Source organism: Bradyrhizobium sp. CIR18, from assembly GCF_014198295.1.
Taxonomy (GTDB): Bacteria; Pseudomonadota; Alphaproteobacteria; order Rhizobiales; family Xanthobacteraceae; genus Bradyrhizobium.
Genome location: NZ_JACIHF010000026.1, coordinates 1 through 55,360, shown reverse-complemented (window position 1 = coordinate 55,360; position 55,360 = coordinate 1). Strand labels below are relative to the sequence as shown.

General features: G+C 62.5%; 55 protein-coding genes and 3 pseudogenes (1 of these 58 cut by a window edge). 32 read left to right on the top strand and 26 right to left on the bottom strand.

Annotated features, from left to right (window positions below):
• The 5 genes from fliL to GGD65_RS38575 all read left to right on the top strand — a co-directional run.
• On the top strand, nt 1-271 hold the 3' portion of the coding sequence (gene fliL / locus GGD65_RS38595) for a flagellar basal body-associated protein FliL (RefSeq protein ID WP_018321851.1). 230 nt of this gene lie to the left of the window's left edge; only the last 271 of its 501 coding nucleotides appear in the window; its start codon lies beyond the left edge, outside the window; it ends in the stop codon at nt 269-271.
• A 30-nt stretch (nt 272-301) separates the two neighbouring features.
• Complete coding sequence (gene fliM / locus GGD65_RS38590; RefSeq protein ID WP_018321852.1) at nt 302-1,504, top strand: flagellar motor switch protein FliM; 1,203 nt, start codon at nt 302-304, stop codon at nt 1,502-1,504.
• The gene (locus GGD65_RS38585; RefSeq protein ID WP_018321853.1) at nt 1,501-1,938 is read left to right on the top strand and encodes a DUF6468 domain-containing protein; all 438 of its coding nucleotides are present in this window, start codon (nt 1,501-1,503) and stop codon (nt 1,936-1,938) included. Before fliM ends, GGD65_RS38585 begins: the two co-directional genes overlap by 4 nt.
• Before the next feature lie 10 nt (nt 1,939-1,948).
• On the top strand, nt 1,949-2,713 hold the full coding sequence (locus GGD65_RS38580) for a MotE family protein (RefSeq protein ID WP_018321854.1): 765 nt from the start codon (nt 1,949-1,951) through the stop codon (nt 2,711-2,713).
• Nucleotides 2,714-3,308: 595 nt separating this feature from the next.
• Complete coding sequence (locus GGD65_RS38575) at nt 3,309-3,506, top strand: hypothetical protein (protein ID WP_179737832.1); 198 nt, start codon at nt 3,309-3,311, stop codon at nt 3,504-3,506.
• A 22-nt stretch (nt 3,507-3,528) separates the two neighbouring features.
• Here GGD65_RS38575 and GGD65_RS38570 read toward each other — a convergent pair whose 3' ends face one another.
• Entirely contained in the window at nt 3,529-7,671 is a 4,143-nt protein-coding gene (locus GGD65_RS38570; RefSeq protein ID WP_246783577.1) for a VCBS domain-containing protein, read from the bottom strand.
• Nucleotides 7,672-8,069: 398 nt separating this feature from the next.
• Between GGD65_RS38570 and GGD65_RS38565 the strand changes: the two genes are divergently transcribed.
• The 3 genes from GGD65_RS38565 (at nt 8,070) to GGD65_RS38555 (ending at nt 13,595) form a co-directional block, all read left to right on the top strand.
• Nucleotides 8,070-8,696, top strand: coding sequence for a FecR family protein (locus tag GGD65_RS38565; RefSeq protein ID WP_312009933.1), 627 nt, complete (start codon nt 8,070-8,072; stop codon nt 8,694-8,696).
• Between the two features lie 104 nt (nt 8,697-8,800).
• Nucleotides 8,801-9,691 (top strand): tetratricopeptide repeat protein, encoded by an 891-nt coding sequence (locus GGD65_RS38560; protein ID WP_063707634.1) that lies wholly within the window; start codon nt 8,801-8,803, stop codon nt 9,689-9,691.
• 181 nt (nt 9,692-9,872) lie between these two features.
• Nucleotides 9,873-13,595, top strand: a complete 3,723-nt coding sequence (locus GGD65_RS38555; protein ID WP_183238603.1) for a tetratricopeptide repeat protein — start codon at nt 9,873-9,875, stop codon at nt 13,593-13,595.
• A gap of 38 nt (nt 13,596-13,633) precedes the next feature.
• Here GGD65_RS38555 and fliP read toward each other — a convergent pair whose 3' ends face one another.
• Nucleotides 13,634-14,392, bottom strand: a complete 759-nt coding sequence (gene fliP, locus GGD65_RS38550; RefSeq protein ID WP_183238602.1) for a flagellar type III secretion system pore protein FliP — start codon at nt 14,390-14,392, stop codon at nt 13,634-13,636.
• Complete coding sequence (locus tag GGD65_RS38545; RefSeq protein WP_092262715.1) at nt 14,389-15,360, bottom strand: flagellar biosynthetic protein FliO; 972 nt, start codon at nt 15,358-15,360, stop codon at nt 14,389-14,391. The genes fliP and GGD65_RS38545 overlap by 4 nt, the downstream gene beginning before the upstream one ends.
• A 352-nt stretch (nt 15,361-15,712) precedes the next feature.
• Here GGD65_RS38545 and flgB point away from each other — a divergent pair, with 352 nt between their 5' ends.
• The 10 genes from flgB (at nt 15,713) to GGD65_RS38495 (ending at nt 24,962) form a co-directional block, all read left to right on the top strand.
• Entirely contained in the window at nt 15,713-16,117 is a 405-nt protein-coding gene (gene flgB, locus GGD65_RS38540) for a flagellar basal body rod protein FlgB (protein WP_018321862.1), read from the top strand.
• A 40-nt stretch (nt 16,118-16,157) separates the two neighbouring features.
• Nucleotides 16,158-16,583 carry a flagellar basal body rod protein FlgC gene (flgC, locus tag GGD65_RS38535; protein ID WP_018321863.1) on the top strand — a complete coding sequence of 142 codons (426 nt, stop codon included), beginning with the start codon at nt 16,158-16,160 and terminating at the stop codon, nt 16,581-16,583.
• 16 nt (nt 16,584-16,599) lie between these two features.
• Complete coding sequence (gene fliE, locus GGD65_RS38530; RefSeq protein WP_018321864.1) at nt 16,600-16,908, top strand: flagellar hook-basal body complex protein FliE; 309 nt, start codon at nt 16,600-16,602, stop codon at nt 16,906-16,908.
• A gap of 99 nt (nt 16,909-17,007) precedes the next feature.
• The gene (gene fliQ, locus GGD65_RS38525; protein ID WP_018321865.1) at nt 17,008-17,271 is read left to right on the top strand and encodes a flagellar biosynthesis protein FliQ; all 264 of its coding nucleotides are present in this window, start codon (nt 17,008-17,010) and stop codon (nt 17,269-17,271) included.
• A gap of 17 nt (nt 17,272-17,288) precedes the next feature.
• The gene (gene fliR / locus GGD65_RS38520) at nt 17,289-18,065 is read left to right on the top strand and encodes a flagellar biosynthetic protein FliR (RefSeq protein ID WP_183238601.1); all 777 of its coding nucleotides are present in this window, start codon (nt 17,289-17,291) and stop codon (nt 18,063-18,065) included.
• Between the two features lie 4 nt (nt 18,066-18,069).
• On the top strand, nt 18,070-19,149 hold the full coding sequence (gene flhB, locus GGD65_RS38515; RefSeq protein ID WP_018321867.1) for a flagellar biosynthesis protein FlhB: 1,080 nt from the start codon (nt 18,070-18,072) through the stop codon (nt 19,147-19,149).
• A gap of 155 nt (nt 19,150-19,304) precedes the next feature.
• On the top strand, nt 19,305-21,884 hold the full coding sequence (cckA, locus tag GGD65_RS38510; RefSeq protein WP_183238600.1) for a cell cycle histidine kinase CckA: 2,580 nt from the start codon (nt 19,305-19,307) through the stop codon (nt 21,882-21,884).
• A 331-nt stretch (nt 21,885-22,215) separates the two neighbouring features.
• The gene (locus tag GGD65_RS38505) at nt 22,216-23,223 is read left to right on the top strand and encodes a Tim44 domain-containing protein (RefSeq protein ID WP_183238599.1); all 1,008 of its coding nucleotides are present in this window, start codon (nt 22,216-22,218) and stop codon (nt 23,221-23,223) included.
• 144 nt (nt 23,224-23,367) lie between these two features.
• Nucleotides 23,368-24,051: a hypothetical protein gene (locus GGD65_RS38500; protein WP_018321870.1), complete on the top strand. Its 684-nt coding sequence runs from the start codon at nt 23,368-23,370 to the stop codon at nt 24,049-24,051.
• Between the two features lie 203 nt (nt 24,052-24,254).
• Nucleotides 24,255-24,962: a glutathione S-transferase gene (locus GGD65_RS38495; protein ID WP_183238598.1), complete on the top strand. Its 708-nt coding sequence runs from the start codon at nt 24,255-24,257 to the stop codon at nt 24,960-24,962.
• 341 nt (nt 24,963-25,303) lie between these two features.
• Here GGD65_RS38495 and GGD65_RS38490 read toward each other — a convergent pair whose 3' ends face one another.
• From GGD65_RS38490 to GGD65_RS38480, 3 genes are all read right to left on the bottom strand, one after another.
• Nucleotides 25,304-25,978: an isoprenylcysteine carboxylmethyltransferase family protein gene (locus tag GGD65_RS38490; protein ID WP_183238597.1), complete on the bottom strand. Its 675-nt coding sequence runs from the start codon at nt 25,976-25,978 to the stop codon at nt 25,304-25,306.
• A 116-nt stretch (nt 25,979-26,094) separates the two neighbouring features.
• A complete protein-coding gene (locus tag GGD65_RS38485) occupies nt 26,095-26,268 on the bottom strand; it encodes a hypothetical protein (protein WP_018321873.1) in 174 nt (57 codons plus the stop codon).
• A 306-nt stretch (nt 26,269-26,574) separates the two neighbouring features.
• The gene (locus tag GGD65_RS38480) at nt 26,575-27,048 is read right to left on the bottom strand and encodes a hypothetical protein (protein ID WP_092262688.1); all 474 of its coding nucleotides are present in this window, start codon (nt 27,046-27,048) and stop codon (nt 26,575-26,577) included.
• Between the two features lie 210 nt (nt 27,049-27,258).
• Between GGD65_RS38480 and GGD65_RS38475 the strand changes: the two genes are divergently transcribed.
• A complete protein-coding gene (locus GGD65_RS38475; RefSeq protein ID WP_179737842.1) occupies nt 27,259-28,914 on the top strand; it encodes a fumarate hydratase in 1,656 nt (551 codons plus the stop codon).
• 174 nt (nt 28,915-29,088) lie between these two features.
• Here the strand turns inward: GGD65_RS38475 and GGD65_RS38470 are convergent, their stop codons facing one another.
• From GGD65_RS38470 to GGD65_RS38445, 6 genes are all read right to left on the bottom strand, one after another.
• Entirely contained in the window at nt 29,089-30,009 is a 921-nt protein-coding gene (locus tag GGD65_RS38470; RefSeq protein ID WP_183238596.1) for an SH3 domain-containing protein, read from the bottom strand.
• Between the two features lie 14 nt (nt 30,010-30,023).
• Nucleotides 30,024-30,320, bottom strand: a complete 297-nt coding sequence (locus GGD65_RS38465; protein WP_018321877.1) for a hypothetical protein — start codon at nt 30,318-30,320, stop codon at nt 30,024-30,026.
• 106 nt (nt 30,321-30,426) lie between these two features.
• Entirely contained in the window at nt 30,427-30,981 is a 555-nt protein-coding gene (locus tag GGD65_RS38460; RefSeq protein WP_179737845.1) for an inner membrane-spanning protein YciB, read from the bottom strand.
• A gap of 12 nt (nt 30,982-30,993) precedes the next feature.
• Nucleotides 30,994-31,569, bottom strand: coding sequence for a hypothetical protein (locus tag GGD65_RS38455; protein WP_183238595.1), 576 nt, complete (start codon nt 31,567-31,569; stop codon nt 30,994-30,996).
• A gap of 76 nt (nt 31,570-31,645) precedes the next feature.
• Nucleotides 31,646-31,918, bottom strand: a complete 273-nt coding sequence (locus tag GGD65_RS38450) for a hypothetical protein (RefSeq protein WP_018321880.1) — start codon at nt 31,916-31,918, stop codon at nt 31,646-31,648.
• An 80-nt stretch (nt 31,919-31,998) separates the two neighbouring features.
• Entirely contained in the window at nt 31,999-33,396 is a 1,398-nt protein-coding gene (locus tag GGD65_RS38445) for a carotenoid oxygenase family protein (protein ID WP_183238594.1), read from the bottom strand.
• Nucleotides 33,397-33,502: 106 nt separating this feature from the next.
• On the opposite strand from GGD65_RS38445, the gene GGD65_RS38440 reads away from it, so the two are divergent.
• Nucleotides 33,503-34,231 (top strand): TetR/AcrR family transcriptional regulator, encoded by a 729-nt coding sequence (locus tag GGD65_RS38440; RefSeq protein WP_183238593.1) that lies wholly within the window; start codon nt 33,503-33,505, stop codon nt 34,229-34,231.
• A 23-nt stretch (nt 34,232-34,254) separates the two neighbouring features.
• Here the strand turns inward: GGD65_RS38440 and GGD65_RS38435 are convergent.
• Nucleotides 34,255-34,856 (bottom strand): annotated as a pseudogene (locus GGD65_RS38435) (hypothetical protein).
• 163 nt (nt 34,857-35,019) lie between these two features.
• Here GGD65_RS38435 and GGD65_RS38430 point away from each other — a divergent pair.
• Entirely contained in the window at nt 35,020-35,586 is a 567-nt protein-coding gene (locus GGD65_RS38430; protein ID WP_183230097.1) for an SET domain-containing protein, read from the top strand.
• Nucleotides 35,587-35,630: 44 nt separating this feature from the next.
• Here GGD65_RS38430 and GGD65_RS38425 read toward each other — a convergent pair whose 3' ends face one another.
• Nucleotides 35,631-36,029, bottom strand: coding sequence for a hypothetical protein (locus GGD65_RS38425; protein WP_183238592.1), 399 nt, complete (start codon nt 36,027-36,029; stop codon nt 35,631-35,633).
• Nucleotides 36,030-36,067: 38 nt separating this feature from the next.
• On the bottom strand, nt 36,068-36,298 hold the full coding sequence (locus GGD65_RS38420) for a hypothetical protein (RefSeq protein ID WP_177237518.1): 231 nt from the start codon (nt 36,296-36,298) through the stop codon (nt 36,068-36,070).
• 293 nt (nt 36,299-36,591) lie between these two features.
• Here GGD65_RS38420 and GGD65_RS38415 point away from each other — a divergent pair, with 293 nt between their 5' ends.
• Nucleotides 36,592-37,974 (top strand): tyrosine-type recombinase/integrase, encoded by a 1,383-nt coding sequence (locus GGD65_RS38415; protein ID WP_183238591.1) that lies wholly within the window; start codon nt 36,592-36,594, stop codon nt 37,972-37,974.
• 19 nt (nt 37,975-37,993) lie between these two features.
• On the opposite strand, the gene GGD65_RS38410 is transcribed toward GGD65_RS38415, so the two are convergent.
• Nucleotides 37,994-38,203, bottom strand: a complete 210-nt coding sequence (locus GGD65_RS38410) for a hypothetical protein (protein WP_026202632.1) — start codon at nt 38,201-38,203, stop codon at nt 37,994-37,996.
• Nucleotides 38,204-38,367: 164 nt separating this feature from the next.
• On the opposite strand from GGD65_RS38410, the gene GGD65_RS38405 reads away from it, so the two are divergent.
• Nucleotides 38,368-38,649: a hypothetical protein gene (locus tag GGD65_RS38405; RefSeq protein ID WP_183238590.1), complete on the top strand. Its 282-nt coding sequence runs from the start codon at nt 38,368-38,370 to the stop codon at nt 38,647-38,649.
• Between the two features lie 479 nt (nt 38,650-39,128).
• On the opposite strand, the pseudogene GGD65_RS40035 reads toward GGD65_RS38405, so the two are convergent.
• From GGD65_RS40035 to GGD65_RS38390, 4 genes and pseudogenes are all read right to left on the bottom strand, one after another.
• Nucleotides 39,129-39,281 (bottom strand): annotated as a pseudogene (locus GGD65_RS40035) (IS66 family transposase zinc-finger binding domain-containing protein); the annotation flags it as partial.
• Between the two features lie 177 nt (nt 39,282-39,458).
• Nucleotides 39,459-39,626 (bottom strand): annotated as a pseudogene (tnpB, locus tag GGD65_RS38400) (IS66 family insertion sequence element accessory protein TnpB); the annotation flags it as partial.
• A 62-nt stretch (nt 39,627-39,688) separates the two neighbouring features.
• Complete coding sequence (locus tag GGD65_RS40660) at nt 39,689-39,892, bottom strand: hypothetical protein (RefSeq protein ID WP_246783575.1); 204 nt, start codon at nt 39,890-39,892, stop codon at nt 39,689-39,691.
• 789 nt (nt 39,893-40,681) lie between these two features.
• On the bottom strand, nt 40,682-41,560 hold the full coding sequence (locus GGD65_RS38390; protein WP_183238589.1) for a recombinase family protein: 879 nt from the start codon (nt 41,558-41,560) through the stop codon (nt 40,682-40,684).
• Nucleotides 41,561-42,044: 484 nt separating this feature from the next.
• On the opposite strand from GGD65_RS38390, the gene GGD65_RS38385 reads away from it, so the two are divergent.
• A complete protein-coding gene (locus GGD65_RS38385) occupies nt 42,045-43,616 on the top strand; it encodes a porin (RefSeq protein ID WP_183238588.1) in 1,572 nt (523 codons plus the stop codon).
• Nucleotides 43,617-43,976: 360 nt separating this feature from the next.
• Here GGD65_RS38385 and GGD65_RS40655 read toward each other — a convergent pair whose 3' ends face one another.
• Nucleotides 43,977-44,168 (bottom strand): hypothetical protein, encoded by a 192-nt coding sequence (locus GGD65_RS40655; protein WP_246783574.1) that lies wholly within the window; start codon nt 44,166-44,168, stop codon nt 43,977-43,979.
• A gap of 669 nt (nt 44,169-44,837) precedes the next feature.
• Here GGD65_RS40655 and GGD65_RS38375 point away from each other — a divergent pair.
• The 3 genes from GGD65_RS38375 (at nt 44,838) to GGD65_RS38365 (ending at nt 46,236) form a co-directional block, all read left to right on the top strand.
• Nucleotides 44,838-45,041 carry a hypothetical protein gene (locus tag GGD65_RS38375; protein WP_183238587.1) on the top strand — a complete coding sequence of 68 codons (204 nt, stop codon included), beginning with the start codon at nt 44,838-44,840 and terminating at the stop codon, nt 45,039-45,041.
• A gap of 236 nt (nt 45,042-45,277) precedes the next feature.
• Nucleotides 45,278-45,556: a hypothetical protein gene (locus GGD65_RS38370; RefSeq protein WP_183238586.1), complete on the top strand. Its 279-nt coding sequence runs from the start codon at nt 45,278-45,280 to the stop codon at nt 45,554-45,556.
• Between the two features lie 482 nt (nt 45,557-46,038).
• Nucleotides 46,039-46,236: a hypothetical protein gene (locus GGD65_RS38365; RefSeq protein WP_183238585.1), complete on the top strand. Its 198-nt coding sequence runs from the start codon at nt 46,039-46,041 to the stop codon at nt 46,234-46,236.
• A 282-nt stretch (nt 46,237-46,518) separates the two neighbouring features.
• Here the strand turns inward: GGD65_RS38365 and GGD65_RS38360 are convergent, their stop codons facing one another.
• The 4 genes from GGD65_RS38360 to GGD65_RS40650 form a co-directional block, all read right to left on the bottom strand.
• Nucleotides 46,519-46,824, bottom strand: coding sequence for an outer membrane protein (locus GGD65_RS38360; protein WP_183238584.1), 306 nt, complete (start codon nt 46,822-46,824; stop codon nt 46,519-46,521).
• A gap of 1 nt (nt 46,825) precedes the next feature.
• Nucleotides 46,826-47,014, bottom strand: a complete 189-nt coding sequence (locus GGD65_RS38355) for a hypothetical protein (RefSeq protein WP_183238583.1) — start codon at nt 47,012-47,014, stop codon at nt 46,826-46,828.
• A gap of 180 nt (nt 47,015-47,194) precedes the next feature.
• Complete coding sequence (locus tag GGD65_RS38350) at nt 47,195-47,407, bottom strand: hypothetical protein (RefSeq protein WP_183238582.1); 213 nt, start codon at nt 47,405-47,407, stop codon at nt 47,195-47,197.
• A gap of 2,092 nt (nt 47,408-49,499) precedes the next feature.
• The gene (locus tag GGD65_RS40650) at nt 49,500-49,883 is read right to left on the bottom strand and encodes a hypothetical protein (RefSeq protein ID WP_246783572.1); all 384 of its coding nucleotides are present in this window, start codon (nt 49,881-49,883) and stop codon (nt 49,500-49,502) included.
• 807 nt (nt 49,884-50,690) lie between these two features.
• On the opposite strand from GGD65_RS40650, the gene GGD65_RS38340 reads away from it, so the two are divergent.
• The gene (locus GGD65_RS38340; RefSeq protein ID WP_183238581.1) at nt 50,691-50,852 is read left to right on the top strand and encodes a hypothetical protein; all 162 of its coding nucleotides are present in this window, start codon (nt 50,691-50,693) and stop codon (nt 50,850-50,852) included.
• Between the two features lie 226 nt (nt 50,853-51,078).
• On the opposite strand, the gene GGD65_RS38335 is transcribed toward GGD65_RS38340, so the two are convergent.
• Nucleotides 51,079-51,237 carry a hypothetical protein gene (locus GGD65_RS38335; protein WP_183238580.1) on the bottom strand — a complete coding sequence of 53 codons (159 nt, stop codon included), beginning with the start codon at nt 51,235-51,237 and terminating at the stop codon, nt 51,079-51,081.
• Between the two features lie 522 nt (nt 51,238-51,759).
• On the opposite strand from GGD65_RS38335, the gene GGD65_RS38330 reads away from it, so the two are divergent.
• The 4 genes from GGD65_RS38330 to GGD65_RS38315 all read left to right on the top strand — a co-directional run bounded on the left by GGD65_RS38330 (nt 51,760) and on the right by GGD65_RS38315 (nt 55,235).
• Nucleotides 51,760-53,073, top strand: a complete 1,314-nt coding sequence (locus tag GGD65_RS38330; RefSeq protein WP_183238579.1) for a TadE/TadG family type IV pilus assembly protein — start codon at nt 51,760-51,762, stop codon at nt 53,071-53,073.
• A gap of 10 nt (nt 53,074-53,083) precedes the next feature.
• Nucleotides 53,084-53,587: a TadE/TadG family type IV pilus assembly protein gene (locus GGD65_RS38325; protein ID WP_210317526.1), complete on the top strand. Its 504-nt coding sequence runs from the start codon at nt 53,084-53,086 to the stop codon at nt 53,585-53,587.
• Nucleotides 53,584-53,961 carry a TadE/TadG family type IV pilus assembly protein gene (locus GGD65_RS38320; protein WP_312014222.1) on the top strand — a complete coding sequence of 126 codons (378 nt, stop codon included), beginning with the start codon at nt 53,584-53,586 and terminating at the stop codon, nt 53,959-53,961. Before GGD65_RS38325 ends, GGD65_RS38320 begins: the two co-directional genes overlap by 4 nt.
• A gap of 773 nt (nt 53,962-54,734) precedes the next feature.
• Entirely contained in the window at nt 54,735-55,235 is a 501-nt protein-coding gene (locus GGD65_RS38315; protein ID WP_246783571.1) for a Crp/Fnr family transcriptional regulator, read from the top strand.
• Nucleotides 55,236-55,360 lie beyond the last annotated feature (125 nt).

Below are 55,360 nucleotides of genomic sequence, written 5' to 3'. Positions count from 1 at the left end.
CCTGGCCGGCGCGCCCGGCGAGCGCGTGCAATATCTGCGGCTGAAGATCGTGCTGGAGCTGAAGGAAGAGAAGCAGATCGAGGCGATCAAGCCGACGATGCCGCGCGTCACCGACATCTTCCAGACCTATGTGCGCGAGCTGCGGCCCTCCGACCTCAACGGTTCCGCCGGCATCTTCCGCCTCAAGGAGGAGCTGACCAAGCGCGTCAACGCGGCGGTCGCTCCGGTCCAGGTCAGCGCGGTGCTGTTCAAGGAAGTCGTGATCCAGTGAGGACGCTGCGGAAGGTGATGGGCTAGCGTCATGGCCGGCAACGAGCAAATGGACCAGGATGCGATTGCCGCCCAATGGGAGGCGTCGCTCGATTCCGAGGATCCCGCCGAGGCCGCGAAGGCTGCGGCCGAGAACGAGCTGTCGGAGACCATGGCCCTGCAATGGGCGGCCATGGTCGAGGACGGCAGCCGCGATCTCGGCAGCGGCAAGAATTCCGGTGAGCGGGTGCTGTCGCAGGAGGAGATCGACAATCTCCTCGGCTTCACCGTCGGCGACGTCACCCTGGACGACCATTCCGGCATCCGCGCGATTATCGATTCGGCGATGGTCTCCTACGAGCGTCTGCCGATGCTCGAAATCGTCTTCGACCGCCTGGTGCGGCTGATGACGACATCCTTGCGCAATTTCACCTCCGACAACGTCGAAGTCTCGCTCGACCGCATCACCTCGGTGCGCTTCGGCGACTACATGAACTCGATCCCGCTGCCCGCCGTCCTCACCGTCTTCAAGGCCGAGGAGTGGGAAAACTTCGGCATGGCGACGGTCGATTCCAACCTGATCTATTCGATGATCGACGTGCTGCTCGGCGGCCGCCGCGGCACCAGCCAGCTCCGCATCGAGGGCCGGCCCTACACCACGATCGAGACCGAGCTGGTCAAGCGGCTGGTCGAGGTGGTGCTGGCCGACGCCGAGCAGGCGTTCCGGCCGCTGTCGCCGGTGACCTTCACGATCGACCGGCTCGAGACCAACCCGCGTTTTGCCGCGATCAGCCGTCCCGCCAATGCCGCGATCCTGGTGCGCCTGCGCATCGACATGGAGGACCGCGGCGGCAACATCGAGCTGCTGCTGCCTTATGCGACCATCGAGCCGATCCGGGGCGTCCTGCTCCAGATGTTCATGGGCGAAAAGTTCGGCCGCGACCCGGTCTGGGAAGGCCATTTCGCCACCGAGATCGTGCAGGCCGAGATCGCCGTCGATGCCGTGCTCTACGAGGCCGACATTCCGCTCAAGCAGCTGATGCGGCTCAAGGTGGGCGACACCCTGCCGCTGGACATGCGCGCCGACGCCAACGTCACCGTGCGCTGCGGCGACGTCACGCTGACCGAGGGGCGAATGGGCCGGGTCGGCGACCGCGTCGCCATCCGCGTGACGAAACCCTTGCGCAAGCCAAGTACGACACTTGCGATGTTCGAGAAGGTGGACGAGCAGAACAAGATGATGGAGGCCCCATGAACCACTCCCTGGGAATGGCGATCGAGACGCTGGTGGCTATCCTGCTGATGCTGACGATCGTTTATTGCGTCATGCTCAACAAGCGGCTGACGCGGCTGAAGGCGGACGAGCACTCGCTGAAGGCGGTGATCGGCGAGCTGATCACCGCGACCGAGATCGCCGAGCGCGCGATCGGCGGGCTGAAGCTGGCGGTGCGCGACGTCAACGAGAACCTCGGCAGCCAGCTCGCCGCGGCGACGCAGATGTCGGACCAGCTCTACAAGCAGCTCGGCGAGGCCGACAACGTGGTGCGGCGGCTGTCCAAGATCGCGATCGCGGCGCGCCCTCCGGAAACGGTCGTTGCGCCCGCAGCCAAGCCGTCGACGGCGAAGGCGGTGGCGGCTGCGGCCGAAGCCTTCTCCGAGCGCCGACGATCCAATGGCCTTGCCGCATGAAGTCAGGGGTATGAAGTCCTTTCGTAACATCCGCGTCATCCCGGTCGTCCTGGTTGCCGTCGCAGGCCTCGCCACGCTGAAGGTGGCGGGCCTCGTGATCAATGGCGGCTATGTGTTCGACTACAAGCCGAACCAGGCCAAAAAATCCTGGGCGCAGGAGAATCTGAATTTCCCGACCGGCCGCGAGGAGCCGGAGATCATCACCGGCTCGACTCATGGCGCGCCGAAGGAAGCGCCCAAGCCCGCCGCGCCCGAGACCAAGCCGGAAGGCACCGTGGTCAAGGTCGACGAAGCCCAGCCGCAGGTCTCGGCCTCCGAGCGCGCGATCCTCGAGCGGTTGCAGGCGCGCCGCCAGGAGATCGAGGCCCGCCAGCGCGAGATCGACATCCGCGAGAGCCTGTTGAAGTCGGCCGAGAAGCGCATCGAAGGCAAGGTCGAGGAGATGAAGGCGGTGGAAACCCGCATCTCCGCGACGCAGGCCGAGCAGAAGGCCGCCGAAGCCCAGCGCATGAAGGGCCTCGTGACCATGTATGAGGGCATGAAGCCCAAGGACGCCGCACGGGTGTTCGACCGGCTCGAGATGGGCGTGCTGATCGAGATCGCCTCGGCGATCGCGCCGCGAAAGATGTCGGACATCATGGGACTGATGTCGCCGGAGGCTGCCGAGAAGCTGACGGTCGAGATGGCCCGCCGTGCCAATGGCGGCGGCGATCAGTCGGCCTCGGCGGCGGAGCTGCCCAAGATCGACGGCAAGCCGACGCAAAAGCCGAATTGAGGGCGCGAGGCGAACGGCGCTTTCGCGAGCCGGCGCGTTGTCGTTCGGCTGGCGCCCCGCGAGAGGCCTTGCGGCGCCTAGCTCGCGAAGACCTGTTGCACCCTGCGAACAGGCGGGCGCAACTGCTTCTCCACCTGAGGAAGAGTATCGGCCTGCTGCTTGATCAGCGCTGCCTTCGTGACGCGAGTCACGAGCTGCAGGGTGCTATGGCAACAGGAGCACTCGTATATTTTCAGGGCATATCCTCTGGCGATCGGAACGATCGCTACGACCGCTCTTGCCCTGCTACACACAATGCAACCGGCTTCTCCGCTCATTGATTACCCCCAAAGCTAACCAATGCGATTCGCATCGCCGAGGTCACATCTGAGTCAGAGTCGCGCGCGAACTGCAACGCCCCGAAGGTTGTGAGTGGGCGCGCTCAGCAACTCCTCAATGCGGCAGATCAAGCTCCCGTGGCGGATGCAGTCGAAGCTGGCGGCATCTTCTGAGACTGCGATGAGTTGACGCGCGCAGGTGTGAAGTGGCGTACAGTGGCGCTCAAGGCCCGGTCCTACGCTTTGGCTAGTCGCAATCGGCAGCGCAGGAGGAGGCCATGAACTACTCGTCCGCAGCAGAACGCGTCATCGAGGCCCTCAACCGGCTGCTCATCGCGGCGATGACATCGGCGTGGACATCCGCCCTCAGCCATCAGCATGCAGAGCCGCCAGAAGGCGACGACGGCAACGATGATGAATCTTCTCTCGACGGAGAGAGCTCCTCGGCGCCGGAAGGCGCCGGCAAGCAACATTGAAGCCGCAATCGGCTTGAGGCCGTCACACGATCAGATCGTGCGACACATGGCCGTGAACGGTACCTGCCGAGAAAGGTGGATCAACATCGGACGGCGATGCTTCAGGCATGAATGCCGGCTCGGATCCATGGAATTCCCCAGCGTGCTCGTGATGACCGACGAAGTCTGAGAGATGATCCAACACTGCGCCGTGCAGTGAGCCTTGCGACGCGACATCCCTGAACTGGAACGAGTCGCCGAGCTGAAGCGGATTGGCAGGCTTTGATCCAGACGCTTCCAGGGAGGGGTTGTGCTGGTCCGCCCCGCTTGAGAACGAATGGTTGGCACCGCCGGTCGATGACTTCAGGAGGCTTGGGTTCAGCAGGATTGGGTTGAACGTCGTGTCTGCCGTTTCACCGCTGGTATAACCATGGGCATGATCCGCCTGGGCGGCGCCTCTTGATGACGCGACGCCGTCATTCCCTGCATCGTGTCCGAGCGCAAGCCCGCTACCGGCGTGCTGTCCGGCGGCGTCGTGGGCAAAATTCAGTATGGCGACGTCAGGCATCTGGCCGCTTGCGGCAACCGCGCCATTTTTGAACCCGGTCGGGTTGTTGAAGACAAAGCTGGCCTCGGTGAGTGGGATCACGTGCTGCACGATCAAAGGCAGTCCGCTGGCTGAGGGAGCTGCCGTGTCGCTGCGGAGCGTTTCGGTCGCGAGCGTTTGCGTTTCGTCTGAACTGGACAAGCTGGAATATTCGGCCTGTCCGATCTGGTCCCAGTTCGAATCGAGGCTGTAGGTCGCCTCGGTCGATTGGATGGTCGAACTCTCTGCAGCGAGAAGCGTGCCGTCGGCGCTGCCGGAGTCGGACAAGCCTTCGGAAGTGATCGTCATCACGGCGGTCGCGTCACCCTGCGAGGTTGCGATGAGGTCGAGCAGATCGCCGGCAACCGCCGTCGCAGGTGCCGCTGCCGGCGCCGTGATGAAGTCCGACGCGTCGATGGTGGCGATGCCCTGCAAATGGATTTCGAGCAGACTGGAATCGCCGACGTGCAGGGTCTGGTCCGTTGAATTGACGTACACGATCGTTTCATTCGCCGCACTGTCATAGAGCCAGGCGATCGTATGTGCCGGCACGGCCGTGCTGGTTGAGCTCAATGCCAATATGGCGAACCCAAGCGCGCCCATGCCGGTCAAGTCGATCTTGTCCGCTCCCGATGCAAAGTCGGTGATGGTGTCGAACTGGCTTGCGTTGGAATCGGCTACGAACAAGTAAGCGAAACGGTCGTTCCCATTACTGCCGGTGAGCTGGTCCGCACCAAATCCACCGGTTATGGTGTCGGCGCCGTTGTTGCCGTTGATGGTATCGCTGCCCGAGCCGCCGTAGATGGTGTCATCCCCATCATTGCCTTTGATCGTGTCATTGCCTGATCCGCTGTAGAGAACGTCGGCTTTACCAGTGCCGTTGACGGTATCGCTGCCGGCTCCCGCGTAGATGATCTGACCTGTGTCGCCGCCGCCGGCAATGGTTTCGCTGCCCGGCGTTCCATACACGTTGGGGGGATCGGAGATCACGGCAGATCCGGTGGCCAGGTTATCAAAATCGTTCGGGTCTGCGTCGCTGGCGCCATGAATGGCGACGGTCACCGTCTGTGACGTACCGTCGATGGCAGTTATCGAGAAGGTGTCCGTCAAGGTGTCGCCGACATCGAGCGCCTGAACCACGGTGTTGTTGTTATCGAGGGTGTAAGTCCATACGCCGGCTGCGGTCATCGTGAAGGTGCCGTATCCGCCGTCACTCGCAGCCGGCGAAGAGACAGCGGTGAACGTGTTCGGAGCGTTGTCGACGTCCGTATCGGTGAGCGTGCCGGTCGCGATGGGAACGCCGGGTGAGAAAGTTCCCGCCTCCGTCACTGAGCCGGTCGTGGTGCCGGAAATGAGGGCGGCATCGTTGCTGCCCTGAATGGTGATCGTCACCACCTGCGGCGTACCGTCGAGGGTTGTGACAGTGAAGCTGTCGGTGAGCGTGCCGCCGACATTGAGCGCCTGCACCGCGCCGCTGGCGTTGTCGAGCGTGTAGGTCCACACGCCGGCGGCGGTTATCGTAAAGGTGCCGAAACCGCTGATGCTTGCCTTCGGCGAGGTCACTGCCGTGAAGGTATTGGATGGATTGTCGACGTCAGCCGCAAGCAGCGTGCCGGTTGCGCTCGGAGTGCCGGGCGTCGCGTTGGCAAGGCCTCCAGCCTCGGTCACCGAGCCGGTCGTCATGCCGGAAATGACGGCAGCATCGTTGGTGCCATGGATGGTGACCGTTACCACCTGAGCGGTTCCGTCCAGCGTGGTCACCGCAAAACTGTCGGTCAGCGTCTCGCCTGAATTGAGCGCCTGCACTGCCCCGTTGGCGTTGTCGAGCGTATAGGTCCACACGCCCGCTGCCGTCATGGTGAAGGTGCCGTAGCCCGCCTCGCTTGCCTTGGGCAAGCTGACGGGCGTAAAGGCGTTTGCGGTGGTGTCGACGTCGACGTCGGTGAGCGTGCCGGTCGCGATGGGTGTGCCGGGGTTTGCATTGGCGGTGCCGCCGGCTTCGATAACTGCACCGGTCGTCTCACCGGAGATGATCGCCGCGTCACTGGTCCCGTGGATGGTGATCGTCACCACCTGTGGGGTGCCTCCGATCGAGGTCACCGTGAAGCTGTCGGTCAACGTCTCGCCGGCATTGAGTGCCTGCACTGCGAGGTTGGCATTGTCCAAGGTGTAGGTCCACACGCCGGCAGCCGTCATCGTGAAGGTGCCATAGCCACCGGCGCTCGCGGTTGGCGAACTCACGGCGGTGAACGTATTGGGCGGATCGTCGACGTCGGTATCGGAAAGGGTGCCGGTTGCAATCGGCGTGCCGGGCGTTCCATTGGCGATGCCGCCAGCCTCGATAATCGAACCGGTCGTGGTGCCGGAGATGATTGCAGCGTCGTTGACACCGTTGATGGTGATCGTGAAGGTCTGGGTGACGGAGGTGAGTCCGTCGGAGACGGTGATAACGAAACCGTCGGTCGTAGGCGCCTTCAGCGCGTTGATTGCGGCATTGTCGGGCACGAACGTATAAGCGCCGCTCGTGCTGTTGACGTAGAGAATCCCGTAGGAACTTGTCTTCGACAGATCGTACGTCACTCCATCCAGAACCGTACTGCCGGCGCTGGCCCCGACGATGCCGAAGGTCAGATTGCCACCGCCGCTGGTGCTACTGGCACTGAAGGTTCCCGTCGTCGCCGTGAATGTGTCAAACACGACCGTATCGAGCTCGATTGGCCCAGCCCCGGTGCTGAGAGTCGGCGGTACAGGGTCCACCAGCGCGAAAGTGATGGGTGGCAACGTGGTCGGCAAGATCTGCAGCGTGGGCGCATCCGGCTGAATGAAATTGATCGGCTGCAGTGGCTGGGGTTTGACGAAGAAAGGCGTGCTCGAGCCACGGGGCCCTTGTTCTCCTAGATTGGCGAGCACATCCTGTTGGGCGGCGCGCAATTCCTCCATGCGAGCCGCCGTATTCGCAACCTGATTGACGCTGATGGTGGATCCCACCTTCTTGATGACGATCGTCTCGCCGGGATCTTCGACGATGATGTGTCGCGGGACCCGCTCCTTGGTCACGAGCTCAAATGCGCCGTGCGCAAGGTCCTTGTAGGTAATGGAGTCGTCATCCAGGAATGTGACATCCGGATCCGCGGCCTCGGCATTCTGCGCGGCCGAGAAAGTCAATGCTGCAAGTGTCAGCATCCCGAAACCGCCCGCGTGGCCCCGGGCGCGAATGCCTGCAATGGGCGTATTCAGCCGGAGCGCTCCGGTTTCCGCCAGCCGGCCCGGTACGAAACCGAAGCTCCCTCGGGTCACGTCGAACAAGGCTGCAGATGGCATGCCTTCGACGTCGAAGACGAACTCGCTCAGCACAACATGAGTGCCGCAGGCGATGTTGAAAAAAGTACCGTCGATGAAGCCAATTGTGATCCGCCCGTCGGCATCGGTTTCCAGCACGTCGCCCCGGTAGATAGGCGCACCAGCTACCGCCTGTGTAGCGACACCGCTCGCTCGCGTAAGCGCACAGCAACCGACCGCAGTATGAATGTGGCCGATGAGCTCGACGGGCAGGGCCATGGTGGCCCCGTTATCAGCGTGGATGCCGGATGCAACTAACATGGCTCGACCTCGCCTGGGTGATCGATTCAGGCTCGGCGTGCTGCCATAATCCTGCTCGGGCCCTCGCCAAGGGACAAAATTTCCTGGGCGCTGGCAGCCCGAAGGCTTGCCCGCCGAAATAATCAAGTCTGATCGAGAGAGACGCATTGCGCGGGGGGACGGCGACGCGTACCGCCATTCCCGCCGTGCCCCCTCCCGCCAATGTGATTAAATTGACAAACGGAACGCATTTAATTTGTGGCGCTTGCGTAGCGCCGGAGATAAATTAGGCTGGTTAATAGAATTAAACAACAATTATATTTGCTGTGGCTGCGCTACGCGGTTCAAGAAATGGGCCACCGATAGCGACAAGATCTTCTCAGAAAGGGGGGATCATGTGCAGACCTACGATAGCTGCTTTGGCGATTGGTCTTGTTTTGGCGCTTGCCAATTTCTCGCCGAGCGCGGCTCAAGCGCAGAGCGATTCCGCCAAGCCCGCCGTCGCGGCCTCATCGCCGAAACCGATTGGGAAGGTGGTGGTGGTCTCAGGCTCGGTCACGATCGAACATGCGGGCGCAGTGATTGTTCAGGCGAATGTGTCGAGTGACCCTGGCCGCACCAACACGGGTGATCCGGTATATCTTGGTGACGTGGTGTACACCGGCGCCGACGGCCGCGTCGGCATCAACTTTACCGACGGCAGCTCGTTCAATCTATCGAGCAACGCCCGTATGGTGCTGGATCATTATGTGTATGAGCCGGCCGGCAAGTCCAATGCGACTCTGTTCAATCTCGCCAAGGGAACGTTCACTTTTGTTGCGGGCGGGGTCGCAAAGACCGGCGACATGAAGGTCGATACTCCCGTCGCCACGCTGGGGATTCGAGGCACGACGCCGCATGTCGAGATTTCGGACGATGGGTCAGTCAAAATTTCGACCCTGATCGAAGAGGGCAAGAGCAAGCTCTTGAAGAAGCCGTCGACATCCGCGGCGCCGGAGCCCGATCGAAGCCTCAATCGGAGGCTCAACATCTGTCGGGGGTGCTGAGAAACTTGCTTGGCCCGAAGCCGCCGTGACGCCGCAGTGCCGGCCGGCACTGAGATCAGGATTGGCGCTTCGTTCGCCGTCGGTGTCGGACACTTGGTGTGGAAATGACCGCAAGAGCCAGTTTCATCAAGGCCGTGATGCTCATTCTTGTCCTTGGGCTGTCCAGTTCGTCGGGCTGGGCACAGAAGAAGGGCAGCTCCCTCAAGAATGTTGAACTGTGCAACGGCTCAGACCGCGTATCACCCGAAGCTCGGATCGATGGCTGCACGGCGTTTATCGATGCGGGCGAGGGAGCCGTGAACGGCTTCGTTATCGCCTACAACAACAGGGGAAATGCCTATAGCGCCAAAGCCGACTACGAACGCGCGATCAAGGATTTCGTCGAAGCGACCAGGCTTGACCCGACTTATGCGAAAGCGTTCAACAACCTCGGCGTGGCCTATCTGAGAACGGGGGCGCGCGATCTGGCGATCGGCGCCTTTGAGGAGGCGCTCAAGCTCAACCCGAACTATGGCGCGGCTTTTGCCAACCGTGCGACGGCCTTCCTGCAGGGGAACGCGTACGACCGCGCAGCGCGGGACTATGACGAGGCAATTCGCCTTGATCCGAAGCTGGAGGCGGCGCGGAGCGGACGCTGTTGGACCCGAGCCGTCCTTGGCGCTCTGCAGGCTGCGCTGGAAGATTGCGATATTGCGCTTCGATCGGGAGCAAACAGCGCGGCAACATACGACTCGCGCGCTCTCATTAATCTGAAAATGGGGCAATTCTCCGCGGCGGTGGACGACTACAACTCAGCGCTGCGGTTGGCGCCCAAGCTTGCGAGCGCGCTCTACGGCCGAGGGATTGCCAGATTCAAGCTCGGCGACGCAGTTGGTGGCCAAAGCGATATCTCGGCGGCCAGAAAAATCGACGCTGGAATCGACGAAGCCTTTGTCCGCTATGGGGTGCCGGCCGACCGCGACAGCACCGTCTTGCAGGTGTTAACGAAACCTTAACCATCGGCGTCTCAAATTCAGACCCGGCGGATCCGCCCACGCTCGATGCGGCACGGCGTGCTGCCTCCAAAGCAAATCAAGATATAGCATTAACAAGTCCTTAATTGGCGGGACCTACAGTCGACGGCATGGGCCGGCCTTGATGCCGGCATGGACCGCCGAACCGGAAGAAATGCCGCCAATGGCGCGAAAGGCTGCCGCTGGATTTGTGTCGCGAGCCCGCGCCTTGGCGCCGGGGCTGTCGCGTCATGTCCGAACGGCGGGCGCGCTGGCGGCCTGCCTGCTGATCGGTCTCGGTGCGCCTGCCCGGGCGGCCGATCCGATCAGGGGCGAGGCGAGCTTTTCGGCCGGCGGCGGCTTTGCCCGTCTCGTCATCAAGCTCGGCGAGGACGTCCCCTCCGAGGTGACGACCGCAGGCTCCATCCTCATCATCCGCTTCGACCGCGCGGTTGACGTTCCCGTCGACCGCGTTCCCGAAGGCGCGCCCGATTACGTCAACTCCGCGCGCCGCGATCCTGATGGCGGCGCCATCCGCCTGTCGCTGGCGCGGCGCGTCACCGTCAACACCATGAATGCCGGCGAGCGCACCTTCGTCGACCTGTTGCCGGAGGGCTGGAAGGGACCGCCGCCGAGCCTGCCGATGGACGTGGTCAAGGAACTCGCCGAGCGCGCCCGCGTCGCCGAGCGCGCGCTGCGCGCCCAGCGCGCCGCGGCCGAGACCAAGAAGCGTCCGCAGATCCGCGTGCGGGCCTCGGTGCAGCCGACCTTCGTGCGCTTCGTGTTCGAGATGCCCGACGGCGTCGGCGTCTCCTCTGTGCTCAACGAGCAGAAGCTCACGCTCGCCTTCAACGCCAACCTCAATTTCGATCTGGCGGACGCGGTCGTCGCGGCGCCGCCGAACGTCGCCTCGATCAAGCAGAAGGCCGACATCGATCAGACCAATGTCGAGATCGCGCTGATCGGCGATTCCGACGTGCATTCGTTCCGCGACGAAAAGAACTACGTCGTCGACGTCTCTTTCCAGCCCGACAAGGGCAAGACCGCCGCGACGCCCGAGGCGGCGATCGCGCAGATGAAGCCTGCCGGTCACGGACCGTCGCCCGCGCCCGACAAGCCCGCGGCCGAGAAGCCGAAGGAGGCCCATCGCGAGATCGCGCCGCCGACCTCCGAGACGATCGCGCGCGACGCCAAAATCGACGTCAAGCCCGAGGTGAGGCCGGAAGCGCCCGCCGCGATGCCGCCCGCTGAAGCGCCGAAACCGGCGCCGGCTGCGGCCACTGAGGCTGTGCACGCTCCGGAAGCGCCCAAGGAAATGGCGAAGGAAGCTGCGAAGCCCGCCCCGCCGGTTTCCGAGGCTGCGGCCGCGCCGGCCAAGCCGGTGCCTCCCGAAGCGCCGAAAGAGGCCGTGAAGGAAGCCGCCAAGGCTGCGCCCGCCGAGGCGCCGGCCGCGCCGCAGCCCACTGTCGCCAGCGTCGATGCGCGCCGCGACAGCGACGGCTTGCGCGTGACGTTCCCGATTCAGGTCGCAACACCGGCGGCGGCGTTCCGCCGCGGCGACACGGTGTGGCTGGTGTTCGATACGCCGAAGCCGATCGACGTCGAGGCGATCCGCGCCAGGGGCGGGGCGATGATCGGCGAGGTCGGCCGCATCCCGCTCGACAAGGGGCAGGCGGTGCGCATCCGTCTCACCCGTCCGCTGGTCTACTCGCTGGCGAGAGAGGAGGTCGGCAAGGAGACCAACTGGCTCCTGACGCTCGCCGACAAGATCCAGTCGACGCCGCTTCCGCTGATGATGTCGCGCAACATCACCGACCCCGCGCTCGCCAACATCGCAATCCCCTTCGCCAATCCGGGCCTGCTGCACAGATTCACCGACCCCGACGCCGGCGACGCGCTCTACGTCGTCACCGCGCAGCGGCCGGTGCGCGGCTTCATCAAGCGGCAGGACCTCGTCGATCTCTCGCTGCTGGAATCCGCGCACGGCATCGCGATCCGGCCGAACTCCGACGAGGTCGGCATCGAGGTCGGCGCCGACAAGGTGATCCTCGGCAAGAAGGGCGGGCTGACGCTGTCGCCGGTCGACATCTCCGCCGAGCGGGCGCCGACCGCAGTGCGCCCGATCTTCAGCCCCGAAGGCTGGCGCAAGGGTCAGTCGGACAACTTCATGACGCGTCAGAGCGACCTGATCACGGCGATCTCCAACGTCGAACCGGCACTGCGCTCGCTGCCGCGGCTCAATCTCGCGCAGTTCTACATGTCGCGCGCGATGTATCACGAAGCCAAGGCCGTGACCGAATTGATGCTGAGCGATCCGCTCAACAAGGAGGAGAGCGGCGCGCTGATCATGCATGCGATCGCCAGCATCCTGATCGGCCGGCCGGCGCAGGGCCTGAAGGACCTCGCCAATCCCGTGATCGGCAACAGCCACGATTCCCAGCTCTGGAAGGCGCTCGCCTATGCACGCCAGGGCAAATGGGCCGATGCGCGTGAAAAATTCAAGAACGTCGAATTCGCCATCGCCTCGCTGCCGCTCGACATCCAGCGCATCGTGACGATGGACGCGATGCGCGCCTCGCTCGAGGTCAAGGACTATGCCGGCGCCTCCAAGCGCCGCAGCGAGCTCGAGGTGGTCGGCGTCTCGCCCGAGGCCGCACCCGGCTTCGCCGTGCTGCGCGGCCGGCTCGCCGAGGCGCTCGGCCACGACAAGGACGCGCTCGACGACTACAAGTTCGCGGCCGCCTCGGCCGATCGGCCGGCTGCGGCCGAGGCCAAGCAGCTCGAGGTCGCGCTGCGGCAGAAGCGCGACGAGATCAGCAAGGAAGACGCGCTGCGCGAGCTCGAGACCCTGTCCATGACCTGGCGCGGCGACGCGATCGAGGTCAAGACGCTCCAGATGCTGTCGCAGATGTTTGCCGAGAACGGGCGCTACCGCGACGCGCTCACCGCGGCGCGCACCGCGACCAGGCTGCAGCCGAACGCCGAAGCCTCGCGCCAGGCGCAGGATCTCGCCTCGGACCTGTTCACCAAGATCTTCCTGGGACCGAAGGGCGACGAGCTGCCGCCGGTCGAGGCGCTCGGGATGTTCTACGAATTTCGCGAGCTGACGCCGATCGGCCGGCGCGGCGACGAGCTGATCCGCCGTCTCGCCGACCGTCTCGCCTCGATTGACTTGCTCGACCAGGCCGCCGAGCTGCTGCAATATCAGGTCGATCACCGCCTCGAAGGCGCTGCGCGCGCCCAGGTCGCCGCGCGCCTGTCCATGATCTATCTCGCCAACCGCAAGCCCGACATGGCGATCACCGCGCTACGCGCGAGCCGCATCAGCGATCTCTCCGGCGAGCTCAGGCAGCAGCGCCTGCTGCTGGAAGCGCGCGCGCAGAGCGACGTCGGCCGCCACGATCTCGCGCTCGACATCGTCTCCAACGTCTCCGGGCGCGAGGTGCTGCGCCTGCGTTCCGACATCTTCTGGGCGGGGCGGCGCTGGCGCGAGTCCGCCGAGCAGATCGAGCTCTATTACGGCGAGCGCTTCCGCGACTTCAAGCCGCTCAACGCGGTGGAGAAGAGCGACATCATCCGCGCCGCCGTCGGTTATGCGCTCGCCGACGATTCGATCGGCCTGTCGCGCTTCCGCGAGAAATACGCGCCGCTGATGAGCGAGAGCGCCGACCGTCTCGCCTTCGACATCGCCAGCAAGCCGGCCGCGGCCTCCAGCGCCGAATTCGCCGAGATCGCCAAGTTGGCTGCCAGCGTCGACACGCTCGACGGCTTCCTGCGCGAGATGAAGCAGCGCTTCCCCGACGCCACCGCCCGCGCGCCCGTTTCGCCGCAGGCCAAGGAACAAGCCGACCACACCGGCTCGCTGCCGACGATCCCCGTCGTGCGACAGATCAAGATGACGCGGTAGGACTGCTGCCCGCGCGAAGCGCGGCCCGCGACTCCGCCTCACCCTCCGTAACTCTGCACCAGGCTTCCGGCCACCAGCGACCAGCCGTCGACCAGCACGAAGAAGATCAGCTTGAACGGCAGTGAGATCGTTGCCGGGGGCAGCATCATCATGCCCATCGACATCAGCACCGAGGCGACGACGAGGTCGATGATCAGGAAGGGCAGGAACAGCAGGAAGCCGATCTCGAAGGCGCGCTTCAGCTCGGAGATCATGAAGGCGGGGACCAGGATGCGCAGTGCGAGGTCATCGGGGGTGGCCGGCGGTGCCTCGCTCGAGAGATCCAGGAACAGCTTGAGGTCCTTTTCGCGCACGTTCTTCTGCATGAAGCCGCGCAAGGGAACGGAGGCGCGCTGCAGTGCGTCCTCGACGCCGATCTGGTTGGCGACGAGCGGGCGGATGCCGTCGTCGTAGGATTTTTGCAGGACCGGCCCCATCACGAAGAAGGTGAGGAACATCGCCAGCGCGATGATCACCGAGTTCGGCGGAGCGGTCGCCGTGCCCAACGCCGTGCGCAGCAGCGACAGCACGACCACGATGCGCGTGAACGACGTCATCATGATCAGGATCGACGGCGCGATCGACAGCACGGTGAGCAGCGCGATCAGCTGGATCGCGCGCTCGGTGACGCCGCCGCCGCCAGCGCCGCCGCCGAGATTGATGCTGATGTCCTGCGCATGCGCCGGCATCGCTGCCGATGCCGCGCCGATCAGGACAGAAAGAAAAAATACTCTACGCGGGAGGGACGGCAGCCTCACGAAGACGGCTTCGGACGGCCAAGCAGGGAGGCCATCTCGTCTTCGAGATTTTCAAAGCTGGTCTTTTCCGTGGCCGGCTTTGCGGGCGGGGCCGGTGGTGCCGGCGGCTCGCTGCGTGCGGCGCGGGGCGGCGGCGCAGGAGGTTCGGGCGCAACCGGAGGCGCGACCGTCTCGCCGGCCGGGCGACGCAAGGCTGCCTCCAGCCGCTGCGCCATCTCGGCGAGATTTTGCTCGGCGCTGGAGGGGGACGCGGCGGGAGCCGGCGGCGGAACAGGCGGAGCCTGCGGCACCGGCGGAGGCGGCGGCGGGGCAGGTGCGCGCTCGGCGCGCACCGGCGGCATCTTCGGCGGCTCACTCTGGCGCGGCGGCCGCGGCATCAGTGGCGGTTCGCTGCGCGGAACGCGCGGCGGCAGCGGCTCGGGCCGCGGTTCGCGCTCGGGGCGCGGCGCGATCGGCTCGGCCGTGAAGCCGGCGAGGGGATCGCTGCGGCGTTCGGCCAGCGCGGGAGCGGGCCGGCGCACCTCGTCGGCGAAGGACGGGCGCGCGGGCCGCGGCGGCGGCTCGGGCATTTGCGGCTCGGGATGGTCGAGCAGTTCGGGCCGCGGTGCTTCGTCGGCCCAGCTGCTGGTATCCGGCATGGGCGCAAGCCGCGGCGGTTCCGCGGCGTTCGGACGCTGCGGAAGCTGGTCGCGGCCGGGCGCGGCGCGAACGATATTGGGTTCGACGACGATATCGGTGGGCCCACCGATCATCAGGAGATGCTCGACATTGTCACGCCGGACCAGCACCAGGCGGCGCCGACCGTCGACCGCGGCAGCGTCGATCACCGCGAGCCTGGGCATCCTGCCGCGCTGGGTGTTGGCGCCGACCCGGCTGCCGGCGAATCGGCGAACCAGCCAGGCAGCGACGCCGATCAACGCCAGAACGACGATGAACGCGACGATGAAGGTGATAGGGCTGCCTTGCATACTTGTCCCCGACAAATGGCGCTGTTCTCGTGCCCATGGTCAGACGCGCCAACCACCGGCTTAACGATGCCCCAAACTGCGATCTCTTAACGTCCCACGGCAAGTTTTGCCGTCCCCAACTCTTAATAACCTATGAATCGTCCGATCCAAAACGACTTCTTGGTCCGTGCATGCGCCGCCAAATGGTTGGGTTAATGCCATTTTTGGACGCGTAGAATCACGGGGCGCGAGATAGTGTCCCGCCCGGGGACACGCCGCGAGGGCGTCCTTAACCAGCTGTTAACCATACACGCGGCAAATTCTGCCTAGTTGCGGACCTCAAGGTTCGCAAGAGGCGGAAGGAGCCGCGACGATGTCCATCAACGACCTCCCGGTACTGTCGGCGCTTCGCACCAAGATGCAGTGGCACCAGGAGCGCCAGCGCGTCCTGTCCGAGAACGTCTCCAATTCCGACACGCCCAAATTCCGGCCGCGCGACCTGGTCGAGCCGAAGCTCGACAAGTCCGGGGCGGTCACCGGCTCGATGGGCCCCCTCGCGCTCGCCCGCACCAGCGGTTCTCACATGACGCCGTCAGGGGCTGCTTCCGGATTCGACCAGAACAGGAACGCGGGGTTCGAGACCCGCCCCGCGGGCAACGCCGTCAATCTCGAAGAGGAGATGATGAAGGCGGCCAGCAACCAGATGGACTACGCGGCGGCGACCTCGCTCTATTCGAAGAGCCTGCATCTGCTCAAGACCGCGATCGGCAAGGGCTAGCCGCATGATCCGGGAACAGAACAGCTAGAGGAGGCGCATCATGGCCAATGACAGCAGCGACTTTGCCCGCTCGATGGCGATCGCGACCTCCGGTCTGCGGGCGCAAGCCGGCCGCATGCGGGTGATCTCGGAAAACATCGCGAACGCGGATTCGACCTCGCAGACCGCCGGCGGCGATCCCTACCGGCGCAAGGTTCCGACCTTCTCCTCCGCGCTCGACCGCACGCTCGACGCGCAAGTCGTCACCCTCGGCAGGATCAAGCCCGACCAGTCGAACTTCCGCGTCAAATACGAGCCGAACAATCCGGTCGCGGACGCCAGCGGCAACGTCAAATATCCCAACGTGAACTCGGTGGTCGAGATGACCGACATGCGCGACGCGCAGCGGTCCTACGAGGCCAATCTCAACATCATCAGTGCGACGCGCCGGATGATCCAGCGCACGCTCGACATCCTCAAGAGCTGAACAGGACAATTGAGCCATGGCATCACCGACAATCGCGGCCAACGCTTATGCCAACCTCGCCCGGGTGCTGGAGAACAGCGGTGCCGGCAAAGCCACCGAGGCCGGCGGGCAATCCTTTGCCTCGATGCTGAAGGACGCCGTCGGCAGCGTCATGGAGTCCGGCCGCAAGTCGGATGCGCAGACCGTGGCGATGGCCTCCGGCAAGGCCAACGTGATGGACGTGGTGACGGCGGTGGCGGACACCGACGTCGCGGTGTCCACCCTGGTCTCGGTCCGCGACCGCGTGATCGCGGCCTATGAAGACATCATGAAGATGCCGATCTGATTTTGGCGAATGGTGAGTAGCGAATGGCGAATGGGGACGTCTCCGATTCGCCATTCGCATTTCCCGGCACGTCAGACAACCAATAGCGAGTAACAAGCAATGACCGGACCCGAAACCCTCGACGTTGCGCGCGATGCGATCTGGACGATCGTGATCGTGTCCTCTCCCCTGATGGTGGTCGGTCTGGTGGTCGGCGTCATCGTGTCGCTGTTCCAGGCGCTGACGCAGATCCAGGAGCAGACGCTGATCTACGTGCCGAAGATCCTCGCCATCTTTGCCACGATGCTGCTGGCGCTGCCGTTCATGGCCGACGCGCTCCACGCCCACATGCTGCGGATCTCGTCGCGAATCATCGGCGGCTGAGGCAAGATGCGTCGATTATGCGCATCGACGTCTCGCTGCTGCCGGCGCTCGCCGCTTCCTTCATGCTCGCCTTCGCCCGGGTCGGTGCGATGGTGATGCTGTTGCCGGGGCTGGGCGAGACCAATATTCCGACGCGGATCAAGCTGTCGATCGCACTGCTGCTGACGCTGATCATCCTGCCGCTGCATCGGAACGCCTACCATGTCGACATGGGCTCGCTCGCGCCGCTCCTGGTCCTGATGCTGCATGAGATCGCGATCGGAATCGTGCTGGGCGCGACCGCGCGCGTGACGCTCTCGGCGCTCCAGGTTGCGGGATCGGTGATCGCGCAGCAGATGGGGCTCGGTTTCGTCACCTCGGTCGACCCGACGCAGGGCCAGCAGGGCGTGCTGGTCGGCAACTTCCTGACCATCCTCGGGGTAACGCTGCTGTTCGCCACCGACAGCCATCATCTGGTGATCGCGGCGCTGAACGACAGCTACACGATCTTCTCGCCGGGTGAGACCATATCAAGCGGCGATGTGGCCTCGCTCGCGACGCGCGCCTTCGCCGCCGCGTTCCGCCTGGGCCTGCAGCTCTCGGGGCCGTTTCTGGTGTTCGGCCTGGTCTTCAACATCGGCCTTGGCGTGCTGGCGCGGCTGATGCCGCAGATGCAGGTCTATTTCGTCGGTGTGCCGCTCTCGATCTTCGCGGGCTTCCTGGTGCTCGCCGTGGTGCTCACGGCGATGATGGGGACGTATCTGGATTACTTCATCGGTGTCATGCACCAGTTGATGCCGCTGAGGTCACGGTAGATCGATGGCAGAAGACAAGGACCCGGAGAGTCAAACAGAAGACCCGACGCAAAAGCGTCTGGACGACGCGCTCGAACGCGGCGACGTCGCCAAGAGCCAGGAGATCAACACCTGGTTCATGATGGCGGGCGGCACGCTCGTGGTCTCGACCTTTTCGGGCTCGGTGGGCAGCGGGCTGCTGACGCCGATGCGCAACCTGCTCGCCAATTCCTGGATGATCAAGACCGACGGCAAGGCCCTGCTCGCGCTGATGCAGCAGATCGAGTTCGCCCTGCTCGCGGCGATCGGCGTGCCTCTCTTCTTGCTGATGCTGGCGGCGATTGCCGGCAACATGCTGCAGCACCGCTTGGTCTGGTCGACCGAATCCCTGACGCCGAAGTTCAGCAAGATCTCGCCCGGCGCCGGCTTCCAGCGCATCTTCGGCAAGCAGGCGGCGGCCAATTTTCTCAAGGGCATCGGCAAGCTGGTGCTGCTCGGCGTGGTCATGACCATGATCCTGTGGCCGGAGCGGCATCGCATGGAGGCGATGGTCAGGCTCGATCCGGCCGCCATGCTCGGCGCCAGCACCAGCATGACGATCCATCTGCTCGGTGCGGTGGTCGCCGCGCTCGCGATCGTCGCCATCGCCGACTATTTTTTCCAGTACAGAAGCTGGTTCCAGCGGCAGAAGATGTCGCTCCAGGAGATCAAGGAAGAGTTCAAGCAGTCCGAAGGCGATCCGCACATCAAGGGTAAGATCAGGCAGTTGCGGCAGCAGCGCGCCAAGAAGCGCATGATGGCGGCGGTTCCCAAGGCTGCGGTGATCATCACCAACCCGACCCACTATTCGGTGGCGCTGTCCTACGAGCGCGGCATGACGGCTCCGATCTGCGTCGCCAAGGGCGTCGACAATCTCGCCTTCAAGATCCGGGAGATCGCGCGCGAGCACGACATCCCGATCGTGGAGAACGTGCCGCTGGCACGCGCGCTCTACGCCACCGTCGAGATCGACCAGGAAATCCCGACCGAGCACTACCATGCGGTCGCCGAAGTCATCGGCTACGTCATGCGGCTGAAGCGCGGATTTAGCGCCGGGCGAGGATAAAACACCCGAAAAGTACCGGAAATGGCCGTAATCTGGGAATCAGCGTACCTTTCACCCCTGCTGCCCTTGCGCCTGCGGGTCCGATTCAGGCAGGGAGGACCCCACGCGCCCCGTAGCGCGTTGATTCTCTGCCGACAGGCTGCGCCAGCTCGAGAATGACCGCCGAGACCGACCACGACCTCACCCGCGAGCCCGTTGCGACGCACGAGCCGTCGCCGCGCTCGGGCAGCATTGCGCTGGTGCTGCTGGTGGCTGCCGGCCTCGTCGCCGTCGCCGTCGGGCTGATGACGCTCGGGCGCGCGCAGGCGCAGCCCTATATCCTCGGCATCCTCGCCGTGCTGGCGATGGTCGGCCTGTTCAACCTGTTCGCCTTCGCCGCCGGGATCATCCGTTTCGCCGACCGCAGTCTTGATGACCCGGTCGTGGGCCGCATCGCCGATCACGGGTTCGACGGCCTCGCCGTGACCGATGCGCGCGGCCACGTGGTCTATTCCAACGCCGCCTATCTGACGCTAACCGGCGCGACCGGTCCGCAAGACGTGCGCCCGGTCGAGCGTGTCTTCATCGGCAACCCCGACGTCTCCGAAGCCGTGTTCCGCCTGCTCAAGGCCGCGCGCGAAGGCAAACGGCAGCAGGAAGAGGTCCGCATCTCCGGCCAGGACGGCAGCCAGGGCCGCTGGCTGCGCATGCGGGTACGCCCGCTCGGCACCGGCAAGCGCGAGGCGAAATACGCGGTGTGGTCGATTGCCGACATCACCCGCGACCGCGAGCGCCAGGAGGACGTGTTCCAGGAGCTCCAGCACGCCATCGAATATCTCGATCACGCGCCGTGCGGCTTCTTCTCGGTCAATCCGGCCGGCGAGCTCGCTTACGTCAACGCGACGCTGGCGAACTGGCTCGACTACGACCTCGCCGAGATCGGCTCGGGCGGCCTGAAGCTGACCGACATCGTCTCCGGCGATGGCGCCTCGCTGCTCACCGCGATCGTGGCGGTGCCGGGCGAGGTGAAGACCGAGGTCTTCGACATCGACCTGCGGATGCGCACCGGCAAGACCATGCCGGTGCGGCTCTATCACAAGCTCGCCTTCGGCGCCGACGGCGCGCCGGGGCCGTCGCGCACGCTCGTCATCAGCCGCGCCCGCGACGAGCGCAGCGATCCTGATCGCGCTGCCGAAGTGCGCTTCATGCGCTTCTTCGACCACACGCCGATGGCGATCGCGACCGTTGACCGCGGCGGCAACGTGGTGCGGGCCAATGCGCGCTACGCCAAGCTCGGCCAAGCGCTCGGGCTCGACAGCGCCTCCAAGTCGATCTTCCGCGCGGTCAATTCGCGCGACCGGCACCTCCTGATCGCGGCCATCAACCAGGCCGCCGACGGCCAGGCCGACATCGCCCCGGTCGAGGTGGCGCTGGAAGGGACCAAGGAGCGCTGGGGCCAGTTCTTCGTCACGCCGGTCGATGCGGCCGAGAACGAGGCGGAAGCCGCCATCGTGCACATGCTCGAGACCACCGAGCGGCGCGCGCTGGAGAACCAGATCAACCAGTCGCAGAAGATGGAGACGGTCGGCCAACTCGCCGGCGGCATCGCCCACGACTTCAACAACGTGCTCTCCGCCATCATGATGGCGAACGATTTCCTGCTGAACGCGCACAAGCCGACCGACCCGTCGTTCCAGGACATCATGCAGATCAAGCAGAACGCCACGCGGGCCGCGACCCTGGTGCGGCAGTTGCTGGCGTTCTCGCGGCGGCAGACGCTGCGGCCGCAGGTGCTCGATCTCGGCGATGCGCTGTCCGATCTCGCGATGCTGCTGCGCCGCCTGATCGGCGAGAAGGTCAAGCATGAGACCATCCACGGCCGCGATCTCTGGCCGGTCAAGGTCGACGTCTCCCAATTCGAGCAGGTAATCGTCAATCTCGCGGTGAACGCGCGCGATGCCATGCCCGACGGCGGCAAGCTGATCATCCGCACCGCCAACGTCACCGCGGAACAAGCGGCCAAGCTCGCCTACAAGGGGATGCCGGCCGCCGATTATGTCCGGATCGAGGTCGCCGACACCGGCACCGGCATTCCCGCCGACATCCGCGACAAGATTTTCGAGCCGTTCTTCTCGAGCAAGGAAGTCGGCAAAGGCACCGGTCTCGGCCTTTCCACGGTCTACGGCATCGTCAAGCAGACCGGCGGCTTCATCTACGTCGATTCGGAGCCGGGCCAGGGCACCTCGTTCCATATCTTTCTGCCGCGTCACCATGCCGAGCCTGAAGCGCAGGTCGAGCAGCCGGCGGCTGTGGTCAGCGCGACCAGCGGCGCCGGCAAGGACGCCGCGGCGGCCGAGGCCAAGCCGCGCACCGATCTCACGGGGCAGGGCACCATCCTGCTGGTCGAGGACGAAGAGGGCCTGCGCGCGCTGAACGCACGCGGATTGCGCTCGCGCGGCTACACCGTGGTCGAGGCCGAGAACGGCGTCGAGGCCATGGAAGTGCTGGAGGAGCAGAGCGGCGCGATCGATCTCGTCGTCTCCGACGTCGTTATGCCCGAAATGGACGGCCCGACCTTGCTCAAGGCGATGCGGGAGAAGAACCCCGACATCAAGTTCATCTTCGTCTCCGGCTATGCCGAGGATGCGTTCGAGAAGAGCCTGCCCGAAGGCCAGCAGTTCGACTTCCTGCCGAAGCCGTTCACGCTCAGCCAGCTCGTGGCGGCGGTCAAGGAGACGATGGCGAAGCAGGGGTGAGGGTCGGCGGCGCACGCCGTTCGCCCCTCCGTCATTGCGAGGTGCCCGCGACAAAATTGCGTAGCAATTTTGCGCTGGTGCGACGAAGCAATCCAGACTCTTTGCGCTGAGGCAGTCTGGATTGCTTCGCTACGCTCGCAATGACGGGGAAAGCGCGGAAATCTCGGCCCAAAACCGCCGGTATCCCGCGACCACGGTTCCCCGGCGCACCCGGCCAAGCCCCCGCCAAATATGGGCTTTTGCCACATCCCCGCGACTGAGGGCCGCAGCCATAGGTTCCGAAACCGGCTTCACTTTTCGGGAAGTCTGCCCATCTTAGGCGCACGTCCCCATGCCGGGGATTTGGGAAACGCACATGAATTTCTCGCTACGCTCCCGCAGTCTCTTCAAGACGATCGCTGTCGTGCTGGCGCTTGCGCTGCCGACTGCGCTGGCGATCTCGTCTGCCGACGCGCGTGTCGGTGGCGGCGGCTCGTCCGGTTCGCGCGGCTCGCGCACCTATTCGGCCCCGCCCCCGACCACGACGGCGCCCGGCTCGGCCTCGCAGTTCAACCGCACCTACACCCAGCCGGGTGCAGGCATGAACTCGGCTGCTTCCGCGCCCGCGCGCGGCGGCCTGTTCGGCCGCGCCGGCGGCTTTATGGGCGGCCTCGCGGCCGGCTTCCTCGGCGCCGGCCTGCTCGGCATGCTGTTCGGCGGCGGCCTGTTCGGCGGCCTCGGCGGCCTGTCCTCGATCCTGGGCCTGATCATCCAGATCGCCCTCGTGGTGCTGGTGGTGCGGCTGGCGATGTCCTGGTGGCAGCGCCGTCACACGCCGCAGGCGGCCTATGCCAATGCCGACGCGGGCGCAGGTTCCGGACCGCAGCCGAACCAGCGCGGCGGGCTTGGCGGTGGTCTTGGCGGCTTCGGCTTCGGCGCGAACGCCAATAACGCGCCGCTCGAGATCAAGCCGGACGATTACGAGGCGTTCGAGCGCCTGCTCGGCGATGTCCAGACCGCATGGTCGAACGAGGACGTGGCCAAGTTGCACACGCTCGCGACGCCGGAGATGGTCTCCTATTTCGAGCAGGACCTCGCCCAGAACCGCGCGCGCAACGTCGTCAACAAGGTGACTGGCGTCAAGCTGCTGCAGGGCGACCTCGCGGAAGCCTGGCGCGAAGGCGAGACCGACTACGCCACGGTGGCGCTGCGCTTCGCGCTCACCGACAAGACGCTCGACCGTAACAGCGGCACGGTCGTCGCCGGCAGCGAGCAGCCGGGCGAAGTCACCGAAGTCTGGACCTTTGCCCGACGGCCCGGCAGCGGCTGGGAATTGTCGGCGATCCAGCAGACCAACTGATTGCAAAGCGATTGAAGACAAGGGCGTCGTGCTTCCCGCACGGCGCCCTTTTCTTTTGTACCCCTTTCATCGCGGCATCGGAATAAGTGGGGGCGCATCGGGTTAAAATCAGGCGGCCAACGACAAACACAACGGGAGGACAAGATGATCCGTATCAAGAGATCCGTGACGATTTCAGCGCTCGCTGCGGCCTCGCTTGCATGCCTTGCGGCGCCAGCCGTGCAGGCACAGTCGGCCGACATGACGTTCTTCGTGACCTCCAATGGCCCGGGCAAGGGTGCCGATCTCGGCGGCCTGGAGGGAGCCGATGCACAGTGCGCGAGGCTCGCTCAGACCGCCGGCGCCGGTGCGAAGACCTGGCGCGCCTATCTCTCGACGCAGGCCGCCGACGGCAAGCCGGCCGTCAACGCGCGCGATCGCATCGGCAAGGGACCGTGGCAGAACGCCAAGGGCGCGGTCATTGCCAAGGATGTTGCCGAACTGCACGGCCCCGCCAACAACCTCACCAAGCAGACCGCGCTCAGCGAGAAGGGCGAGGGGATCAACGGTATGGGTGACCAGCCGAACCGGCACGACGTCCTCACGGGATCGCAACCAGACGGCACCGCGTTTGCCGGTCCGGACGATCGCACCTGCAAGAACTGGACGTCGAGCACGCAAGGCACCGCGATGGTCGGCCATTTCGATCGCCGCGGCCTGCGCGACGACGAACCGTCAAAGTCCTGGAACAGCTCGCACCCCTCGCGCGGTCCCGATGGTGGCTGCTCGCAGGCCGATCTGAAGAGCACCGGCGGCGACGGCCTGCTGTATTGCTTCGCTGCGAATTGAGTTTGGACGCAACTCTCTCCACCCGTCATTGCGAGCGCAGCGAAGCAATCCAGAATCTTTCCGCGAAGGCGGTCTGGATTGCTTCGTCGCTTCGCTCCTCGCAATGACGGAGTGTTTGGTGGCGCCGTTCCGTCTCACCCTGCCGGAACTCCGAGCCACATGCTACATTGGTCCGTACGTGTTCACGCTCACGGACCTCTCTCATGAAATACGAGCTCTACTACTGGCCCGAGATCCAGGGCCGCGGCGAATATGTGCGGCTGGCGCTGGAGGAGGCGGGGGCCGCCTACGTCGATGTCGCGCGCGGGCCGCGCGGCACGGCTGCGATGATGAAGATGATGGACGCACACAAGGACACGCCACCCTTTGCGCCGCCGTTCCTGAAAGCCGGCAAGCTCGTCATCGGCCAGACCGCCAATATCCTGCTCTATCTCGGCGCCCGCCATGCGCTCGCGCCGAAGACGGAAGCCGGCAGGCTCTGGGTGCACCAGCTTCAGCTCACCATCACCGACCTCGTGGTCGAGATCCACGACACCCATCATCCGCTCGGACCCTCGCTCTATTACGACGACCAGAAGCCGCCGGCGAAGAAACGCACGGCCGATTTCTGGGAGGAGCGGGTGCCGAAATATCTCGGCTATTTCGAGCAGCTTCTCACCGAGAATGGCGGCGCCTATGTCACCGGCCGGCGGCTGACCTATGTCGATCTCTCGCTATTCCAGATCGTCGCGGGGCTGCGCTATGCCTTTCCCAAGCGCATGAAGACGTTCGAGACAGACATTTCGGGCCTCGTTGCCCTGCACGACCGCATCGCGGCGCGGCCGAACATCAAGGCCTATCTGGCAAGCGAGCGCCGCATTCCCTTCAACGAGCAGGGCATCTTCCGCCGCTATCGCGAACTGGATGGCTAAAGCGTTTTCGAGCGAAGTGGACACCGGTTCGTGTCAAGAAAACGCGTCAAAAAAAGAAACTTTAGCCGGTCCGGAGGGAGGCTGGCGGCAGCCCCCGTTCCGGACCGGCCGCTTCGGGCGCGATCAATCGCCCGAACGCGTCGTGGCCGGTGGGCGTCTGTAGACGCTGCGGCCCAGAGCGGTCGTCTGAATCATCGGGCAGAGGCGAGAGGTCATGCTCGTCGGGGCAGGGCGGCTTGCAGAACATCGTCGCGTCTTTCGTTGCGTTGCGTGCCGCCGCTGTCTAGCGAAGTCTGCATTCCCAGGCGTCAGCCGTTCGGAGGAGGCAGCGCGATGCGCGCTCACCAAACGCCCGGCATCAGGCGATAGCGCACCCGCGCCGCATAATCGGCATAGCCCGGCAGGCCCTCGCGCAAGGTGCGTTCCTCTATGCCGATGCGGATCGCGAACAGGAGGACCAGAATCGGGACCATCACCAGTCCCCACCACGATCCCAGCAGCAACGGCACGCCGGCGAAGAACAGGACCATGCCGCTATACATGGGATGACGCACATGGGCGTAGGGGCCGGTCGAGATCACGCGCTGCGCGCGCTCGGCTTGCAGCTTCACCACGGGAGCAGCGAACGAGTTTTCGCGGAACACCCACATCGTGAACAATGTCGAGGCCAGGAACAGCGCGAGGCCGAAGGCCTGAAGCGCGACCGGCATGTCGGACGATTGAAGGCGCCGGTCGACGCCGATCAGCACCAGCCAGGCCAGCATCGCGACGACGAAGACGCTCATGAACAATTTGTCGGCGGCGGGCTGATCCTTCTGCAGCACCGGTCGCAGCCGCTCGGCGAGCAGCGCCGGATCGATCCGGTAGAGCCACCAGCCGCAGAGCGGGCCGAGCAGGGTGCAGGTCGCGAGGAATACCCAGGCCGAGGCCCAGCGCAGCGTCCCTGCGGAGGCGAACAGCAGCGCGCCCATCGCGGCGGTGGTGATCGTGTTCTGCAGCAGCAGTCTGGCGATCATGCGCGGCTCCCCCGGCAATCTCGCACGATGTTGGCTTTGCTATCCGGCAAAGATAGGGCCAGACGTACGAAAGGCCCGATCGACCGGATCGGGCGCTTCAGCCTAGGCAAACCTGATCAGGCGAGCTGATCGATGCGCGTGCCCTGACCCGGCGGCAGCGGCGCGGGCGGCTGCGGCTTGTAGGTGGGGTCGGCGTCCTTGGTCTTGGTCTGATCGTCCTGCTGCTTGGTCGTGTCGTAGCTCGGAACCACGATCGCGATCGGCGGCGGCGCAACGGTGGAAACCTTCATCCGCAAATCCTCACACACATGGAAGCAACTGACCCTGCGCTGCGAGGAGCGAAAATTCCTTCAAGGCAATCGTTAAAATGCGAGGGATTGGTGTGGCGGGAGGGCCGTGTTTGCGTCTCATCCGCGCGCTGCCAAATGAGGCGACGAACCTCTCCCCGTCATTGCGAGGAGCCCTTGCGACGAAGCAATCCAGAGCCCTTCCGCGGAGACAGTCTGGATTGCCTCGCTGCGCTCGCAACGACGGAGCTTGTAGCGGCAGCGTTGCGACGCGTTGCGTCACCACTTCGCGGAAAGAGCGAAGCCCTTCTATTCGTCCTTGCCGCGCGTGATCGCGATGGACGCGTCCTTCTTGGTGCGGGTGCATTCCATGTTGAGTCGCCGATAGCGCATGCTGATCTTGTCGCCGCGCAGCAGACCCATCCGCTTCAGGCAGCGTGTCGCCCCCGTCGTGGTGTCGTCCTTGGTCACGGTGAAGACGATCGCCGCCATCGATCCCACCAGCGCATAGAATTCCGGCGTCGGCTTGCGATCGCCCTTGGCATAGAGCTCGATCGAATATTTGTCGCCGCGGCAACCCACGGACAGCTCCTTGGCCGCCGGGTGCGTCAGGTAAACAACGTTGGCTGCCCGGAAATTCACCTTGAGGCGATCGACCTGGTTCGCCAGCTCCTTGGCACTGTCGTCGCAGCGGTCGGCGCGTGCGGGCGAAATGAGGGTCACAAGGCCGGTGATGGCGGCGGCGACCAGGATCGCGCCGCGGACGTTCAAGTTCAATGTCATGATGAAAAGCCCCTTAGGGCGCGCATTCAAGCGTCGTCGGGCGCGAAGTGCAAGGGTGGGAACGGGCATTTCCACGTGCTGCGCCAATGCCTTCCCGAGCCCTGGCCGCGCGCTCTCATGCGTATCGGTCCCTTCCTTTTCCGTCCAAAATGGGCTTAGAACGCTTCTACGCGAGGGCCCGCGCGTGGCCCCAAACCCCGAGATTCGCCCATGAACGCTCCGACCGCCTTTCCCGACCCGTCAAAGCCCGTTCCGCCCTACAAGCACACCCCGCTGTTCCCGCTGGGCAAGGACGAGACGCCCTATAAGAAGATCACGGCCGAGGGCGTCAGGGTCGAGAAGGTCCTGGGCAAGGACATGCTGGTGGTGTCGCGCGAGGCGCTGCGGGCGCTGTCGGAGGCGGCTTTCGGCGACATCAATCATTACCTGCGCCCCGGCCATCTGAAGCAGCTCCGCGCGATCCTGGAGGACGGCGAGGCCAGCCCGAACGACAAGTTCGTCGCGCTGGACTTTTTGAAGAACGCCAACATCGCCGCGGGCGGCGTGCTGCCGATGTGCCAGGACACCGGCACCGCGATCATCATGGGCAAGAAGGGTTGCAACGTCATCACTGACGGCGACGACGAGGCGGCGCTGTCGGAAGGCGCGCGCGACGCATATCTGCGCCGCAATCTGCGCTACTCGCAGGTCGCGCCACTCTCGATGTACGAGGAGAAGAACACCGCCAACAACATGCCGGCGCAGTGCGAGATCTACGCCGAGGGCGATGACGCCTACAAGTTCATGTTCATGGCGAAGGGCGGCGGCAGCGCCAACAAGAGCTTCCTGTTCCAGGCGACGCCCTCGGTGCTGACCAAGGACCGGCTGCTGGCTTTCCTGAAGGAGAAGATCCTCACCCTCGGCACCGCGGCGTGCCCGCCCTATCATCTTGCGATCGTGATCGGCGGCACCTCGGCCGAGCTCTGCATGAAGACGGTGAAGCTCGCCTCCGCGCGCTATCTCGATGCGCTGCCGACCCACGGCTCGCCCGACGGCAACGCCTTCCGCGACGTCGAGATGGAGAAGGAAATCCACAAGATGACGCAGAGCCTCGGCGTCGGCGCGCAGTTCGGCGGCAAGTACTTCTGCCACGACGTCCGTGTGATCCGCATGCCGCGTCACGGCGCATCGCTCCCGATCGGGCTCGGCGTGTCCTGCTCGGCCGATCGACAGGTGCTCGGCAAGATCACCAGGGACGGCGTCTATCTCGAGGAGCTCGAGCACAACCCGGCGCAATATTTGCCGCAGGTCGAGCAGGCGCTCGGCGGCGAGGTCGTCAAGATCGACCTCAACCAGCCGATGAAGGACATTCTGGCGACGTTCTCGAAGTATCCGATCAAGACCCGGGTCTCGATGACCGGCACCATGATCGTGGCGCGCGATAGCGCCCACGCCAAGCTGCGCGAGCGGCTGGAGAAGGGCGAGCCGCTGCCGGATTACTTCAAGAACCATCCGGTCTACTACGCGGGCCCGGCCAAGACGCCCGAGGGCTACGCCTCCGGCGCGTTCGGTCCGACCACCGCGGGCCGCATGGATTCCTTCGTCGACCAGTTCCAGGCCGCCGGCGGCTCGATGGTGATGGTGGCCAAGGGCAACCGCGCGCCGGCCGTGCGTGAGGCCTGCAAGAAGTACGGCGGGTTCTATCTCGGCTCGATCGGCGGCGCCGCGGCGAACCTTGCCGAGCACTGCATCAAGAAGGTCGAGGTGCTCGAATATCCCGAGCTCGGCATGGAAGCGATCTGGCGCATCGAAGTCGTCGACTTCCCGGCGTTCATCATCATCGACGACAAGGGCAACGACTTCTTCAAGGAGTTGAATTTGGGCTGAGGCCGCGTTCCCCGGACGCTGCGCAGCACCATAAGCGCGTTAACGCGCGTGTTCGACGCGCTATGGGTGATGTCCGGCGTCCATCGGCGAAAGATGGGTCCCGGCTCTGCGGAGCAGCGCTATGCGCTGCACCGCGTCCGGGACACGAGAGCGGTGCTTGGTCGCTCTATTTCACTAACTGCAGTTCGTTACCTGATTGGAGCACAGCGCGCGCCACCAGCCGCGGACGCCGTCGTGGCTCTCGACCAGACCCCAGAAGCCGCTGCAGGCGAACAGGCGCTTCGGGCCGCCGTCACCATCGATCGGGCCGCCGAGCTCGCGCTGGGCCGGCATCCATTTCGCATCGACAAAGGGAGCCTGGAACAGCCCGCCCGCGCGCGTGTAGCCGTTGGCGTAGCTCGCGCCGACCTTGTTGGAGGCGACCCAGCCGCGCCCGGCATAGGGTTTGGGCGCGTTCCGCGGATATCTCTTCTCGTCCTCGTAATCCTTGCCCGGCGGCTTGGCGCCTTCGATCAGAAACCAGCCGTTCTTGGAGCCGATGATGCGGAATTCGGTGAGCCAGCCGCCGTCGGGCGTGTTCTCGGCGCCGCCTAACTTCAAGCGGTAGGGCGGCGGCAGCGTGCCGAGCACGCGCGCCGTCGCTGACGGCTCGGCGCGCACGTTGAGGCCAGCAGGGTCCTTGTCGACGGACCAGGCGCCGAGACTGCAGGGCTCGGTGCCCTCGGGCAGCTTTGCACGTCCGGCGGCGAGATCGGCGTGCAGCTTTGCGAAATCGGTCTCGTCATTGTCGGGATCGGGCTCCGCGCGCGGCTTCAACTCGGCTGACACGGCGCGTGTTGCATCCGGCGTCAGCGTGACCACGAGGGCCTGGCGCGCAGCGAACACACTTGCCGGTGTTTTCGGATCGTTCGACGTCGCCGGATAGACCGCGAGATATCCCATCGAGCCATCGGTTCGATAAGCGGCGCCGGCGACATAGCCTGCCGGGAGCAGGGCGAGCGCGCTTGCGCGCCACGCCGGTTCGGTGTCATCCGCGCGCGCCGCTTGTGTCGCGACGCACAGCATCGTCGCCGCGATGAGACGAAGCACGCGCATGATGTTGCGCGGCCTTAGGCGCGGGCGCCGGTGAACGGGAAGCTGCCCATCGGGCCGATGCCCATCTCGCCGTTGATGCTGTCGCCGGAGACGGTCCCGGTGAATTCGAGCGTGAGCGGCATCGGTTTGTCGATCGAGACCTTCCAGGAGACGTTGTCGCCGGAGACGGTGCCGTCGAAAATTTCGGTGGTATTACCTTCCGCCTGCTGCGTGCCGGTGAGCGTGCCACCGGCGGCCTTCAGGCTCAGCGTGGTCTGGCGCTCGCCCATCGGCGTCGTCATGGTCAGATTCCAGTTGCCGTCTACGGCCATTCCCGTCTCCCGAACAAATCCCGGCGGACCGCGACGATCCGCGGCCAGTCCTTAAGCGAGCCTATAACCCAACTCGCAGCTCCTGCCTAACCCTGCGATAGGGCATTTAAGCGCGGGCTGCAGCGCGCCGGCGGCTGGTGACGATGAGCCTCAGAACGACATACTGCACGGCAAAGGCGAGGATCTTGGCACCGCCGGCCACCACCGTGAGATAGAAGGCCCACAGCTTCAGATCGCCCGTGGAAGCGACCACGATCATGCCGACGCCGATGACGAACATCAGCAGCGCCCAGGCATAGCCCGCAGCCGTCACATATTCCGGAACGGTCTCGACGACGATCGGCGGCATGTAGCGCAGCATCCAGCCGCGCTTGAGCATGATCGCGCCGATGGCGAAATGCGCAATCGAAGGCTTTGCCATCATGAAGCGGGGATCATTGGTCAGCAGTGTGATCCCGCCCAGTCCGACGACGAGCGCGAGGCTCGCATACGTCATGTAGTTGAGTTGCTGGCCCTTGATGCGGGCGTGGATCACCTGCGCGATCGCGCCGGCGATCGCCACCGACGTCGCCAGGATGACGTTGTCGGTGATGAGATAAATGACGAGGAAGAGGATGGCGGAGAAGAGATCGGAGCCGAGGCGGGCGAATACGTCCTTCATCGTCAATCCTGTTCAGTGGGCGTTGGGCAATGCGCGGGCAGGCGTACCGTACTTGATCTGGCGATACCCGGGATACCATTTTGTGAAGTAGATGGCGCTGTTGCGGGCGGCGAAGGCGACTGCAAGGCTCGACCAGAGCGGCAGGCCGGGGACGTAGAGCAGCACGAGATTGCCAGCCGCCATCAACAGCGCGGCCACGGTCCAGGCGCCGGTGATGACGTAATTGGCATAGAGAAAGCCGGGCATCGCCGCGGTCTCGGCCGGCACTGCTTCAAGCGCATATTGCAACGTGAAGGGACGGCGGACCAGCAGCGAGCCGAGCGAGATGACGAAGATGCCGATATCGACCGACAGCTTGACGCCGAGCGTTCCGAGCTGCGGGTCGAGCAGCACGAGGTAGAGGCCGATTGCGGCGAACACGATCGCCGAGCCTGCGGCCAGGGTCTTCACCGAGCGCCCGCGCGCCACATCGATTGCGACGGTGCCGAGGCAGATCGCGGAGGCCACGAACACGCTCATCGCGGCCGACGTCACCAGCATCAGGAGGCTGTAAGCGCCGTAGGGCGCAAGGATCAGGAAAATCGCCATTGCCTATCTCGGTCAGGCCGATCTTTACGGTGTAAAGATCAATAGTTCAGAGGCGAGGTCGGGTCAAGGGGAATCTTTACAGTGTCAAAATGACATAGGCAACCTCCAAAAGATGAAGGGCTGCAACGGCCTGGTCGGACGCCTCGTCGGCCAATTCCGCCCAGGGCAGGCGCGACAGAATGGGGAGGGCGCAGGCGATCGCGAGGCCGAGGGCGAGCAGGATGCCGCCGTTGAAGATGACGCCGTTGAAGATGACTTGGCCGCTCCGCCGCAGATGGATCACTTCGAATGTGAGCGCGACGCAGACCAGGGCGAGGATGGCGAGGAAGTCTGCGGTGATTGAGGGCATCTGGATACGGGCCTCTTTGGTGACACGTCCGGCTGTGGCTCCGGGCGCGCGCCAAGTGGCGCGCCCCAGAAGGGCGGGAGTTACTGCGCTCCCACCCAATTGCCGTGAAAGCCGTCGGGCACGCGGTGGCCGAGCTGCACCAGCGCGACGGGACCCGCTTCGACATCGGTGGCATTGAACACGGCGAGGTCGCTGCGGTTTTCCCGCGCCCGCCAGACCACCGCCAGCAGCCAGCCATCGCCCTCAGCCGCATCCTTCGATCGCTCGACGAACACAGGTTCGGAGATGGTGTCGCCGGCGGGCAGCAGATAATGGCCGAGACGCCTTCCGTTGCCGTCGACATGGACGACGCCGGAGAGCGCGCCGAACATCGGCTGGCGCGGATTGGCGCAGGCGTACCAGCCGTGGCGATTTTTCAACCCGGCGTGGCGGTCGTCGATGCGCGGGAATTCGCCGGTGAGATCGTCGAGATAGGTCTGCTGGAAGCGATCGGTATTCCCCGAGAGATCGAAGGTCCAGCGGCAGTGCCGGGCGCGCGACTTCTCCGGATCGGTCGGCCGGCCGTCGGGATGCGGAAACAACGGCGCTTCCTCGAACTGCATGACGTCGGCGACGATGCGGTTATCATCCTCCCACGCGTTCATGATGTGGAAGACGTAGCAGGCTTCACCGCGAAACCAGACGATGTCCTTTGCCGCGCCGCTCCGCTTCATCACGCCGACATAGGCGCCCTTGTCCGGCTCCCAGGCATAGGGCGGCTGCCCGCGCATCGCGCGCTCCATGCTGCCTGTGATCGGCAGGATCGGAAACAGCACATGGTTCGCGGTGACGATGAAGTCGTGCACCATGCTGGCATAGGGCGCCTCGAACCGCTCGAAGCGCGTCGCCTTGCCGGCGGCATCGATCGAGCCGTAGGAGAGGGCAGGCGTCAGCGGCCCCGCCGCGTTGTAGCCGAAGAACACGAGCTCGCCGGTCACAGGATCGATCTTCGGGTGCGCCGTGAAGCTGCCGGCGACGCGGCCCTGGTAGTTGTGATAGCCGCGCGTCGCCAGCGTGCCCGGCTCGATCTCGGTCGGCAGATGCGCTTCTTCCAGCGCCAGCAGCTTGCCGGCATGGAAGATGATGTTGGTGTTGGCGACGCCGCCATCGGTGAGATCAGCCGGCGCGTCCGGCAGCTTGCGGCCGAAGCCGCCGAACAAAGCGCGGCCGGCATCGTGCTCGGCGAGCCATTTCGGCGTGCGGACCCAGCGGTTGCGATAGCTGGCGCGGCCGTTCTCGAGATGGAAGGCGTGCAGCATGCCGTCGCCGACGAACCAATGCGCGCCGGGGGAATCGAACTGCGGATTGGGACCGTTGCGGTAGAGCACGCCGTTCAGCTCGCGCGGCAATTCGCCGATGATCTTCAGGAATGGCGCCTCCGCTTCAAACGGGATCGGCGCGATATTGTTGCGGCGCTCGGCGACGGCGTCGTGCTGCACGGCGTATCCCTCCCTATCTTTACATCGTAAAGATCAGATAGCGCCGATTGCCGCATCGGTCAAGCGAAATCTTTACACTGTCAATATTGCGTCATATAGCTTGCAAATGGCCAAGACCGATACCAAGAGCGAAACGGCGCGAAGCGCGCGTGCCCCCAGCAAGACAACGTCGACTGCGGCATCGCGCCCAAGGCGCGGCGCGGCGAGCGCGAAGACCGAGTCGCCGTACCATCACGGCGCCCTGCGCGAGGCGCTGCTCAAGGCCGCCGAACGGGTGCTGGAACGCGACGGGCTCGCCGGTCTCACATTGCGCGCGGTGGCGCGCGAGGCGGGCGTCTCGCATGCCGCGCCGACCCATCATTTCGGCGATCTCACCGGCCTGCTCAGCGAACTCGCGGCCGTGGGCTTCCGCCAGTTCAACGCCGCGATGGCCTCGTCGTCCGACGCCGCCACCACGCCGCTCGCGCGCGCGCTGGCGCGGCCGAAGGCCTATGTCGCCTATGCGCAGGCGCATCCCGGCATGTACGGCATCATGTTCCGCACCGAGCGGCTGGATTATTCGAGACCCTCGCTGCACGAGGCCGCCGAAGCCTCCTTCGCGGGCCTTGCCAACGCCATCGGCATGATGCGGCAGGAGCAGATCAGCGAAGACGCGCTGACGCTGAACCAAGGCGCCGCGATCGCCCGCGCCTGGTCGATGGTGCACGGTTTCACCATGCTGCTGCTCGATGGACGGCTCAAGGACATCCTCGGGCGGCTGCCCGAGGGGACGACGGCCGAACGCCTGCTGGAGGCGATGCTGACGGCGCCCATCAGCACGAAACTTCCCGTGTAAAGACTGTTGAGCCCGAAAACGCTCTAGCGCATCGTCGCCAGTTCGACGGCGCGGCCGCGCGTGCCGATGATCTTCACCTCGTCCTTGCCGCAGGCAAAGCCGCGGGCGAAATCGTCCGCAGCCTTGCGCGCAAGCTCGTTGGCGGTGGGATTGGCGATCGCATCGACATAGGCGACGTGACAGACCGGGCCCGGCGGCAGCCGGGTCACGACCAGCATGGCCTTGGTGTTGGGCCGGCCCTGCTTGTCGGGATCGGCGTTATCGGCGATGTGCCAGCGCTGGATGATCGCAAACGGCTTTGCGCCCACGGTACGCCATTCGATCGTGGTCTCCGACGAACTGAACGGGGCGAACCAGACCTTGGCTGCCGGTTCCTCGGCCGCAGCCCAGCGATTGCGGCCGACCGAGACGATTTCGCGAAGATCGTCCTCGGCAATCAGCACCAGAAGGCCGTCCTTGCCCGGATGCGCATGGTGCTGCCGTCGAGCTCGCTGGACTTGCCGATCTTGCGGCAATCCTTGGGCGCGGTCGAGGTGTATGTGCTGCCCACGGATTGGGCGGCGGCGCTGTTCAGGCCGATGCAGATCATCACGACAGCCAGGCCGATGCAGGTGATGCGGTTCATCATGAGGGCCTCGAGCGCAGGGAACTCCGTAGCATCAGACGTCTTCATTGTGGGCAAGGTTCAAACAGGTGTGCGATAGACCTGACAGCGGCGCGGAATCGTTCTAGAAGAGCGGCTTCGCTTGGGCTCTTCCAGCCTCGTTCGCGTCCTCCTTTACTTGATCATGCCAGCCATCTCCTCGCAAAAACCCTATCGCGTCGGCCGCTCCAAGACCGGGCTCGGCCTCTTCGCCACCAAGCCGATCAAGAAGGGCACCCGGATCATCCGCTATTTCGGACCGATCCTAGATTCGCGGATCCCCGAGCAGGACGACATCGAGAACAAGTACCTGTTCGAGCTCAATGGCCGCTGGACCATTGACGGTTCGGTGCGCAAGAACCTCGCCCGCTACATCAACCACTCCTGCCGGCCCAACGCCGAGTCCGACGTCCGGCCGCGCGAGCGCAAGGTCTTCATCCGCGCCATCAAGAACATCGAGCCGGGCGACGAGATCAATTACGATTACGGCACCGACTATTTCAAAGCCTATCTGAAGCCGATCGGTTGCAAGTGCGAGTCTTGCGAGAAGAAACGCAAGAAGCTGCGCGCCGAGGCGCGGGCCGAGCGCGCCAAGGTGAAGGCGCGCACGGAGCGCAAGGCGCAGAAGGCGGGCGCGAAAACCGCGTCCGTGAAAAAGAAGAAGCTGAACGGCAAGCACTTTGCCGGCAAGGTCGGCCGCGCCAAGGCGTAGCCGAGGCGCGATGGCCGCGACTGATGCGCGGCCAAGCCCGGGCCTCAAGCCGCCACAACGCTCGCACTTCTCCGCAATCCCACATACTGCAGCTCGGCGAACACGCCGGTGGCGATCGCCTGCGCCACGACCATGAGCGCGCCGGCAAGGTTCGGCGACACCGCGCTGGAGAGCAGCAGCGCAATGCTGCCGACGGTCCAGGCCGCATTGCCGATCACGACCAGCAGCACGAGCGCCTTCGCCACCGAGGCCCGTGATGCCAGCCAGCCGACCAGCGCGGCGTAGGCGATCAGGAACAGGCCGGTCTCGCGCAGCAGCACTTCGGGCAGGTTGAACAGAGCAGCGAACGCGCTCGCGCCGAAAGCGAAGCCGAGGGCGGCAACGCCGCTGAAGATGGCGTCGGCCAACAGGGCGCGGCGCAGGAAGGTGGAAGCGTCGATCATCAGAGGTCTCCATGGTTGGGGTGGGCTCGGGGTGAAACTCAGTGCCATGCGCGCCACCAGGCGCGGAGCAGGCGGGCGATGCGGAACGGACAAAGGCTCCTGCCGACGCCGTGCTCGAAGGCTGTAACCTGCGCGAGCACGTAGTCGCCGGTCGAATGCACCAGCGGCTCCGGCATGTTGAGGCTGCGCGCCAGCATCCGCGTTGCGAAGGCCGTGGCCCAGGGAACAAGGTGGTCTGCGACGGTCCGGTAGAGCAGCAGCGCGATCATGGTCATCTCCTGTCGCCACTGAAGATGCGCCGGCCCGGGGGCCAATTCGATTACCTCGTGGGTAAGAAAGGCGCCTATTCAAGACCGTTCTAAATTGTTCGACGCTATTCGCGAGGTGCACAAAATCCCTTGAAAAACAAATGCTTCTACGTACATCGGTGTTCGTCACTGTTTGTTCTCATACGCTCCTAGCCATCCGATTTGTTGGCACTTTTGTTGGTATCTGTTGGTACCGGAAGAACAAACGTTCTTGGCAACTTTCGATATTCCGAATAACAGGAAATCCAAAGCAGATGGCACGCAACAAGGAGGAGCACGCCGCTCCCGAACAGATCAGGACCGATGTCGACTGCCGCGTCGCCCGACCGAAGTTCGAGAACGGCGCGTGGAGAGCCACCAAGATTTCGGACGTGACTGGCGGCGGTCTCTATCTCTTGATCACGCCAGACCCGAACAGGCCGGGCAAGGCCGGCTCCAAGCTCTGGCGGATGGCCTATCGCTTTCACGGCAGGCAGAAGACCTACTCCATCGGGTCTTACGGAAACGGCAACGATGGCACCGTCTCGCTCGCCACAGCCCGCCAGAAACGTGACACCGCAAAGGCCCTGCTTGCACAAGACAGGCCGGTCGATCCCTCAATCGAAAAGCAATTCGAACGGCATCGCCAGGCAGCTGAACGCCCATTCGGCGCGTGGATCGACGAATGGCTTGCCGAGAAGAAAACCGAGAAGATCAAACGTGGCAGGCTTGTCACCGTGCGCAGTCCCGAAACCATCGCGCTACTCGAAAGATGGGCCGGCTACCTGAAGGATCGTTTCGGCAAGCTCTACCGGCCGGACATCAAGCGTCCTGACGTGCTTGCCTTCTTCCGGGCGATGCAGGCTGAGGGTAGGTTAGAGACCCGTGACCGGGTCCACAGTATCGGTGAGCAAGTCTGCGACTACGCCGACCTCGAAGGCGACGGCTACAATCCGTTCCGTGCCTGCAAGAAGCAACTCAGTGTCCACGTCTCGACACCACGCCCTGGCGTCACTGAGCCGCAGGATGTGGTTCGTCTCTTCAGGCTAATCATGCCGCCTTGGGAGAAGACCAGATTTGGCGATGTGGTCGGTGATGCCCTCCGGGTCGATGCGTTGACGGTCCCTCGACCCGGCATGATCAACGACATGGAATGGACCGAAATCGATTGGGATGCCAAACGCTGGACCATACCGGCGGCAAAGATGAAAACCGGATGGGACCATGTCGTGCCGCTGTCGCGGCAAGCCTTCACGGTCCTACGGCGCGTGCAGCAGATCACCGGCAGTCGGCGCTACGTTTTCGCTTGTGCCAAAGACAGACCGCTGTCCAGCAGAACGCTCTGTCATCGGCTGCGAACGCTCGGCATCGACACCAAGACCGAACATTGCGCCCATGGCTTCCGCACCACGTTCTCGACCCTTTGCCATCATGAGGAGGTCAATGAAGCCAAGGCGTGGGACAGCGATGTCATCGAATTACAGTTGGCGCATCTCGATAGCGACTCTGTAAAGGCGACTTACAAACGGCATGGACCGCTGGCATTGATCGGTTCACGCACCAAGCTGATGCAGCATTGGGCGGACCGGATCGACAGCTTTGCTGATCCAAAAAAGATTGTACCGATCGAGGTAACCTTTGAAAGATTGGCGAACTAGCTAGGTTAGAACGCATCTCTCATCCGCTCGGCTCGATGCGAGGGAGGCTCATATGATAGGCGTCGATCGAAGCGGCATCAACCATGGTCTGGCCCTCCATTTTGTAGGCGATGATTTTTCCCTTCTTGATGAGCCCGTAGGCCTTGGTTCGACCGAAACCGCCGCGCTCCAACGCCTTCTTCAACGGAATCAGAGTCCTTTTCTGATGGGGCCCGTCTGTCGTTGCCATTGAGACCTTCCTCGTGTTCGACTGGTCATCCTTGTCCGCCGCCCAGGTCGGGACCGACATCGCGGTTTGCGCACAAGCAAGGCCGTCATCGTGCTTTCGAGCAGCGCGCCTGTCATCCGCCTCTGTGAACTTGGTTTCGACAGCCAGATTCGCGATCGCAAGAGATGACGAATCTAACGGAAGAAGGCTCTGCGTCAATTCATGCAATCACAGCGTTGGCTCGTCATTCTAGTGAAAGCAAAGAAAGCTTCGAGCATTATGAGGTAACTGAAGGAGCCGAGCCTCATTGTGAGCCAGTGAAAAATAGGAGAAGAAGAGAGGAATCATTTTCCGGTGACTGGCTTTTTGCGTCATCTGTTGGTGTGACCAATTTAGTTGAACGTGCATCAAATCGCCCCTTTGTTGCTTTAAGTTGCTCAAGCTTCGCCAATGATGGATCGAGATAGCGGACAACGATTACGTTGTGCGATGTGTAACTAAGTACGCATATTTGGCTCAGCACGCCGGTCGCTTGTCCGTATTCTCAAGCGAACGTTGCCGCAGTATCGCGAAACTCGGATCTAGAACGGGTTTGGTAGCGAAGAGCATGATCGAGATTTCGTCGATGTCCGTGCAAGGCCTTGAAACATCGAGAGCCAGACCGCCAGCCGCCGCGCGATGCAGGCTGTCGCGCGAATGCTTTTTGCATCACCTCGGGCAGGATTGACGCAACGAATCTTCATGCGCAGCTTTGAGAAATCGCCCCTGAATGGGCTTTTCAACCGATAGCCGTGCGCACATCTTGGAGACCGTTACATGCGACGGGCTTTGAGTTAGTCGACGCCGTGTCATTTTCCGCAGAGAGCGCCACGCTGCAGGCGATGCTGCGCGCCGAGCGAGCGGCCCGTTTGGCCGCGGAAGCCGAGGCCCAGGCGGGGACTTTGCTGACCTTCCACTGGTGCTGAAGGAGCTCCAGCGTCTCGGTCACGTCTTCGCCGAGCTTCCGCAATCGGCTGTCGCCACAGCATGGGCAGGTCGCAGGTGTCGGATAGACAATGCGCTGCCGCGGCAAATGCTCCGGCAGCGGCCGGCGGGCTGGCGACCAGAGAATCACAAGACCCGGTCTCTGTCCGAACCGCTGATCGTGCCACCGATTCAAATCCCAGCGATCAGCCGGCCGCCTGCGGTCGCCAGGTATGTTGCGGCATCCGCCAGTCGCCAGCAGGTAGCCGAGCTGGGCTGGGGTGATTGTCACCACGCCATCAGCCGACGACGGCCACAGGAAGCGGCCGCGCTCCAGCCGCTTGGCATAAAGTGACATGCCAGGTCCATCGTGCCAAAGGATCTTGATCAGCTTGCCGCTTTTGCCACGGAACACATAGAGGTCGCCGCCGTGCGGGTCTCGCGTGAACGCTTCCTGCACCAGCAAGGCCAGCGAGTTCATGCCGCGACGCATATCGGTGTGGCCGGTCGCAATCCACACCCGCACGCCCGACGCAATGGGGATTACCGTAGGCGTCCATCTGCCGGCGCCGCCACGGCGGCCTTCAGCGTCGCCGCGTCGACCGTACCCGTGACCCGCATCCGAGCCCCGGCAGCAAGCTCGATCTCGATCGACCCGCCGCTGCTGGCCGGTGCGACTGGACAAGGCGTCGGCCCTGATTCCGCGACCACCATCGCCGGTACGAAGCCAGGTTTGATGGGCGGCATCCTTCGGCTCAGGCCGAAACGACCGTCGCCATCGCAGCAGCAATGAGCGCGAAACGCCATATCGCCGCGCCGTTGCCGCGACTTGGCGCGGCGCCTGAGCTCTCCAGGACGGTCTTGAGCTTCTTATCCTCGGACCAGCGCCGCCGCCGGCCCGTGTCCACCACCTCAAGCCGTTCGACTTGGGCACTGCGCCTATCACTGTCCATAAGGACAGTTCTCAACAACACGCCTCATTCGGCAAGGCGGCCTTCACCGGACGGATACTACGAATCCCTGACCGGCTCTGCCTCGATCGCGTCGGTGCGTTTCCGACACCTGGATGTTTGATCATTGCGACGGTGAGAGCAGGTGCCCGCTTATGATGGGAGGCTTGTCTGAACTGGAGATGCCTTTCGGCTTGGATGGCGCCGCGATGTCCAAGATCAATTGGAAGTCGGCCCTCGAGAGTCAGACACGATCTCCGGTCTGATTAGTCTGTTTGATCCACGCGGGCCACATCCCTGCCCCAAGTGCGGTCACCAGATTCCACTGAAAGAATCGATCGCGGCGCCTCTGCTTGAAGCCGAGCGACGCGTTGAGTGTGCCCTCGCGATGAACTAGATCCAGTCTTATCGAATTCCCCATTGACACGTAACTGGTCCCGGCTGCTCGGATTTGCTCTCAACTGTAGTCGACAAATTTGAACCGGCGGCAAGTTCAAGTGCAGCACCACCATGAAGCCTTTGCAGGAGAACAAATACCCGACGAGGCCGGCGCGGTGGTGCTCCCTAGCGGAGCCGCCGCGGCGTCTCAGTTAATTGAAATACAGCGGTAATATGGGCCATCTCGTAATTGAATCTCGACAAATCTGCCGTCCATGTCCTTCCGAATTTGAGAGGAGGAGTGTCTAGGCAGGCTGAAGTTGCCGGCGCTGTGAACGATCAGACTGTCGACAATCTGCTTGAGCAAGACAGTTATATTCACTCTTCTGGTGTAACGTCGATCGCCGTCTGACGAGAGACTGTTGATCTCTTCCGCAAGACCGAGCAGCGACGTCCTTTGCTCCTCCCCCATTTTGTCGAGCAAGGCCGGGTGAGCTAAAAAGGCGAGAACGGTGGTCTCGAAATCCTTGTACGTCCAGGCGGAGCGGCTGCATGCGCTGTCGTTCAAAACCTGCTCGCACACCAGAACCTGCACGTTTGAGATCCGATGGAAGATGACCTCGCCACCGCAGTAGGCGCACGAGCACAAACCACCGAAGATGTTAGCGAGGTCATTTCCTTTGCGCCCACGATGCGCCAGATTCTGTTGGCGTGCCGCCTGCGCAGTAGCGAAAGTGGCCTTGTCTATTACTGCAGGGTAATAGCCGGCAATGGGAGGGCCGCTCGGGATACCCTTCTTATGACCTGCAGCGAAGGACTTCGGCTGGTATTCGCCATAGGTCGCCCGGTTCCGGAGCATGGAGTCTATGGTGGTGTTGTCCCAGTTGAGCGATCCGGTGAAAGTCGGCACCTTTTGTTCGTCGAGATAATTCGCGATGGCGTAGCTGCCCATCCCGCCGATCGCGAGTTGGAAAATTTTTCGCACGGTTTCGGCCCGATCCGGGAGGAACACGAAAGACAACCGGTTTTTAGTGAGGCCAAGCCAACTTGGCGCCGCTGAGATCTTTTTGCTGCTCTCTTTAGACATAGTGATCCTAGATCCGAATGGCTGGCTGCGCCGTCTAAACGGACACTCGATTCGTCCCCAAGACCAAATCGATTCCCCTCCTTCAGGTGCACTAGACGTGCATGTTCCCGACCTGAGGACCCATCGTCGGCGAAGCACTCACGCAGCTGTGAGTGCTAGAATTGTCATACCTAACAATAGCTTAAACGAGAATTCCTCTCAAGAAGTTGCGTGATTTTTGTGCAACACCTGTCCGAAAACAAGCTTCATAGGCCCGTTTCGGAGCGTTCTCTTGTTGTGTGTGCATGGGGCATCGATCATGGTGACTGGGCGACGGAGGGGGGCATCCCGAGGTCGTCCCGTTTAGGTCATTTCGCTTAAGTCCCTCGCGTTCATGCGGGTGTGTCCGAAGACGCGAAGGAGCCCGGAGCGGTGATTTAGAGGGGGTTGGGGAATTGGCCGTCCGGTCAGTGACCTTCCCTGAAGAGCAACTTGGAGGTTTAACATGAAGTTGGTTAAGAGCCTTTTGCTCGGCTCAGCGGCGGGTCTGATCGCCGTGGGCGGAGCTCAAGCAGCCGATCTGCCCGTGAAGGCCAAGGCGGTCGAATACGTGAAGATCTGCTCGCTGTACGGCGCGGGCTTCTACTACATCCCGGGCACCGACACCTGCATCAAGCTGGGTGGTTATCTGCGCGCTGAAGTCGCGCTGAACACCAACTCGAGCTTCAGCGGTCAGCTCACCGGCAACAACGGCGCGCGCAACCGTCTGACGAACTACTACACCATGCGCGCTCGTGAAGATCTCAACATCGACACGCGCACCGCGACCGAGTACGGCGTTGTCCGTACCTTCTTCGACGGCGTGTTCTCCTGGACCACCGGCAACTATCAGGGCACCGGCTCCGCGACCGGCACGACCGCCTACAGCAGCACGCTGGCGCTCAACACCTCCGGCGCCACCCCGGCGCTCGTTGGTTCGTCGATCAACGGCACCGACGGCGCAACCTCGGGCGGTTCGCTCGGCGTGTACTACGCCTTCATCCAGTTCGCTGGCTTCACCATGGGTAAGGCCGTGTCGCAGTTCGACGCGCCCTGGACCAACTATCCCGGCAACAACTTCGACAGCCTCGTCGGCGGTTCCGGCACGGTCACTGGTGTCAACCAGTTCACCTACACCGCTGACTTCGGTCAGGGCGTGACGGCGTCGTTCTCGGCGGAAGACGCGACGGCTTACTACCAGGCCGGCAACCTCAACATGACCGGCGCTTCGGCGGCTGGCATGATCGGCGGTTCGTATGGCTCGAACGCCATCGGCGGTTCGCGCTCGCCGAACCTCGTCGGTATGGTTCGTGTCGACCAGGCTTGGGGTCTGTTCCAGGCGTCGGTCGCTGCGCACGACAACCACGTTGCCTACTACGGCGCCACCGAGCCGACTGGCCACCCCGACGACAAGTGGGGTTGGGCGGTTCAGCTCGCTCTGTCGATCAAGAACATCCCGACTGGTGCGGGTGACGTGATCAACATTTCGGGCGTCTACACCGACGGCGCGTCCCGCTACAACTTCCAGAACCTCGCGGGCGGCAGCTACTCGATGTTCGGCAGCTCGGGCGTTGCTTACCAGAGCGTCGGCTTCGCCATCGCTCCGGACACCGTGTTCGTGACCGGCAGCTCGCAGGAAACCGTCAAGACCTGGGGCTTCCGCGGCGCTTACACCCATAACTGGGATCCCTACTGGAACACCGCGCTGTACGGTGCCTACGCTCAGGCGCAGTTCGGCTCGCTCGCCAAGACCACGCTTTGCGGCGCTGGCGGTGCAGGCGGCGTGTTCGGTGGCCTGGTCGGTGTGACGGGTTGTAACCCTGACTTCGCCGTTGCGCAGGTCGGTGTCATCACCCGCTGGACCCCCGTCAAGAACCTCACGTTCTCGGCTGACCTGAACTGGACCCATCTCGACCAGAAGTACTCCGGTACGGTTGGTTACGCTGGTGCCGGCGCAACGGCCAAGCCGGCCGCTGTGTACGAGCTCAAGGATCAGGACACCATCACCCTGCTCCTCCGCGCTCAGCGCAACTGGTAAGGTTCGCTCTAGCGACTACATTGGAGCTCTTGGTAGGAAACTGCCGAGAGCTCCTCAGAGCCCTCGGCGGGAAACCACCGAGGGCTTTGGTGTCTTGGTAAGATTACAAGACTTCGATCGCCAATAGTCGGACAGCCAGTCGAACATTCTTGGCAATTGCCAAAAGTGCAGTGTTCAACTCAGCCAACCTACCTTCATCAAGGTCGGCGAAAATCGTTGAGTTCAGGCTTGCCTTCTTTTCGGCTAGCTTAGCTATTGCAGCCATCCTGCTCGTTGCTGACATCTGCACGAAGCGGGCATCATCCGACCGAGTCCGGCGATCAAGAAGGCCAACCTTTGCGAGACTCTTGGTCTGACTTGCTACAAACGCAGGGTGGACCCGTAACTTCTTGGCGAGGTCAATTCCCTCAATGCCATGTCCTCGTCCAAGTCCATTATCGCCATTAACATGAGCCACTGCGGCTCGGTAATGCCGAGCAGCCGCGCCCACACGGAGTGAATGTCCTCCAATTGGGACTGGATCTCTAATATATTCCAGACAAATTCCTTCATGGCTCTGTCGAATTTCGTCTCAACCATATGAAGCCCCATAAAGCGGCCGCTCAAGAGGTGTACGGCGACGAGGAGCGAGCTGTTCCTCGCTCAAAGGTCGGCGCCAGCTTTGACCAGGCAGTCTCGAACTGCCGCGAGGTTCATCAAAGGACGACGCCCTGCCGGTGAATCCGCCAAGTTGATCGAGAAGACGCGAGCGTGAGTGCGGGTTCGGGCTGATCTCTAGATTAAGGACTTGGATCGAGCAGGGCACATCGCTCCCAGCCGCAAGGAGACGTCCTCTCAGCAAAAGTTGCTCTCTGAAATGACTCGCGACGAACTGGCTGAATTCATCGCGAACGACCAAGCCGGGACGACAAGATGAAAGCCGAGCTGGCCTCGCGCGCAAAGGACGTATCGTATCTCGGCTAGGTGAATCGCCTTATGGCGACATCGATATCCTAGTCGGCATGGCGGCAGACTTCGCCGTGCAGTCGTGGGCGGCGTTACTCTGCCGCCCTTTTTAAATCTGTTGTGAATGACAAAATAAAGTTGGCTATATATTATTCATTTAATATGATTTAATATCAGAGTGTTTATTGTGCGGTGCCCGTGCCTGAGCGTGAAGCCTGGAACCGCTGTGCATCTCCCTCAGCCACGCATCTTAGGGTATGCAGGGACCCGGGTGGCATGCATCGAGATCACCTTGAAGCGATGTCCGTTGATGAGCTGTGGGCACTGCACACCGACGTTCGTCAGATTCTAGCCGTCAAGCTGATCGCAGCAAAGCGCGACCTTGAGGAGCGGCTTAAACAGCTCAGCCAGAGAGTAGACTTGAAGGAACCGGGGATAAAACTACTAAAGGTACGAACAGAGCCGGTGAGCGTGTTATAATTTTTGATTAGATTGTTTAACGTCTTTATTTTTTTTGTTTTGTGATGTGATTTAATTATTGCCTCGCTATACAAAGCGCGGCGCGGCCTTCCTACTCCATTTCCCTTGCGCCCGCTCGGAAAGTCCGGCCATGACTGGTCTCCGTCATTTCCAGAATTCCCCAGCGTCAATGCGATCGGCCGCTCCGTTCGAATGGGCCAACTTGTCCGAGGCGGGCAATCGCGGCGGTCGAGCGGATGCCGCTGCCGCTGTTCTTCGGCATCGCTTCGACGCGCTCGCTGCTCAGCTGGCCGAGTTGGAAGCACTACGCGGACGCGTCCTTGAGGCTGAGCAGAAGATCACCTCTTGAGCTGAACAACGCAGCTGCCTCCGCGCATGACCCTCTTCCACTCGCGGTGTGGTTCGAGGACATTTCCGATCTTTCGGCCGGGCTAGGCTACGCGAGCGAGGATGCCTACGAAAATCCCATAGCCAAGCTCGCATTTCACGGCGCGCATCGACCGTGCGACCCGTGACGAGTGGGAGGATTGGCGTAAAAGGTCTTCCGAACAGTATGTTCAGCAAGGCGTCTTGCCCGGCCCGTGGGGGTATGACTTCCCCAACTCCGATCCGCCGGGTCTTGGCCAATACGTACGAGTTTGCGACGGCTATCGACGATTGAAATTGCCTGATGATTTTCGTGCCAAATTGCACGAGCTTTGGCCGGAAGGCCATCTTCGCTATTGGACCATGCCTAGCGAGATTGAACGACCAAGCATAGGCAATGTGCTTGGGGCCTGGAGCAATCGATTTCAGCCGAGCAGCGGCTCGCATGGGCTGCCGATAAGGAGCGGTCAAATCATCGGTCGGGCAGTCCGCTCGGGCCTCCACGTCTCAAGTCGTTGGCCAACTGAAATTTATCCATTCTTGTGGCCACCCCTCGCTTCTAGCCTGCCGATGACCAAATCGCCTGAAAGCGGATACGTGCAAAGACTGGATTATCGCGAAGGAGCGATGATTGGCTTTGTCGCGTGTCAGAGCTATTGGGCGGCTATCTTGTTTGATGGCGGCGGCGATCAACGTACCAGGCGTCAAACGTTCGGAGTTGACGGAACTGTCGCCAAAGCATTTACCGGTCAGCCCCGGCTTGCAGCGACCGCAATTTGTCGTTGAGCGCGATGAAGCAATCTTCATTTATTATTCCAACATCTTCTAAAGCGCCAACCGACGTCCCTTCAGGTCGGCTTTGGGTCAAAAGCTGCCCTCGCGCCCCATGCTGCGATTGGTCCGCTGAGGGCCAAAAGCTAACATCGCCACTGCTTCCGCGCTCCGCCGCTCATTGAAGCCGCCACTCGTCGCTGATGATCCACCGAGAACATCTGAAGGCGTGTCGCTGAAGGCCCTGAAGCGGGATGCTATCGCTCGCAGGAGCTGCTAACTATCCGACAGCCGGACGACGCCGGGGCTTTAAGCTGCTGATTTGATCGGGTTGGGCAGATCAGTACTTCGCGACCACCGGGCCGCCGAAGCGATAGCTGACACCTGCACGCACGGTGTAGAACACCGGATCGTGCTCGTAGGAGAGGCCGGGGAACGAGACGGTGGAGTTGTTCCGGAAGTTGCCGAAATCGGTGTAGCGGTACTCAACACGGCCCGACCAGTTGGGCGTGAAGCAGCAGCCTGCGCCGACGGCTAGCCGGTGCGGGTGGTGGAGACGGTCTCGAACAGCGCGTCGCGAGCACGTAATGTGGTCCATATCCGCCCAGGCCGCACCACCGTCACGTAAAGCAGCGAATTGTTGCAAGCTACACCGAGGCGACCACGGATATGCCCTCCGGCCTGCGCGCGAACAGCCGCTGGAGATTCATCTTTCGCAGATACAGCGGCATATCTCGCAAGTCGTCGCCGCCCATGGCTTGGCCATTGTAGGCCTCCCTGATCTGAGCCGCGCCTGCCGGACGGGTACAACCCGAGGGCGAGGACGTCGAAGGCATGGAGCTTCATGATTGTAGGATAGCCGCCGAGTTGATGCTGAACGCCGCAATCGAAGATGATCATTTGAGGTTCGCCGTGTTTTCATTCGGCCGAGATGCTGACGCGCCTTGAAAAAGCACCGTGATACGTATTGGCTTGAGAACTCGTCGGCTCCCAAGATCGGCGGGTTTTTCAATGGATTAGCCGTCCTGAGAAGTAATGCCGAGGCTGTCGCAGGTAATTGCGAATAGCTCCTTTGCTTTGGAATCTTCAAAGCAGAACTTGGTGCCGATCTCCGCGCGGTCGGTCCACCAGCGAACGTTAGCTCTTTTCGCGATGCGGGCAGCTTCCCCTCGTAACAGGTCCAATCGTTTCCCGGCCGCACGAACAATCAGGCAATTCTCCTTAGGCATAAAACGTCCTCCCATTGGAAAAGACGCCGCAAAATTGTTGGTGCCCACAAACCTTGCTGGTGATTGAACGCAGCGGTTCTACTGGCCGCAGCGATGTTCTCGCTGCGGCCCGCGCATGACCAAAATGAAACCGGGTGAAAAGGTGTAAGGAAATATGCAGCCGGCCCGGTGGATGATCCTATCGCTGCATTTCTGACACGCAGTATGATCTAGTTCACAATCGGCAGCAGGCTTAACGTGCATCAAGATGAGGGAGGACCCGCCGGAGCTGGCTGAGCTGGCGGGCCCTCAACCACAAGCACAAGGCCGCGTATGTGCCCCACGGCCCCGTCACAGGACACCCTGGGCCTGATTGGTTACTAAGATGCTGTTTGATGGGTGCTTGCGGAATAGCTTGAATGGGCGACGATGCGACCTATTTTAAAATCTTGCATTTGGTCACCACAAGCATTGGATTGATCGTTTCGGCCTATGTGCGTTTGAACAACCGGGGCAAGCCCTAGAAAATATGCGAGACCTTCGGCGCAAGGTGCTCGAACAGCTACAGTCCACATCAGGCGTGAACCCGCCCGACTCTCGAGATGCTTTACTTGAGGATCTCCGAGTGATCGAGGATGGACTGGAGCAGCTCCTGCTGCCCCGAAACGGCTGAGGCAGTGACAAGCGGCCCACCGGTTCGCGCTGGCGGGCCACTGTGCTAGCAAGGGTCCGTGCCGCTCCGATCGTGCGGAACGTCGTGCATAGGCCGCAGGATCTGTCTCAAGCCAGCACCTGCGGCTTACCTTCGGGCGGATGGCCATACAAGAGAATAAGACTAAGCCTCTGCCGACCTGTTCCGCATGCAACAAACCCATGCTCTTCGTTGACGTAGTCGATTCACCGGACGGGGCTATTGCCAACTTTCGGTGCCCAACTGCAAGAAGCTGTTTTGGGACGAGCCGAGTCGAGATGGACCGAACTAAGCGCCCACGTGCTGCGGCTACCTTATCCAGCAAGGAACGACTCTCGAGCCGCGAGGATTTAAGATTTCGGTCTGTGGCGTGATACCTGGATCACTCCAGCTTCGCGACATCCACCCGGGACGGCCCATCGTTCGAACGCGCGTTTGGCGATGGGTCGGTTCTCGCAAGCCCTGCCTCTTCCCTAGGAACTAGGAGCAAGCCACCGGTTTAGTGCTGTGCTCCGGTTCAAAGCCCCCCTTGGTGCCGGAGCATTCCAACGGCCCCAGCCGCCGCCAGACGCTGGGGCCGTTTTTTCGATCGACCACCGCCGCCAAGTTTGCCGTTGCCGTAGGAACTATGCGCCCGCGAGAGACTCGTATGGGCAGCTTTCCGCGCCTGGGAAATGCCATGCGGTAAGTTGTGTACGCGGTGAATTTAGCCGGTGTTGGGCCACAATCCGCACGACATAGATGACCTCGCGCGCATGGAGCGCATCTGCCGGGATCTAGCTGGGGAGAGCAGGGTGCCGGGCGAGGCCGCCGCGCTCCTGGAGGTGCTGAAAACTACAGTCGGGAAGCCGCTCGGGGCACCGTGGCTAGTACCGTGGATTGCTCGCGGGGAAAGCGGAAATCACGAGCAAATACAAGAAGGTTGACAGGACCCCTCGCCCCGAACACGTACCACGGCTTTCATCGAATGCCGAGATCCCTCGGGAGGTTGCTGCCACGGCCTGTGAGCCTGCGGCAGCTTATCAAAGTGGGAACAAGCCTCGAGAGGACATGGCGTCATGAGAAATCTCCTGAGAGGGACATCGAGGTCTATGACGCCAAAGCCTGTCCATTCGCGACTGTGTCGCAAAGCTTATCAGTCGCACGAAAACCTTATCAATCAGCGGCAGGGCCCTGAGGTCCGTGCAACGTTGAGGTCCGCTTCTCGCTGCGAAGCAGACGAGGGGAGGGGAAATGCCGATGGTCCCCTTTTGACCCGAAGCTGACCTTGGCAGAGCGGCGAGTACGGAGGTCTGCGCACGAAAATTTCGGCTGCCGATTCTTGTACGCGCACATGTGCGGCAAAGCGGCCTCCACAGATCGGGGAGATCTCAAAGAAGCGAGATCGGGCGCCAATCTAAAGGGCCGGCCCTGTTTGGCACTCTAGCCCGGAGCTATGGAATCGTCCGGATCGGGATTGGCCTTGATCGCGGTGTCCAACTTTCGGGCCATCTGCCGAAACCGTTTGGCAAGCCGAGCGAAGCGTTCGCGCTTGGCGGGATCAGCGGCAAGTTTGCTGAGCAGCGTGCAATCCTCGGCGTCGGTCAAAAGCCTTTCCAGCTTGTCGGCGACGTCCACGGGATGCTCAGCCTGGACGGTTGGCCCGAAGACAGCGATGAGCCGATCCAGCAGCCACAGTTCGGCGCCGTTCTCATGCGGCAAGCACAGCGCGCGCTCTTTAGCTGCCTCATCGTCGGCGCATTCCAGATCGATCCGGCTGGCTACATGGCCGGTGTCGTCCAAAAGGTATGCGCGATAGGTTGCCATGAAGGCGTCCCGAGCCCGAGGAACTTACCACTTTTTCCCGGCTCAAGGGGAACTTAAATTTGCGACGATGCACGCAAGGACAGCATCCGCTCGAAGCATCACAACAACTTTTTTGCGGCACTTTCTCAAATTGCAGCTGATCGTAAACCCTGCCGCAGCTAATAGTTGTAGGATGGACGATGATCTTGCCGAACCCTCTTTCAGCGCGTGGCGTCGTAGCCTGCAGCGCCTTGCTGCTTGGATGGTGCGTGGAAACAGAATCGAGGAGCCGTCGCGTCCTGCTGGTGTAGCGAGGACGCCGGCGCCAGCCAGAAACGCAGTGCCTCCACGGCAAACGCTTCCGCCCCGCCCCTAAAGGAACCTGGAATATCAAGGGGTGTTGAATCTCTATGCCTAGAGAGATGGCCATAGCGCTCTGGTCACTTGCCGCGGCCTGCGTGGTGGCGTTCAGCGTGGCCGCAATGGTTTCGCCTCATTAATCGAACAAGAGGCGTCCGCGTCGGCGGCCTCTTTCACATCATCCCCAATGTCGTCTCCTGCTTAGCCAACAAGGCTGAGCCAATTGTGATATCGGCTATCGGCGGGATAGGGGCCGTTCAAGGCTACCCCTAATAGCTTAGTGCCCGAGACACGATTGTGGCCCTTAGCCGGAGAACGAGATGCCTATCGTCACGTCAGGACGCAGGTTCAGGCTGATTTTGCCCGTTATAGGTCAACGAGGGTGTTAGCTGTCCCTGAGGGAACGAACAATGCGTACACTTTAGCACACTTTAATGCGGCGGCGGTTCGGCCGGGTAATCTCTCTCCATGAAACGAGAACTCCGACGCCTTGAACGCGCCGCCCGCGAGCAAGCGGCTCTGTCAGCGGAGGAGCGTGCTAAGATGGCCTTGCTGGAAATTTTCGAAGAGTACCGTTCACGGGCTGAATATCTCGAAGCTCAAAGCGCCGACCGTATTGAGAAGGATTGAAAGGCCCCTAATCGTTTCTTGCGGTGCGGCGCTCACGCCAACAGTACTGCCGCAAGTCATGCCGGCGCATCGACCTCCATAACGTCACGGGTCACCGAGCGGTCGAGGGATCCCTGCGGGGGCCAAGTTCGAGTGCGTCAAGGAAAGAGGGGTGTGCCACAGGCAGGACAGCGGGGTACGTCCAGCGTCGGGCTTCCCTCGGCAGTATCTGCGGTGCTCCTGCGCATCATTGAGCGCTCACGTGCCCACAACTCGTCACCACCATGAGCGTCTGGCTGCACTGCCAACCACCGCCGAGATCAGATTTGACCGGGTGCGGCACAAGCGCAAGAGCGGCGATGAGCAGGGCAGCAAAAGAAGTTCCAAGGTTCATATAGCGGGGCATAGGTGCTCTCCGTCCCTTGAGATGACGTGATCATGCACCTGTCATTCTTCCGGTTGATGTCGTCGACCCAAAATCAAATTTCCAGACGACTTCGTCGTACATGTAGGCCATCACGGCTTCGTGAAAAGCTTGCCCGACGCTCAATTAAGTACATGATCGTGCACGAATAATGAGCCGTGCGCGAAACATGCGCGTAGGTCAGAACGGTGGGATGAGGTTAGTAATGGTCGGCTTCTACGATCCTGCCGCCGGACGCTTGGCGCCAACGAAGATGGGGTCGTCGACGCTATCGCGGGATCGATTAAGGGGGCGAAGTACAGTTAGGGTCACAACAACTGCTCGTCCTGAGTTCTTCCCATCTTAACTGTCACACCCCGAAGCCGCCGCAGTGCCGGCCCCAAACGACATGGCCGTCGTTTTGCTGTCAGTTCGCTAAAATTGTCTTAGCCACATTGGGGCGCCTTTAAATCGGCCTGCATCAACCTCTTTTCAGGAAAAAGTGGCAACCGCTGGGAGGATAACATGAACCTCTGGAAGATTTGGAGCCGCTCCTCGAAAGTTTCAGGTCACCTGACGAAGTGTGGACCGCGCCGACCTAGTTTGTTTGAGCGGTTTATTCGAGATCAGTCGGGTACCTACGTAATCATATCTGCGCTGTTGATGCCTGTCTTGGTTGGCACGGCCGGCCTCGGCACCGAGGTTGGATGGTGGTACTACAAGCACAAGAATATGCAGAGCGCGGCGGATTCAGGCGCGGTAAGTGCGGCAACAGCGATAACGGCCGGCGGCGACATGGGCTCCGAAGCCAATGCCGTTACTGCGAACTATGGCTACGCGAATGCGGTGAACAACGTCACTGTGGTAGTCAACCAACCGCCGAAGACGGGCAACTATACCTCGAACCCGCAAGCGATCGAGGTTACTGTGAGCCAGGCGCAGCGGCGGTTGCTATCGTCGTTGTTCGGCTCGGAACCTGTGCTCATCACCGCGCGTGCGGTTGCGCTGCCCAATTCCGGCACAGGCTGTGTACTCGCGCTGAATTCAAGCGCCAGTCCGGCTGTGAACGTGAGCGGAGGCAATCAGCTCAATCTGATCAAATGCAACCTCTACAGCAACTCCGGTGCAAGCCCATCACTCAACGTTGCGGGCAGCGCTTCCGTCGCTGCCAACCAGGTCGGAGTGGTTGGCGACGTCTCCGGCGCGAGCAACATTACCGCCACCAATGGCGTCCGGACTCACATGTCCGCGGTCGCCGATCCCTATGCAAACGTCACTCCCCCGGCGGAGCCAAGCTGCACCAGCGCAAAGATTACCGTCAATGCCAATGGTAAGACCAACTCTCTCAGCCCTGGCTGCTACAGCGGCAGTATTACAGTCAATGCTGGTGCGACTTTAAGCTTTGAGCCGGGGATCTATTACCTCGACGGCGCCAATCTAAGCGTCGCCGGTAACGCAACGATCACAGGCGCCGGTGTGACGCTGGTCTTTACCGGGTCGGGCGGCAACTGGGGCACAGCTTCCATCGGCAGTAACGCTACAGTCGACTTGACCGCGCCGACCGCCGGCGCGACCAAGGGAATCGTCCTTTATGGCGACCGCAACATGCCCGCCGGTACTGCTTTCAATTTGACGGGCGGCGGCACCCAGAATTTTGGCGGCGCCATCTACCTGCCAAAGGCCAATCTCAGCTTCAGTGGCGGTAACGGCACGAGCACGTCCTGTACTAAGATTGTCGCTGATACCCTGACGTTCAGCGGTACATCGAATCTTCAGGTCAATTGTTCAGCGCTCGGCACCGCGGCGATTGGCGCGCAGACTGCACAGTTGATCGAGTGAGGTTGCCTCAATGCAAATCCGAAACTCATCTCCTCACGACCGAAGCCAACTCCTTCGCGCCTTAACCTGGTCCGTGCGCGCTGCTGTACGCGACACTCGTGGCGCAGCCGCCATCGAATTTGCAATTATGATTCCGTTATTGTCGCTGATGGTCGTCTCGGTAAGTGATATAGGGCTCGCTGTCTATCGCAAGATGCAGGTTGAGGGGGCGGCGCAAGCGGGGGCGCAATACGCCATTGCGCGCGGCTTTGATGTGGGCAGCATTTCCAATGCGGTAACGAACGCAACGAATTCCACAGCTATCATTGCATCACCTGGACCTGTTCAATTCTGCGGCTGCCCGACAAGTAGGGGAGTGAGCGCCGTTAGCTGTGGCACAGTGTGCTCTGGCGGAGCGCAGGCCGGAACATATACGACTGTGTCGGCGCAGGCGACGTATTATACTCTGATTAACTATCAAGTCGTTGCGGCCACCTATACATACAATGCGCAATCCACAGCGAGGCTGCAGTGAAGCTCGCGAACATATGGCGAGACAATCGAGCGGCTTCGGCGCTGGAATTTGCTCTGACGGCTCCAGTCTTTTTTCTGTTCATATTTGGAATCATCGAGTTCGGGCTACTCTTTTGGACTCAACTGGGCATGCAACATGGTGCGGAAATGGCGGCGCGCTGCGCGACCGTCAATCCGACGCTTTGCCCGAGTAGCAATGCCATCACAAGCTACGCCGCCCAGCAGGCGTTCGGCCTCACTCTTCCTGCCCAGACATTCGCCTTCTCTACGCCGACATGCGGCAATCAGGTGAGCGCTAGTTATGCTTTCCAATTTCCGCAAATACTCAATCTCTCTCCACTGATGCTGACAGCTCAGGCGTGCTTTCCTAGTTAAGTTCGTCGCGTGCAGCCGCCATCAGCTTCGAAAGATGCGGCACGGAAAGACCGGCCGAGTTTGTTGATATTCTTCTGTCGTGTCCCGCGGCCCGCGCATGGCCGATGGCTCTGTCCAGACCTTTGGCCCGCCGGGGCCACGCTACTGCCGAGACTCTGTTCTGCGGCCAAGCTGGAGCTAAAGAGATGAACATTCCGCTGCTGGCAGGGCTCGTTGTTGTTCTTATCACCATCTTCCTCTGCCTTGCGTGGAGACGGCCCAAGTCCGTGCAGGACGAGATCAAGCGAAGGTCGGTTGCTTGCAAGAGATGCGGCGCCCAGATCGGAATCAAGAATGTAAAAGTTGATCAAGAATTCAGTTTGAGATGCGAGACGTGTGAAGCACGCGCTGTCTATAAGACGGCTGATCTCATTGTTCGCTAAACGGGGCGGGGGATAACGGCCTCGGAGAAGGACAATGCGCAGCTGAATGTCGCCCAGGGAATTGCCACCGGACTTGGTGCGTCAGGCGCAAGGCATTCTTGAGCTTCGTCGCGTTGGCCCATTATCACGAGGAACACTATCAAGAGGCGGCGCATTACGGTCGGCTCGCCATGCGTGCAAGACGTCCCTATATCGCCCTTAGAGTCCTTCTCGCCAGCCTTGGCCAGCTTGGACTAACGGAGGAAGCACAGCCGTTGCTGCAGGAGTGCAATTCGCGTCAACCGAAGGGAGCCGCAGCGGCAATTCGTGATCACAACGCCCTATCTAACCGGGAAATATTGAAGGTACCTTTTGGAAGGGCTGCAGCGTGCGGGCGCCCTTCAAAACCTTCACCTACACGTCATGGACCATGACCTAACGCCGCTCACAGAGTGCACCCTCGGCTTCATAAAGCACGATGCGTTGCGTGAACTGAACAAAACGCGGCCGAACGTCGCTGCCGCGCTTTGGCGCGAGACATTGGTCGATTCTGCAATCTTCAGGGAATGGATCGTCAGCGTGGGCCGCAGGCCAGCGCGTGTTCGACTGGCACACATGCTTGCGGAGCTTCACGAGCGCCTCGCAGCAATCGGGCGCACGCTAAACGGGTCGTTTGAGCTGCCAATCACGCAAATCGAGCTGGCAGACTGCCTGGGTCTATCGGTCGTGCACGTCAATCGAACTCTCCAACAGCTTCGCCGGGAAGGTCTTGTCGCGACCGATCACAGAACTTTCCACTTGCTAGACCAAGCCAAAATTGAGGAAGTTGGCCAGTTCGAAAGGATCTACCTGCACCAAAGTGCATCAACCTGATGACGATGCCGTTCAGTGCACTTCCGCTTATGATGCTGTGGACGGCTCCTCCACGGGCACGAGAGTGCCAAGGATGGGGCGCCGTTTGAGGCTCCCACGATTCGGAGGAGCAGCCTATGCAATCA

What these genes read in the sequence shown, in the direction of transcription:
- GGD65_RS38500 (WP_018321870.1), top strand. Translation starts at nt 23,368, where the DNA reads ATGATCCGTATCAAGAGATCCGTGACGATTTCAGCGCTCGCTGCGGCC.
- GGD65_RS38485 (WP_018321873.1), bottom strand. Translation starts at nt 26,268, where the DNA reads ATGAAGGTTTCCACCGTTGCGCCGCCGCCGATCGCGATCGTGGTTCCG.
- GGD65_RS38350 (WP_183238582.1), bottom strand. Translation starts at nt 47,407, where the DNA reads ATGCCTAAGGAGAATTGCCTGATTGTTCGTGCGGCCGGGAAACGATTG.
- GGD65_RS38355 (WP_183238583.1), bottom strand. Translation starts at nt 47,014, where the DNA reads ATGCCTTCGACGTCCTCGCCCTCGGGTTGTACCCGTCCGGCAGGCGCG.
- GGD65_RS38440 (WP_183238593.1), top strand. Translation starts at nt 33,503, where the DNA reads ATGGCCAAGACCGATACCAAGAGCGAAACGGCGCGAAGCGCGCGTGCC.
- cckA (WP_183238600.1), top strand. Translation starts at nt 19,305, where the DNA reads ATGACCGCCGAGACCGACCACGACCTCACCCGCGAGCCCGTTGCGACG.
- GGD65_RS38405 (WP_183238590.1), top strand. Translation starts at nt 38,368, where the DNA reads ATGACGAATCTAACGGAAGAAGGCTCTGCGTCAATTCATGCAATCACA.
- GGD65_RS38375 (WP_183238587.1), top strand. Translation starts at nt 44,838, where the DNA reads ATGCATCGAGATCACCTTGAAGCGATGTCCGTTGATGAGCTGTGGGCA.
- GGD65_RS40655 (WP_246783574.1), bottom strand. Translation starts at nt 44,168, where the DNA reads ATGAAGGAATTTGTCTGGAATATATTAGAGATCCAGTCCCAATTGGAG.
- flgC (WP_018321863.1), top strand. Translation starts at nt 16,158, where the DNA reads ATGGCCAATGACAGCAGCGACTTTGCCCGCTCGATGGCGATCGCGACC.
- GGD65_RS38585 (WP_018321853.1), top strand. Translation starts at nt 1,501, where the DNA reads ATGAACCACTCCCTGGGAATGGCGATCGAGACGCTGGTGGCTATCCTG.
- GGD65_RS38425 (WP_183238592.1), bottom strand. Translation starts at nt 36,029, where the DNA reads ATGATCGACGCTTCCACCTTCCTGCGCCGCGCCCTGTTGGCCGACGCC.
- GGD65_RS38410 (WP_026202632.1), bottom strand. Translation starts at nt 38,203, where the DNA reads ATGGCAACGACAGACGGGCCCCATCAGAAAAGGACTCTGATTCCGTTG.
- fliR (WP_183238601.1), top strand. Translation starts at nt 17,289, where the DNA reads ATGCGCATCGACGTCTCGCTGCTGCCGGCGCTCGCCGCTTCCTTCATG.
- GGD65_RS38370 (WP_183238586.1), top strand. Translation starts at nt 45,278, where the DNA reads ATGCCGCTGCCGCTGTTCTTCGGCATCGCTTCGACGCGCTCGCTGCTC.
- GGD65_RS38335 (WP_183238580.1), bottom strand. Translation starts at nt 51,237, where the DNA reads ATGCCCCGCTATATGAACCTTGGAACTTCTTTTGCTGCCCTGCTCATC.
- GGD65_RS38420 (WP_177237518.1), bottom strand. Translation starts at nt 36,298, where the DNA reads ATGATCGCGCTGCTGCTCTACCGGACCGTCGCAGACCACCTTGTTCCC.
- GGD65_RS38460 (WP_179737845.1), bottom strand. Translation starts at nt 30,981, where the DNA reads ATGAAGGACGTATTCGCCCGCCTCGGCTCCGATCTCTTCTCCGCCATC.
- fliE (WP_018321864.1), top strand. Translation starts at nt 16,600, where the DNA reads ATGGCATCACCGACAATCGCGGCCAACGCTTATGCCAACCTCGCCCGG.
- GGD65_RS38545 (WP_092262715.1), bottom strand. Translation starts at nt 15,360, where the DNA reads ATGCAAGGCAGCCCTATCACCTTCATCGTCGCGTTCATCGTCGTTCTG.
- GGD65_RS38575 (WP_179737832.1), top strand. Translation starts at nt 3,309, where the DNA reads ATGAACTACTCGTCCGCAGCAGAACGCGTCATCGAGGCCCTCAACCGG.
- GGD65_RS38330 (WP_183238579.1), top strand. Translation starts at nt 51,760, where the DNA reads ATGAACCTCTGGAAGATTTGGAGCCGCTCCTCGAAAGTTTCAGGTCAC.
- GGD65_RS38415 (WP_183238591.1), top strand. Translation starts at nt 36,592, where the DNA reads ATGGCACGCAACAAGGAGGAGCACGCCGCTCCCGAACAGATCAGGACC.
- GGD65_RS38580 (WP_018321854.1), top strand. Translation starts at nt 1,949, where the DNA reads ATGAAGTCCTTTCGTAACATCCGCGTCATCCCGGTCGTCCTGGTTGCC.
- GGD65_RS38385 (WP_183238588.1), top strand. Translation starts at nt 42,045, where the DNA reads ATGAAGTTGGTTAAGAGCCTTTTGCTCGGCTCAGCGGCGGGTCTGATC.
- GGD65_RS38560 (WP_063707634.1), top strand. Translation starts at nt 8,801, where the DNA reads ATGACCGCAAGAGCCAGTTTCATCAAGGCCGTGATGCTCATTCTTGTC.
- GGD65_RS40660 (WP_246783575.1), bottom strand. Translation starts at nt 39,892, where the DNA reads ATGCCGCCCATCAAACCTGGCTTCGTACCGGCGATGGTGGTCGCGGAA.
- fliM (WP_018321852.1), top strand. Translation starts at nt 302, where the DNA reads ATGGCCGGCAACGAGCAAATGGACCAGGATGCGATTGCCGCCCAATGG.
- GGD65_RS38570 (WP_246783577.1), bottom strand. Translation starts at nt 7,671, where the DNA reads ATGTTAGTTGCATCCGGCATCCACGCTGATAACGGGGCCACCATGGCC.
- GGD65_RS38480 (WP_092262688.1), bottom strand. Translation starts at nt 27,048, where the DNA reads ATGACATTGAACTTGAACGTCCGCGGCGCGATCCTGGTCGCCGCCGCC.
- GGD65_RS38505 (WP_183238599.1), top strand. Translation starts at nt 22,216, where the DNA reads ATGCCGGGGATTTGGGAAACGCACATGAATTTCTCGCTACGCTCCCGC.
- GGD65_RS38430 (WP_183230097.1), top strand. Translation starts at nt 35,020, where the DNA reads ATGCCAGCCATCTCCTCGCAAAAACCCTATCGCGTCGGCCGCTCCAAG.
- GGD65_RS38455 (WP_183238595.1), bottom strand. Translation starts at nt 31,569, where the DNA reads ATGGCGATTTTCCTGATCCTTGCGCCCTACGGCGCTTACAGCCTCCTG.
- GGD65_RS38475 (WP_179737842.1), top strand. Translation starts at nt 27,259, where the DNA reads ATGAACGCTCCGACCGCCTTTCCCGACCCGTCAAAGCCCGTTCCGCCC.
- GGD65_RS38495 (WP_183238598.1), top strand. Translation starts at nt 24,255, where the DNA reads ATGAAATACGAGCTCTACTACTGGCCCGAGATCCAGGGCCGCGGCGAA.
- GGD65_RS40650 (WP_246783572.1), bottom strand. Translation starts at nt 49,883, where the DNA reads ATGGCAACCTATCGCGCATACCTTTTGGACGACACCGGCCATGTAGCC.
- flgB (WP_018321862.1), top strand. Translation starts at nt 15,713, where the DNA reads ATGTCCATCAACGACCTCCCGGTACTGTCGGCGCTTCGCACCAAGATG.
- fliQ (WP_018321865.1), top strand. Translation starts at nt 17,008, where the DNA reads ATGACCGGACCCGAAACCCTCGACGTTGCGCGCGATGCGATCTGGACG.
- GGD65_RS38340 (WP_183238581.1), top strand. Translation starts at nt 50,691, where the DNA reads ATGAAACGAGAACTCCGACGCCTTGAACGCGCCGCCCGCGAGCAAGCG.
- GGD65_RS38470 (WP_183238596.1), bottom strand. Translation starts at nt 30,009, where the DNA reads ATGCGCGTGCTTCGTCTCATCGCGGCGACGATGCTGTGCGTCGCGACA.
- GGD65_RS38555 (WP_183238603.1), top strand. Translation starts at nt 9,873, where the DNA reads ATGGCGCGAAAGGCTGCCGCTGGATTTGTGTCGCGAGCCCGCGCCTTG.
- GGD65_RS38490 (WP_183238597.1), bottom strand. Translation starts at nt 25,978, where the DNA reads ATGATCGCCAGACTGCTGCTGCAGAACACGATCACCACCGCCGCGATG.
- GGD65_RS38450 (WP_018321880.1), bottom strand. Translation starts at nt 31,918, where the DNA reads ATGCCCTCAATCACCGCAGACTTCCTCGCCATCCTCGCCCTGGTCTGC.
- GGD65_RS38465 (WP_018321877.1), bottom strand. Translation starts at nt 30,320, where the DNA reads ATGGCCGTAGACGGCAACTGGAATCTGACCATGACGACGCCGATGGGC.
- GGD65_RS38390 (WP_183238589.1), bottom strand. Translation starts at nt 41,560, where the DNA reads ATGTCTAAAGAGAGCAGCAAAAAGATCTCAGCGGCGCCAAGTTGGCTT.
- flhB (WP_018321867.1), top strand. Translation starts at nt 18,070, where the DNA reads ATGGCAGAAGACAAGGACCCGGAGAGTCAAACAGAAGACCCGACGCAA.
- GGD65_RS38325 (WP_210317526.1), top strand. Translation starts at nt 53,084, where the DNA reads ATGCAAATCCGAAACTCATCTCCTCACGACCGAAGCCAACTCCTTCGC.